The sequence below is a fragment of the Acidobacterium sp. FHG110202_01 genome (assembly GCF_059115305.1).
Genome location: NZ_JBZYWJ010000010.1, coordinates 56,142 through 112,223 on the forward strand (window position 1 = coordinate 56,142; position 56,082 = coordinate 112,223).

The 56,082-nt window shown below is 57.0% G+C and carries 55 protein-coding genes, 1 tRNA gene and 2 pseudogenes (1 of these 58 cut by a window edge); 41 read left to right on the forward strand and 17 right to left on the reverse strand.

Annotated elements, in window-relative coordinates; translation table 11 throughout:
- Positions 1-162: 162 nt before the first annotated feature.
- From AC5S16_RS19805 to AC5S16_RS19830, 6 genes are all read left to right on the forward strand, one after another.
- Positions 163-1,548: an APC family permease gene (locus tag AC5S16_RS19805; RefSeq protein WP_493931845.1), complete on the forward strand. Its 1,386-nt coding sequence runs from the start codon at positions 163-165 to the stop codon at positions 1,546-1,548.
- Between the two features lie 128 nt (positions 1,549-1,676).
- Complete coding sequence (locus AC5S16_RS19810; RefSeq protein ID WP_493931846.1) at positions 1,677-2,033, forward strand: hypothetical protein; 357 nt, start codon at positions 1,677-1,679, stop codon at positions 2,031-2,033.
- A gap of 58 nt (positions 2,034-2,091) precedes the next feature.
- Positions 2,092-2,679, forward strand: a complete 588-nt coding sequence (locus AC5S16_RS19815; RefSeq protein WP_493931847.1) for a peptidoglycan recognition protein family protein — start codon at positions 2,092-2,094, stop codon at positions 2,677-2,679.
- Complete coding sequence (locus AC5S16_RS19820; protein WP_493931848.1) at positions 2,666-3,049, forward strand: hypothetical protein; 384 nt, start codon at positions 2,666-2,668, stop codon at positions 3,047-3,049. Before AC5S16_RS19815 ends, AC5S16_RS19820 begins: the two co-directional genes overlap by 14 nt.
- A gap of 140 nt (positions 3,050-3,189) precedes the next feature.
- Positions 3,190-3,462: a hypothetical protein gene (locus tag AC5S16_RS19825; protein ID WP_493931849.1), complete on the forward strand. Its 273-nt coding sequence runs from the start codon at positions 3,190-3,192 to the stop codon at positions 3,460-3,462.
- A 254-nt stretch (positions 3,463-3,716) separates the two neighbouring features.
- The gene (locus AC5S16_RS19830; RefSeq protein ID WP_493931850.1) at positions 3,717-4,169 is read left to right on the forward strand and encodes a hypothetical protein; all 453 of its coding nucleotides are present in this window, start codon (positions 3,717-3,719) and stop codon (positions 4,167-4,169) included.
- Positions 4,170-4,364: 195 nt separating this feature from the next.
- On the opposite strand, the gene AC5S16_RS19835 is transcribed toward AC5S16_RS19830, so the two are convergent.
- From AC5S16_RS19835 to ahcY, 4 genes are all read right to left on the reverse strand, one after another.
- Positions 4,365-6,569 (reverse strand): alpha-galactosidase, encoded by a 2,205-nt coding sequence (locus tag AC5S16_RS19835; protein ID WP_493931851.1) that lies wholly within the window; start codon positions 6,567-6,569, stop codon positions 4,365-4,367.
- Positions 6,570-6,915: 346 nt separating this feature from the next.
- Positions 6,916-8,778: an APC family permease gene (locus AC5S16_RS19840; protein ID WP_493931852.1), complete on the reverse strand. Its 1,863-nt coding sequence runs from the start codon at positions 8,776-8,778 to the stop codon at positions 6,916-6,918.
- Positions 8,779-8,832: 54 nt separating this feature from the next.
- Positions 8,833-10,071, reverse strand: coding sequence for an LssY C-terminal domain-containing protein (locus AC5S16_RS19845; RefSeq protein ID WP_493931853.1), 1,239 nt, complete (start codon positions 10,069-10,071; stop codon positions 8,833-8,835).
- A gap of 230 nt (positions 10,072-10,301) precedes the next feature.
- Positions 10,302-11,576: an adenosylhomocysteinase gene (gene ahcY / locus AC5S16_RS19850; RefSeq protein WP_493931854.1), complete on the reverse strand. Its 1,275-nt coding sequence runs from the start codon at positions 11,574-11,576 to the stop codon at positions 10,302-10,304.
- Positions 11,577-11,703: 127 nt separating this feature from the next.
- Here ahcY and AC5S16_RS19855 point away from each other — a divergent pair, with 127 nt between their 5' ends.
- Positions 11,704-11,958: an ArsR/SmtB family transcription factor gene (locus AC5S16_RS19855; RefSeq protein ID WP_493931855.1), complete on the forward strand. Its 255-nt coding sequence runs from the start codon at positions 11,704-11,706 to the stop codon at positions 11,956-11,958.
- A gap of 93 nt (positions 11,959-12,051) precedes the next feature.
- Entirely contained in the window at positions 12,052-12,801 is a 750-nt protein-coding gene (locus AC5S16_RS19860) for an SDR family NAD(P)-dependent oxidoreductase (protein WP_493931856.1), read from the forward strand.
- A 166-nt stretch (positions 12,802-12,967) separates the two neighbouring features.
- On the opposite strand, the gene ada is transcribed toward AC5S16_RS19860, so the two are convergent.
- From ada to metK, 4 genes are all read right to left on the reverse strand, one after another.
- A complete protein-coding gene (gene ada, locus AC5S16_RS19865; RefSeq protein WP_493931857.1) occupies positions 12,968-14,020 on the reverse strand; it encodes a bifunctional DNA-binding transcriptional regulator/O6-methylguanine-DNA methyltransferase Ada in 1,053 nt (350 codons plus the stop codon).
- A gap of 218 nt (positions 14,021-14,238) precedes the next feature.
- The gene (locus AC5S16_RS19870) at positions 14,239-14,595 is read right to left on the reverse strand and encodes a type II toxin-antitoxin system PemK/MazF family toxin (RefSeq protein WP_493931858.1); all 357 of its coding nucleotides are present in this window, start codon (positions 14,593-14,595) and stop codon (positions 14,239-14,241) included.
- On the reverse strand, positions 14,585-14,893 hold the full coding sequence (locus AC5S16_RS19875) for a ribbon-helix-helix domain-containing protein (protein ID WP_493931859.1): 309 nt from the start codon (positions 14,891-14,893) through the stop codon (positions 14,585-14,587). Before AC5S16_RS19875 ends, AC5S16_RS19870 begins: the two co-directional genes overlap by 11 nt.
- A 252-nt stretch (positions 14,894-15,145) precedes the next feature.
- A complete protein-coding gene (gene metK / locus AC5S16_RS19880; protein WP_493931860.1) occupies positions 15,146-16,321 on the reverse strand; it encodes a methionine adenosyltransferase in 1,176 nt (391 codons plus the stop codon).
- Between the two features lie 193 nt (positions 16,322-16,514).
- Here metK and AC5S16_RS19885 point away from each other — a divergent pair, with 193 nt between their 5' ends.
- The 3 genes and pseudogenes from AC5S16_RS19885 to AC5S16_RS19895 all read left to right on the forward strand — a co-directional run.
- Positions 16,515-16,781 carry a prevent-host-death protein gene (locus AC5S16_RS19885; protein ID WP_493931861.1) on the forward strand — a complete coding sequence of 89 codons (267 nt, stop codon included), beginning with the start codon at positions 16,515-16,517 and terminating at the stop codon, positions 16,779-16,781.
- Positions 16,781-17,020: pseudogene (locus AC5S16_RS19890) on the forward strand (PIN domain-containing protein); the annotation flags it as partial. The gene AC5S16_RS19885 and the pseudogene AC5S16_RS19890, both read left to right, overlap by 1 nt.
- A 32-nt stretch (positions 17,021-17,052) precedes the next feature.
- Positions 17,053-17,217: pseudogene (locus AC5S16_RS19895) on the forward strand (PIN domain-containing protein); the annotation flags it as partial.
- Between the two features lie 3 nt (positions 17,218-17,220).
- Here the strand turns inward: AC5S16_RS19895 and AC5S16_RS19900 are convergent.
- Positions 17,221-17,751: a helix-turn-helix domain-containing protein gene (locus AC5S16_RS19900; RefSeq protein ID WP_493931862.1), complete on the reverse strand. Its 531-nt coding sequence runs from the start codon at positions 17,749-17,751 to the stop codon at positions 17,221-17,223.
- Positions 17,752-18,098: 347 nt separating this feature from the next.
- On the opposite strand from AC5S16_RS19900, the gene AC5S16_RS19905 reads away from it, so the two are divergent.
- A complete protein-coding gene (locus tag AC5S16_RS19905) occupies positions 18,099-19,202 on the forward strand; it encodes an ABC transporter permease (protein WP_493931863.1) in 1,104 nt (367 codons plus the stop codon).
- Between the two features lie 79 nt (positions 19,203-19,281).
- Here AC5S16_RS19905 and AC5S16_RS19910 read toward each other — a convergent pair whose 3' ends face one another.
- The 5 genes from AC5S16_RS19910 to AC5S16_RS19930 all read right to left on the reverse strand — a co-directional run bounded on the left by AC5S16_RS19910 (position 19,282) and on the right by AC5S16_RS19930 (position 27,265).
- Positions 19,282-22,014: an ABC transporter permease gene (locus tag AC5S16_RS19910; protein WP_493931864.1), complete on the reverse strand. Its 2,733-nt coding sequence runs from the start codon at positions 22,012-22,014 to the stop codon at positions 19,282-19,284.
- A 4-nt stretch (positions 22,015-22,018) separates the two neighbouring features.
- On the reverse strand, positions 22,019-24,664 hold the full coding sequence (locus AC5S16_RS19915; RefSeq protein WP_493931865.1) for an ABC transporter permease: 2,646 nt from the start codon (positions 24,662-24,664) through the stop codon (positions 22,019-22,021).
- Positions 24,665-24,672: 8 nt separating this feature from the next.
- Positions 24,673-24,999, reverse strand: a complete 327-nt coding sequence (locus AC5S16_RS19920) for a PadR family transcriptional regulator (protein ID WP_493931866.1) — start codon at positions 24,997-24,999, stop codon at positions 24,673-24,675.
- Between the two features lie 597 nt (positions 25,000-25,596).
- The gene (gene glgC, locus AC5S16_RS19925) at positions 25,597-26,850 is read right to left on the reverse strand and encodes a glucose-1-phosphate adenylyltransferase (RefSeq protein WP_493931867.1); all 1,254 of its coding nucleotides are present in this window, start codon (positions 26,848-26,850) and stop codon (positions 25,597-25,599) included.
- A gap of 115 nt (positions 26,851-26,965) precedes the next feature.
- Positions 26,966-27,265, reverse strand: a complete 300-nt coding sequence (locus AC5S16_RS19930) for a hypothetical protein (RefSeq protein ID WP_493931868.1) — start codon at positions 27,263-27,265, stop codon at positions 26,966-26,968.
- A gap of 124 nt (positions 27,266-27,389) precedes the next feature.
- Here AC5S16_RS19930 and AC5S16_RS19935 point away from each other — a divergent pair, with 124 nt between their 5' ends.
- The 5 genes from AC5S16_RS19935 (at position 27,390) to AC5S16_RS19955 (ending at position 31,266) form a co-directional block, all read left to right on the forward strand.
- A complete protein-coding gene (locus AC5S16_RS19935) occupies positions 27,390-27,836 on the forward strand; it encodes a hypothetical protein (RefSeq protein ID WP_493931869.1) in 447 nt (148 codons plus the stop codon).
- 113 nt (positions 27,837-27,949) lie between these two features.
- Complete coding sequence (locus AC5S16_RS19940) at positions 27,950-29,509, forward strand: acyl-CoA mutase large subunit family protein (protein ID WP_493931870.1); 1,560 nt, start codon at positions 27,950-27,952, stop codon at positions 29,507-29,509.
- Positions 29,510-29,584: 75 nt separating this feature from the next.
- Positions 29,585-29,851, forward strand: a complete 267-nt coding sequence (locus AC5S16_RS19945) for a type II toxin-antitoxin system VapB family antitoxin (protein ID WP_493931871.1) — start codon at positions 29,585-29,587, stop codon at positions 29,849-29,851.
- Complete coding sequence (locus AC5S16_RS19950; protein ID WP_493931872.1) at positions 29,851-30,240, forward strand: type II toxin-antitoxin system VapC family toxin; 390 nt, start codon at positions 29,851-29,853, stop codon at positions 30,238-30,240. The genes AC5S16_RS19945 and AC5S16_RS19950 overlap by 1 nt, the downstream gene beginning before the upstream one ends.
- Before the next feature lie 225 nt (positions 30,241-30,465).
- A complete protein-coding gene (locus tag AC5S16_RS19955; RefSeq protein WP_493931873.1) occupies positions 30,466-31,266 on the forward strand; it encodes an NIPSNAP family protein in 801 nt (266 codons plus the stop codon).
- Between the two features lie 150 nt (positions 31,267-31,416).
- Here the strand turns inward: AC5S16_RS19955 and AC5S16_RS19960 are convergent, their stop codons facing one another.
- On the reverse strand, positions 31,417-32,370 hold the full coding sequence (locus AC5S16_RS19960; protein ID WP_493931874.1) for an aldo/keto reductase: 954 nt from the start codon (positions 32,368-32,370) through the stop codon (positions 31,417-31,419).
- 190 nt (positions 32,371-32,560) lie between these two features.
- On the opposite strand from AC5S16_RS19960, the gene AC5S16_RS19965 reads away from it, so the two are divergent.
- From AC5S16_RS19965 to AC5S16_RS19995, 7 genes are all read left to right on the forward strand, one after another.
- Positions 32,561-33,676 carry a VWA domain-containing protein gene (locus AC5S16_RS19965; protein ID WP_493931875.1) on the forward strand — a complete coding sequence of 372 codons (1,116 nt, stop codon included), beginning with the start codon at positions 32,561-32,563 and terminating at the stop codon, positions 33,674-33,676.
- Positions 33,677-33,912: 236 nt separating this feature from the next.
- Positions 33,913-35,052, forward strand: a complete 1,140-nt coding sequence (gene gcvT, locus AC5S16_RS19970; protein ID WP_493931876.1) for a glycine cleavage system aminomethyltransferase GcvT — start codon at positions 33,913-33,915, stop codon at positions 35,050-35,052.
- A 31-nt stretch (positions 35,053-35,083) separates the two neighbouring features.
- Positions 35,084-35,473, forward strand: a complete 390-nt coding sequence (gene gcvH, locus AC5S16_RS19975; RefSeq protein ID WP_493931877.1) for a glycine cleavage system protein GcvH — start codon at positions 35,084-35,086, stop codon at positions 35,471-35,473.
- A gap of 117 nt (positions 35,474-35,590) precedes the next feature.
- Positions 35,591-36,937, forward strand: a complete 1,347-nt coding sequence (gene gcvPA, locus AC5S16_RS19980; protein ID WP_493931878.1) for an aminomethyl-transferring glycine dehydrogenase subunit GcvPA — start codon at positions 35,591-35,593, stop codon at positions 36,935-36,937.
- Positions 36,938-37,037: 100 nt separating this feature from the next.
- Positions 37,038-38,552, forward strand: coding sequence for an aminomethyl-transferring glycine dehydrogenase subunit GcvPB (gene gcvPB / locus AC5S16_RS19985; RefSeq protein ID WP_493931879.1), 1,515 nt, complete (start codon positions 37,038-37,040; stop codon positions 38,550-38,552).
- 5 nt (positions 38,553-38,557) lie between these two features.
- Positions 38,558-38,944 (forward strand): GxxExxY protein, encoded by a 387-nt coding sequence (locus AC5S16_RS19990; RefSeq protein WP_493931880.1) that lies wholly within the window; start codon positions 38,558-38,560, stop codon positions 38,942-38,944.
- A gap of 123 nt (positions 38,945-39,067) precedes the next feature.
- Positions 39,068-39,334 carry a hypothetical protein gene (locus tag AC5S16_RS19995; RefSeq protein ID WP_493931881.1) on the forward strand — a complete coding sequence of 89 codons (267 nt, stop codon included), beginning with the start codon at positions 39,068-39,070 and terminating at the stop codon, positions 39,332-39,334.
- Here AC5S16_RS19995 and AC5S16_RS20000 read toward each other — a convergent pair.
- On the reverse strand, positions 39,331-39,879 hold the full coding sequence (locus AC5S16_RS20000) for a DUF2911 domain-containing protein (RefSeq protein ID WP_493931882.1): 549 nt from the start codon (positions 39,877-39,879) through the stop codon (positions 39,331-39,333). The genes AC5S16_RS19995 and AC5S16_RS20000 overlap by 4 nt on opposite strands.
- Positions 39,880-39,992: 113 nt before the next feature.
- On the opposite strand from AC5S16_RS20000, the gene AC5S16_RS20005 reads away from it, so the two are divergent.
- The 4 genes from AC5S16_RS20005 to AC5S16_RS20020 all read left to right on the forward strand — a co-directional run bounded on the left by AC5S16_RS20005 (position 39,993) and on the right by AC5S16_RS20020 (position 42,108).
- Positions 39,993-40,069: transfer RNA gene (locus AC5S16_RS20005), tRNA-Arg, on the forward strand.
- 322 nt (positions 40,070-40,391) lie between these two features.
- Positions 40,392-41,144 (forward strand): TIGR04255 family protein, encoded by a 753-nt coding sequence (locus tag AC5S16_RS20010; RefSeq protein WP_493931883.1) that lies wholly within the window; start codon positions 40,392-40,394, stop codon positions 41,142-41,144.
- A complete protein-coding gene (locus AC5S16_RS20015) occupies positions 41,141-41,659 on the forward strand; it encodes a hypothetical protein (protein ID WP_493931884.1) in 519 nt (172 codons plus the stop codon). Before AC5S16_RS20010 ends, AC5S16_RS20015 begins: the two co-directional genes overlap by 4 nt.
- On the forward strand, positions 41,638-42,108 hold the full coding sequence (locus tag AC5S16_RS20020) for a hypothetical protein (RefSeq protein ID WP_493931885.1): 471 nt from the start codon (positions 41,638-41,640) through the stop codon (positions 42,106-42,108). Before AC5S16_RS20015 ends, AC5S16_RS20020 begins: the two co-directional genes overlap by 22 nt.
- Positions 42,109-42,208: 100 nt before the next feature.
- Here AC5S16_RS20020 and msrA read toward each other — a convergent pair whose 3' ends face one another.
- Positions 42,209-42,679, reverse strand: a complete 471-nt coding sequence (gene msrA / locus AC5S16_RS20025; protein WP_493931886.1) for a peptide-methionine (S)-S-oxide reductase MsrA — start codon at positions 42,677-42,679, stop codon at positions 42,209-42,211.
- Positions 42,680-42,914: 235 nt separating this feature from the next.
- On the opposite strand from msrA, the gene trpD reads away from it, so the two are divergent.
- The 13 genes from trpD to sucC form a co-directional block, all read left to right on the forward strand.
- Entirely contained in the window at positions 42,915-43,949 is a 1,035-nt protein-coding gene (trpD, locus tag AC5S16_RS20030) for an anthranilate phosphoribosyltransferase (RefSeq protein ID WP_493931887.1), read from the forward strand.
- A 145-nt stretch (positions 43,950-44,094) separates the two neighbouring features.
- Positions 44,095-44,817: an SIMPL domain-containing protein gene (locus AC5S16_RS20035; RefSeq protein WP_493931888.1), complete on the forward strand. Its 723-nt coding sequence runs from the start codon at positions 44,095-44,097 to the stop codon at positions 44,815-44,817.
- 165 nt (positions 44,818-44,982) lie between these two features.
- Entirely contained in the window at positions 44,983-45,837 is an 855-nt protein-coding gene (locus AC5S16_RS20040) for an acyltransferase (protein ID WP_493931889.1), read from the forward strand.
- 274 nt (positions 45,838-46,111) lie between these two features.
- On the forward strand, positions 46,112-46,816 hold the full coding sequence (locus AC5S16_RS20045) for a site-2 protease family protein (protein ID WP_493931890.1): 705 nt from the start codon (positions 46,112-46,114) through the stop codon (positions 46,814-46,816).
- Positions 46,817-47,004: 188 nt separating this feature from the next.
- Positions 47,005-47,928 (forward strand): alpha/beta hydrolase, encoded by a 924-nt coding sequence (locus AC5S16_RS20050; protein ID WP_493931891.1) that lies wholly within the window; start codon positions 47,005-47,007, stop codon positions 47,926-47,928.
- Between the two features lie 343 nt (positions 47,929-48,271).
- Positions 48,272-49,285 carry a tryptophan--tRNA ligase gene (gene trpS / locus AC5S16_RS20055; RefSeq protein WP_493932046.1) on the forward strand — a complete coding sequence of 338 codons (1,014 nt, stop codon included), beginning with the start codon at positions 48,272-48,274 and terminating at the stop codon, positions 49,283-49,285.
- Between the two features lie 119 nt (positions 49,286-49,404).
- Positions 49,405-50,283 carry a segregation and condensation protein A gene (locus AC5S16_RS20060; RefSeq protein WP_493931892.1) on the forward strand — a complete coding sequence of 293 codons (879 nt, stop codon included), beginning with the start codon at positions 49,405-49,407 and terminating at the stop codon, positions 50,281-50,283.
- 86 nt (positions 50,284-50,369) lie between these two features.
- Complete coding sequence (locus tag AC5S16_RS20065) at positions 50,370-50,555, forward strand: hypothetical protein (RefSeq protein WP_493931893.1); 186 nt, start codon at positions 50,370-50,372, stop codon at positions 50,553-50,555.
- A 147-nt stretch (positions 50,556-50,702) separates the two neighbouring features.
- A complete protein-coding gene (locus AC5S16_RS20070; protein WP_493931894.1) occupies positions 50,703-52,331 on the forward strand; it encodes an inorganic phosphate transporter in 1,629 nt (542 codons plus the stop codon).
- A gap of 192 nt (positions 52,332-52,523) precedes the next feature.
- The gene (gene scpB, locus AC5S16_RS20075) at positions 52,524-53,513 is read left to right on the forward strand and encodes an SMC-Scp complex subunit ScpB (protein WP_493931895.1); all 990 of its coding nucleotides are present in this window, start codon (positions 52,524-52,526) and stop codon (positions 53,511-53,513) included.
- Positions 53,510-54,346 (forward strand): pseudouridine synthase, encoded by an 837-nt coding sequence (locus tag AC5S16_RS20080; protein ID WP_493931896.1) that lies wholly within the window; start codon positions 53,510-53,512, stop codon positions 54,344-54,346. The genes scpB and AC5S16_RS20080 overlap by 4 nt, the downstream gene beginning before the upstream one ends.
- A gap of 44 nt (positions 54,347-54,390) precedes the next feature.
- Positions 54,391-55,029 carry a CPBP family intramembrane glutamic endopeptidase gene (locus AC5S16_RS20085; protein ID WP_493931897.1) on the forward strand — a complete coding sequence of 213 codons (639 nt, stop codon included), beginning with the start codon at positions 54,391-54,393 and terminating at the stop codon, positions 55,027-55,029.
- Between the two features lie 153 nt (positions 55,030-55,182).
- On the forward strand, positions 55,183-56,082 hold the 5' portion of the coding sequence (gene sucC / locus AC5S16_RS20090) for an ADP-forming succinate--CoA ligase subunit beta (protein ID WP_493931898.1). Its footprint extends 276 nt past the window's final position; only the first 900 of its 1,176 coding nucleotides appear in the window; the start codon lies at positions 55,183-55,185; its stop codon lies beyond the right edge, outside the window.

Sequence of the window (56,082 nt, forward strand, 5' to 3'; positions counted from 1 at the left end):
CAAGTTCCTGCGGGTCCTTCGACTCGCGCTGCGCGCTTCGCTCAGGATGACATGCTGGAAATTTTGTTGCTCGGGGATGGCAACGTAGTTTTCATTGCTTCCGGCTAAATAGTTGTGGTTTTCGTGTTGGGCAGACGGTATGCTGGCGCGAATATCTTCTTCATGCTGGAAAAACCCGCTACTCAAAAACTTGCGCGCGAACTGGGGCTGTTTGATCTGACGCTCTACTATCTGGCGAGCGGGCTGAGCCTGCGCTGGGTTGCAACGGCGGCGGCTGCGGGGCCGAGCACGATTCCGATCTGGGTGTTTGCCTGCCTGTTCTTTTATGTGCCGCTTGCGGGCTGCGTGCTGGAGCTTTCTTCGCGCTATCCGGACGAAGGCGGACTGTATGTTTGGACGCAGCGGGCCTTTGGGGACTTTACAGGGTTCATTGCTGCGTGGACTTACTGGATGAGCAATCTGCCTTTTTTCCCGGCGGTGCTTTATTTCGGCGCGGGCAGCGCGCTTTTTGCGGCGGGGAAATCGGGCCAGTATCTGGCGAACAGGGCTTCGTACTATCTGGTGTTTGCGCTGGGGTGGCTTGCTCTCATCACCATTCTGAACATCATCGGGCTGAAGCATGGGAAGTGGTTGAACAGTGTCTGCGCGCTGGGGACGTGGATTCCGGTGACGGTGCTGATTGGGTTGTCGGTGGTGTTTGCGAAGCATTATGGCTCGGCTACGGATTTTTCGTGGCGCAATCTGGTGCCTCATGCGGATTTGAAGAATGCGGTCTTCTGGTCGACGATCTTTTTTGCCTTTGGCGGGTGCGAGACGGGATCGTTTATGGGTGAAGAGATCAAAGACGCGCGGCGCACGATCCCGCGGGCGCTGATTCTGGCTGCTGTCCTGATCACGCTCGGCTACATTGCCGGGACGGTGGCCATGCTGGTGGCTCTGCCGAGCTCCGTTGTCAGCGGATTGAGCGGATTTGCCAACGCTATTCAGCTGATGTGCTCGAAAATGGGGCTGGGATGGCTGATTGCTCCGGTGGTGCTGCTGGTGGTGCTGAACAGCGTGGGCGGAGCGGCCACGTTTCTCTCTTCTACTTCGCGGCTGCCGTTTGTGGCGGGGATCGATCGCTATCTGCCTCCGGTGTTCGGGCATGTGCATCCGCGGTGGCGCACTCCGTGGGTTGCGATTGGGGTTTATGGGCTGGCGGGGATGCTTTGCGCGCTGCTGAGCCAGGCGGGGAGCACGGTGCGCAGCGCTTATGACGTGCTGGTGAGCATGTCGATCATTACTTATTTCATTCCGTTTGCTCTGCTGTTTCTTTCGATGATCCGGCTGCGGATGCCGGGCCGTGAGCTTCGTGCTGTTTTGCTGGCTTTGACTGGTTTGCTGACTACGCTGCTGACGATTGTGCTTTCGGTGATTCCTCCGGAGGAGGAGCCGAATAAGCCTCTGGCGGTGGTTAAGGTGATTGGGTCTACGGTGTTTCTGGTGGGGGCGGGGGTGGTTGTGTATTACTTGTCGGAGCGGAAGAAACGCGTAAAGATTGCGTCCTGATCAATAGCGAATCATTTCCCAGATCGTCGCTGAATCGCGATCATCGTGCTGCGCGACAAAATGTAAAAGGGCGAGTTGCAGAGAAGACGGCGATTCGTGTTAAATCTCGAATTGCGGGAGGTACCTCTATGGCACAGCCTTCAAATGCAACGGTCACCATCGATGGAACCAAGTTCAATGCCATGTCCGCCCACGTGGGCGTAGACACCGATCACGACCACACCGGGATGCCGCAAATGGGCACCCTGCGGTGCGCCATCAGCTGCGATGTAGATATCCACGACACCAAGAACATGCCGTTTGGGACGCTGCAGAACCTCTTCAACCTGGCGAACATCGCTACCCGGGACAGATCAAGGCCATCAAGGTCGAGTTCTGGCAGGATGATGCCCAGCAGGACGCCATCTGTACGTATAGCTTTCAGGGATGGATTTCGGGCTTCCACACCCAGGGCGGCGGAGGCGTCAACCATGTGCTCAGCCTAACCCTGCAGCCCGCACTCGACTCGAAGAACTTCATTGATATGAAGATGGGGAACTGACCATGTTGACCATGGATCAGGACGGAGTCATTCGGGATTCGAAGGTCAAGGTCGAACTCATCCCACAGATCGCGCATGGACCACTGGTGCATATCAATGCGATTGTGGTCCACCAAACTAATTCTTCCACGGCCAAAGGGACCTTGGCCGGATACCGGACTGGTCCAAAGGGCACAGGGGCTCACTTCCTGATTGACAAGGACGGGACTGTGTACCAGGTCGTGCCTCTCAAGAAGAAATGCTGGCATGTCGGCCCGCTCCTTCCAAGGTGCTACGAGATGCACACCTGTATTCCCGAGGAAGAGAAGCTTTATAGCCGCTGGCAGCCTCCGAGTATTGTCAATCCTCGGGAGCAGAAGAAACCATACCCCAAACGCTGGCCGGGGAATTCGGATTCCATCGGTATCGAAATTGTGGGCCTCTACCTGGGCAAAGACACATATGAGAAGCCTACCGATGACCAGCAGCACAAGCTGCAATGGCTTGTCCGTGAATTGCTTGCATCCCTTAACCTGAAGCGGACGGATGTCTACCGTCATCCCCAGGTATCTTCTAAAAACCCCGGGGAGGCCGCAGATGCTGTCTGGTAAGGTCCTTGTAGCGCTGGCTCTCTTTTCCGGTGCCATCCATTATCCGTTGCCGAAGTCCTCGGTTATCAGGATTGGGGAGAAATATGTGAGCCATAAGTACCCCCATTCCATGGCGCTTTTGGCCTGCAAGGACTACAACCTTACTGAGGTGCAGGTCCGGGAACAGTTCCGTACCTATCACAAGCTCCGTGACAGCGAATACCACGACTCCTATATGAATTACCCATGCTGGATTGATGGCACGATAGAGGTCAATGGAAAGACCTACACTTTCTCCAGCGAACTGGGCAACACGATGGAGACCACTTGGCCCGATGGTGTCAACAAGATGCTGGGGGGCAAGCACACGGACGATCTGAGCGGGAAATAGTACCGGGAAATGATAAGGAGAGGCCAAAGATGCTGTCTGGTAAATGGCTGCTCCTTCTGGCGCTGTTTGCCTCTAGCCCGGGGAGACATTATCCGCTTCCTTCCACAGCAGCAATAGTTATAGGCCCGCTTCAGCGCAATATGAAGGATTCGCTTGCGGACTCAGCTTACTGCAAGAACTATCACCTGACAGAACGCCAAGTCCGGATGAAATTCCGAACCTACCATGAATTGACTGGTGAGGAATTTCACTACAAATACGACTATCTTCCGTGCTGGATTGAGGGCACGATCCAGTTTCAGGGCAAGACCTATACCTGGAGCAGTCAGCCGGAAAACACGATGGAGACGACATGGCCGGACGGGGTCAAGAAAACTCTGGGTGGCAGGTATACGGATGACGGCGGGAAGTAGCGCCGCGCGAATATAGACTATGATTGTCCGCTTAGATCATTGAAGATTGCTTGCGGGGAAATGGTGAAGAGAGCGTGATGCTGACGCGGGCCTTCCTGATTGCAATTCTGGCCGCCCTACCGGCTGCAGCGAATAAAGCTGCGAGTTACCGGCTTCCTGCTCAAGCAAAGATCACGATCGGACATTCTCAGTCTGATCCCAACGATGTGTCCAGTTCCCTGGATTGTCTTTCTTTTAAACTCACGGAACCTCACGTGAGACGCATGTTTGCCACCTACCATCTCCTGAAAGACGACGATCTCCATGATCTCTACGACTTCCCCGGCTGCTGGATCGATGGCACTGTAGTACTCCATGAAAAAACCTTTACCTGGCAGGCACGCTCTGGGAATACACTCTCGACGGACTGGCCGGATGGAGTAGTCAAGATGCTTGGAGGCAAACACTCCGAGACACCGGGCGAAGACGGCTGGGGGCAGCGCTATCCACTGCCTTCTACGGCAATCGTGTCGATAGGGTCTACGCAGCATGACCCGAAGGATTCGCTCTCGGATGGTGATTTCTGCAAGCAATACCATCTCACCGAAAGGAAGGTCCGGAAGCAATTCCGTACCTATCATCAGCTGGGGCCGGACGGTGTCAGCAAGGAGCTGGGCGGCAAGTATACGGATGACATGAGCGAAGGCGAGAGCCGCCACGCGAAATAGGCCATCCTGCGAAACCACCCAGGTTAGCTTCGCGAACCCATTCGGCTAGGCTCAGGGCAGGCTCTGGGGCACCCTTTGTGGTGGTTACCGATGCATTAAAAACAGGTCCTTCGACTCCGCTTTGCTCCGCTCAGGATGACAAACTAAATTTTTCATCGTTCAGGATGACAATTCATTAAGTTGTGATGGCTGCGTTTATTGCACTTTGTCGAGGCGGAAGGCTGTGGCCTGGAAGTCGCCTTGCAGGTTGAGGTTTACGCCGTGTTCCATCCAGTAGGCTCCGCTGGCGGTTTCAGGGAGGTGGGCACCGGGTTTTTCTGTGATCCAGTGGAGGCGGTATTGTGCGCTGCTATCGAGGCCGCGCAGGAAGAGGCGCGGATAAGGGTAGCCGAACTGGCTGGAGTGCAGGAAGGCGAAGACTGCGGCCTGGCTGCCGTCGGCGGCTACGGATTCTGTCGCTGAGTACTCGCTGCCGTTGGTGGGCGCGATGAGGCGGTAGAGCGCTCCGTGCTGGACGGTTTCGCGAACCTGCTTGTATTCGGCGATGAGGTGGCTGGAGGTTGCGAAGTCGGCGTCCTGCCAGTGGTTGAGGTTTGCGCCTACTCCCAGGGAACCCTGCATGGAGGAGAGGAAGCGGTACTCGGTGGATGTGGTGGTGCGGCGCGCATCGGTGACCCAGGCCATCATGACGCCGGGGGTGTAGGCGTAGGTGAATCCGTCCTGGATGGTGAGGCGGTCGAAGGGGTCGGTGTTGTCGGAGGGCCAGACTTCGTCGGTGTAGCGGAGGATGCCGAGGTCGACACGGCCGCCGCCGCCGGAGCAGGATTCGAATTCCACCTTGGGGTGCTTGGCGCGGAGGTCCTTGAGGATGGAGTAGAGGTTTTCAACGTACTTGACGTAGACCTTCTTCTGCTCGTCGGGTGCGACGGCAGGCCAGCCAGGCTCGGCCCAGTTGCGGTTGTAGTCCCACTTGATGAATGCGATGTCGTTTTCGCTGAGAAGCTGGTCGAGGAAGTGGAAGACGTAGTCGCGCACATCCGGGCGGGCGAGATTGAGCACAAGCTGGTTGCGGCCTTCGGTGCGCTGGCGTCCGGTGAAGTTCAGGACCCAGTCGGGATGCTTGCGGTAGAGGTCGCTGTCGGGGTTGACCATCTCGGGCTCGACCCAGAGGCCGAAGTCCATGCCGAGGGAGTGCACTTTGTCGATGAGGGGCTTGAGGCCATTGGGGAATTTTTCCTTGTTCACGTACCAGTCGCCGAGTCCGGCGTGGTCATCTTTGCGCTGGCCGAACCAGCCGTCGTCGACGACGAAGCGCTCGACGCCGATCTTTGCTGCCTTTTCGGCAAGGGCTTCCTGGCCCTGTTCAGTGACGTTGAATTCAGTCGCCTCCCATGAGTTGTAGAGGACGGGGCGAGGCTTGGGTTTTGGGGCTTGAGGCAGGATGTTTGCCAGTTCGAATTGATGAAAGAGGCGCGATGCTCCGCCGATGCCGTGGGCGGTGAATCCGCCATAGAAGACGGGGGTTTCGAGCTTTTCGCCGGGGGCGAGCCTGTAGCCGAAGTCGAATGGGTTGTAGCCGCCGGTGATGCGCACCTGGGCGAGCGTGTCCTGCTCAATGGTGATACGCCAGGAGCCGCTCCAGCCTAAGGCGCCGAACCATACGTTGCCGTTGTCCTGATCGGTTGAGTTGCCGCGCTCGATGGCAAACCAGGGGTTGTTCTGGTGGCCGGTGGAGCCGCGGCGGCTTTCGATGACACGCGCGCCGGGGCGGATGGCTTCGTGCTGTACATTCCATTCGCCGGCCCAGCGGCCGGTGAGGTAGTAGAGCCAGTAGTCGGAGCTGTCGGGCAGCGACCAGGTTGCGGCGGCGGATTGCTCGATGAGGAAAGGCTCTCTGGTCTTGTTGGTGATGATGGCGGAGCGTCCGATGACTCCGGTCTTGTCGTCGACCTGATATTTGAGATCGACGAGGATGCTGCGCTCGCTGTCTTTCATGTGAACAGTGAGCGTATTGCCGTCGATGGTGTGGTCGACGTAATGGAGGACGAGATCGCGGTTTCCATCAGGGAAAGTGACTTTGAGTGCGGGCTCATAGAAAAGGCCCTCGCCCCAGCCGGGGAACTCCTGTGGCGTGCTGCTGGCGGACAGATCGAAGGAGGCGTGACCGCTGTTTGCATGGGCGGGGCCTAGCGTGTCGGCTGCTCCAAGGCGCGCTCCCCAGTAAAGGGGCTGGAGCTGGTTGAGATCATTGACGCCGAAGGCATAGGAGACATTCCCTCCGTCGATGCGGAAGACGCGGGTTTGCGTATCGAATTTGATGGATGCGGGCTGCGCGAATGTATACGTGTACATCGGCAGAAACAGAGACAAAGTCAGCAGCAATGATAGGCGAAATTTCATTTTGATGAGGAGGCTCCTTGGAAAGGGTACAGAAAAGTTTGAGGGAAGGGAATATTGAGGATTGGTTGAGATTTGTAGATCCCACCCTATCGCGCAAAACCGGCGCGACAGGATGAGGCACCCCTTGTGATGGCTATCGATGCGAACAAGCGGTTGTTGCTTCGCAACAATTCGCACGAACCTTTAGAGTTTGCTCAGGGCAGGTTTCTTATTGTTCGTGCGGGTCCTTCGACTCCGCGCTACTTCACCCCAGCAAGCAAAGACCGCTTGCCGGGGACCCCGATTACGCGCTTCGCTCAGGATGACAGCCTATTTTTCATCGCTCAGGATGACACTTGTGCGCAGTTTACCGGTTCAGGTACCAGGGGATGTTGATGACTACGATTCTTGAGCTTCCGCGGAGGAGCAGGATCAGCTTGATCAGGTTGGCTCGCTGGTTGTGCAGCAGGTTTTCATACCAGTGCTTTACGACGAGTTCAGGAACGAGGACGGCGATCTGGCGGTCGCTGTATTTTTTTTCTTCGGCGAGGACGTGCTCGACCAGCGGCTGGATGAAGAAGCGGTAGGGGGATTTGATGGTGACCAGTTGAGGCTCGGGTAGTTTTGCTTCCCGCACGGGCTTGAGGACTTTTTCATCCCAGGTGTGGCAGATGCTGTCTTCTTCATCGCCGCAGTCGACGTGGACGGCCTCGACGTCGGGAGACATCATGAGAGCGAAGCGCAGGCCTTTTTCGCTGATGCGGTTCCATTTGTCGATGGGGATGATGACGCGCGGCGGGCGCAGGCCATCGACGCGCAAGGGATCGGGGCAGGCGGTCTCTCTGGCGGTGCGCACGTAGTGGCGGCGGACGATGGTCATGATGGTGATGAGCATGGGGATAAGAAGAGCGGTAACCCATGCTCCTTCAGCGAACTTTGCTACCAGGACAACGAGGGTGGTGATGCCAGTGGCCAGAGCGCCGATGCCGTTGATGAGCATGCGCGCGGTGGCATTGCGCTGGCGGTACCAGTGCACGACCATTCCGGCCTGGGAGAGCGTGAAGGCAAGGAATGCTCCGATGGCGTAGAGCGGGATGAGGCGGTCGGTGACGCCGTCGAAGAGAATGAGCAGCGCAGCGGTGAAGGTGACCAGCGCGTAGATACCGTGCGAGTAGAGCAGCCTGCGTCCACGGAGGATGAAGACGTGCGGCAGATAGTTGCGCAGGGCGATGGAGCGCGCGAGGCGCGGGAAGTCAGCGAAGGCGGTATTGGCGGAGAGCGCCAGCACGAGCAGGATGGAGGCGATGGTGACATAGTAGAAGATGCCCTTGCCGGCCACGGCGGCAGTGAGTTGCGAGAGGACACTTTCATATCCGGGCTTGCCCGGGTCGGTTGCACCAATGCCATAAGCGCGGCAGAGGAAAGCGATTCCAGCGAGCAGTACGATGAGCAGGGCGATGATGATGGTCAGCGTGGCCTTAGCGTTTTTTGTTCTTGGGTCGCGGAAGGCCATGACGCCGTTGCTGACTGCTTCGACACCGGTCATGGCGGTGCAGCCACTCGAGAAGACCTTGAGCAGCAGCCACAGGGTAAGGGCGGTAGTTGCCGGGGGCAAGTGCGGCGGAGCGGTGACGGGTGTGGGATGGCCTCCGGTGGCGAGCACGTGGAAGATGCCCAGGCCGATGACAACGAGCAGAGAGCCGAGGAACAGATACGTGGGAATCATGAAGGCGACGCCGGTGTCGCGCACGCCGCGCATGTTGATCAGCGTGAGGATGAGGAGGATTCCGAGACACAGCAGGAGAGTGTGCCGCTGCAGAGAGGGGACGGCGGAGACGAGCGCGCCCACTCCGGCAGAAATGCCGACGGCCGCGGTGAGAATGTAGTCGATCATGAGGGCAGCGGCGGCGAGCAGGCCGGGGCCGTTGCCGAGGTTCTCGGTCGCTACGGTATAGGAGCCTCCGCCGCTGGGATAGGCTTCGATGGTCTGGCGGTAGGAGAAATAAACAATGACGAGCAGGATGATGATGGCCGTGCTGATGGGCACGATGTGCGCCACGCCGGCTGCGCCCAGCGGGATGAGCAGGGTCAGTGCAGCTTCAGGGCCGTATGCGGCGGAGCTGAGGGCATCGAGGCCGAAGATGGGGATGCCCGCGCCGGGACCGATCTGTTCGGCGCGTTCTTCTGAGGTGGCGAGAGGACGGCCAAACAGCAGGTCGAGTGTTCGCATGCTCCCGAATATGGTACCTGCTTTGGAATAAAAACCGCGTAAGGGGGTGCATTTTTACCGCAGCATCATGACCACGATGCGTCCATCAGAGTGGAAGTTTCCGCCAGTTGCGGTGCGGGCCGTGGTCAACGGATTACCGGGGCTGACATAGGCGGCGCCGGTCAGCACACCGGCGGCAGCGAAGCTTTGCTGGATGAAGTCGCGCTCCACGTCGATGTTGGGGTCGATGTGATGGGTGACGCTGCCGTTGCGCTGGTCCTTTTCAAAGCCGTTGTCATGCGTGGCTGAGCCTACCCATAACGGCTTGCCGTCGATGGCCTGGGTTGTCTGCCAGACGCGGAGATGGTGGCGGACGGCGGCGACGGCGATGGGATCGGCGCGGGCAAAAGATAAATCCTGTGGACGGCCGAAGAGGTAGAGGGTACTCATCGGCATTTCGGTGTAGGTCTGGTGCTGGAGCGTTGCCAGCAGGCCATGAACGATAGCGTCCTGCGTAGTTTTGTCGACAGAGGTCCAGCCGGCGGCGGTGAAGGCGCTCTGCACCTGACTTTTGGTTCCGATGATGGCGAAGTTCACCATGTCACCGGGATCGCCCTGCTGGTCCTGCACGCGACGGGGAATATTGGCGAACAATGCAGGCGAGAGCAGGTTGCCGAGGTTCACGGATGCGGCAGGCGAGACTGCGGTCTGCGACTTCGAGAGCTTCATTCTGACGGAATAGCTGCCGTCACCGGAGAGGTCGCTGCTCAGGTTGACGTTGAGGAAGAGCTTGCCGGCCATGGTCACGTCCATCTGCTTGTTAGCACCGATGGTAAAGGGGACGGATGCCTGGCTGCTGCTGATGCGGCCGATCAGTGTTCCTACATTTCCGTTCGGGAAAGGGAACTGGCGGATCAGATCTTTCCAGCCGCGCTGTGAGCCGTCGGGTGTGGTGGAGCGGCTGTCGGAAATTGTAACTGTTCCGGTTGCTGTAAAGCTGAGGCGGTCGCCGGGTCCGACGGTCACACCGGTATCGACCCAGTCGCCGGGTGTGACTTTGAAGGAATAGGAGTCCTTGCGCAAGGAGAGGACTTTTGCGTCCAGAGTCTTTGCCTGAATGAGCTGGACGCCGGGGCGCACTTCAACGGTTGCGGGAGCGGATGAGGACTGGCTCTTTGTATTGGCTGCGGCGGCCTGGTCCTGGCCTGGGGGGGACTCGAAGTCGCGCACTGGGGGATTCTGCTGCTGGGCACCGGTGCTGAGGGCGAGTGTTAAGAAGAGGACATAGCTGAACGAGGTTGAGGGAATGCGCATGGTCCTGTTCCTTATGGACGCGGACGGGGAAAGAAAAGTCGTGGAGTCGAATTTAGTTAAGCTGACATCCTTCACTTCCAGTAAAACTCGCTGGAGCTAAGAAGTAAAATCCGACTCTGAGTCAAAATGCGAAAACCCTTTTCACCACAGAGGACACAGAGAGCACAGAGCAGCAGCAAAAAGCCCCAGCCGCAAGGCCGGGGCTTTTCGAGGTTGAAACTGCCTTGTTTCTATGTGCCTTCCGACCAGCTGGCCAGGTATTCTTCCTGTTCCGGCGTGAGGCGGTCGATGCCGACGCTCATGGCATCGAGTTTCAGCTTGGCGACGCGCTTGTCGAGCTCCTGCGGAACCGAGTAGACCTTCTTTTCGAGGCTGGCGTGGTTCTTGATCAGGTACTCGGCGGCGAGGGCCTGGTTGGCGAAGCTCATATCCATGACCGAAGCCGGGTGGCCTTCAGCGGATGCAAGATTGATCAGGCGGCCTTCGCCGAGCAGATAAATCTTGCGGCCGTCGCGCATGGCGTACTCATCGACGAATTCGCGGGTTGCGCGCTTGGAGGAAGCGATGCGCTCAAGCGCCGGGATGTCGATTTCGACGTTGAAGTGGCCGGAGTTGGCGACGATCGCGCCGTTCTTCATGGTTTCGAAGTGCTCCTGGCGGATGACGCTCTTGTTGCCGGTGACGGTGACGAAGATATCGCCCTGCTTGGCGGCCTCGTTCATGCTCATGACGCGGAAGCCGTCCATGACTGCTTCGAGGGCCTTGGTGGGATCGACTTCGGTCACGATGACTTCTGCGCCCATACCGCGCGCGCGCAGAGCCAGACCGCGTCCGCACCAGCCGTATCCGGCGACGACGAACTTGGAGCCGGCGAGCAGCACATTGGTGCAGCGGATCACGCCGTCCAGCGTTGACTGGCCGGTGCCGTAGCGGTTGTCGAACATGTGCTTGGTGAGCGCATCGTTGACGGCGACGACGGGATAGCGGAGAACGCCATCCTTGGACATAGCGCGAAGGCGAATGACGCCGGTCGTGGTTTCTTCAGTACCGGCGATGACGCCGTCGAGAGCATCCTGGCGCTTGGTGTGCAGCAGGTGGACGAGGTCGCAGCCGTCATCCATGGTGATGTGCGGCTTGTGGTCAATGGCCGCGATGATGTGGGAATAATAGCTGTCGTTGTCTTCGCCCTTGATGGCGTAGGTCTGAATGTTGAAGTCGCGCGCCAGCGATGCGGCCACGTCGTCCTGAGTGGAGAGCGGGTTCGATGCGCAGAGGGCCACGTCAGCGCCACCGTCGCGCAGAGTGATCATAAGGTTGGCGGTTTCAGTGGTGACGTGCAGGCAGGCGGCGACGCGAATGCCTTTGAGAGGCTGGTTCTTGATGAATTCTTTGCGGATGGTCTGCAAAACGGGCATCGACTGGTTTGCCCACTCAATGCGCTTGCGTCCCTGGTCAGCCAGGTCAAGATTTTTTACATGATGCAGGGTAGCTGTCGTTGTTGCCATAGATTCTCCAAAGCCAGTAGATGCGATATTAGGTCTTCCCAATTACCTTAAGAGGATACCATCTGTTCCAAAAGGGTACGATGAGAGGGTGGCTCCGGGGAAGACAGTCCAGCTTACAGCTAAACAGATGACGCGTATCTCCCACGCGCTGGCCGATCCTCGCCGTTACGAAATCCTGAAACAGATCGGGGACCAGGAACGCTGCCTGGCCTGCCAGTGCCTGCGGGAGAAGCTGCCCATCAGCGCGGCCACACTCTCCCACCATGTTAAGGAGCTGGAGACGGCGGGACTGATTGAGATTGAGCGCGAAGGGAAATTCGCCAACCTTTCGCTGCGGCGCGATGTGTTGCAGGCCTACCTCGACCAATTAGCCAGGATTTAACTTCCGAGTTTGCGACTTTTTTCTGGTCCCATCATCAATTTGACAGTTATCGAAATATCGAAGTTTTTGACTTCGAGACAGGGGTAAGAACTTATGGGTAAGCTTCAGGGAAAAGTCGCTGTGGTTACGGGCGCTTCGAAGGGAATTGGCGCGGCTATTGCAAAGCAATACGCGGCTGAGGGCGCATCGGTGGTGGTGAACTACGCGTCGAGCAAAGAAGGCGCGGACCGTGTGGTGGCTGAGATCAAGAGCAAGGGCGGGAAGGCGGTTGCCGTCCAGTCTGATCTGTCGAAGCCGGCGGAGATTGGTCGCCTTTTCGATGAAACGAAGAAGGCGTTCGGCAAGCTGGATATTCTGGTGAACAATGCCGGGGTGTACGAGTTCCAGCCGCTCGAAAATATCACGGAAGAGCACTACCGGAGACATTTCGACCTGAATGTGCTGGGGCTGGTACTGGCTTCGCAGGAAGCGGCCAAGCATTTCAATTCCGAGGGCGGAAGCATTATCAATATCAGCTCGACGGTCACGAGTGTCACGCCACCAGCTACGACGATCTATACGGGCACGAAGGGCGCGGTGGATGCGGTTACCAGGACGCTCGCAAAGGAACTGGGCCCGCGCAAGATTCGCGTGAATGCCATCAATCCGGGAATGGTGGTGACGGAGGGCGTACAGGCGGCCGGATTTGACAAGAGCGACTTCCGCACGCAGCTTGAAGCGCAGACTCCGCTTGGGCGCATTGGCCAGCCTGAGGATATTGCTCCTGCTGCGGTTTTCTTTGCTTCTTCTGATTCTTCGTGGATTACGGGAGAAGTGCTGCGGATTGCCGGTGGATTGCGGTGATTGTGATGCCACCCTATCGTCGTGTGTTTAACGGTAGGGTGACATCCGGTATTCTGCGAAGAACCCAGGTTAGCTACGCGAACCTGGGGCACCCTCTTATGTGGCTACCGACGCGAAAAGCAGGTCCTTCCCCTTCACTTACGTTCAGGGTCAGGATGACAACTCGTTAGTCAATTGAAGCATGCTCCAGTTTGAGCAGCTTCTTTTTTCTTTCCAGACCCCAGCGATATCCAGTCAGCGTGCCGTCGCTGCCGATGACGCGATGGCAGGGCACGACCACGGCTACGGGGTTGGTTGCGCAGGCCCTGGCTACTGCCCGGACTGCGGTTGGCTGGCCGATTTCCTGCGCGATCTGGGAGTAGGTGCGGGTTTCACCGCGCGGGATATGCCGCAGGGCTTCCCATACGCGGCGCTGGAAGGCTGTGGCTCTTACATCGAGCGGCAGCTCCAGTGCGACAGGGTGCTCGGTCATCTGCGCCAGGATTTGCTTGACTGTTTCGCCGAGGCCTTTTTCGTCGTGCTGCCTGCTTGATTCAGGGAAGCGCGATGCGAGGTCGTCCTCAAGCTCACTGGCCAGCGAGCCGAAGGCAGTCGCGCAGACTCCCAGGTCCGTTGCGGCCACCAGCATTTTTCCCAGGGGCGAATCAGTGATCGAGTAACGGATGGTTACATCTTTTCCGCCACGGCGATATTCAGTTGGCGTCATGCCCAGGTGCTCGCTCGAGGATTCATAGAGCCGGCTGCTCGACGCGAATCCGGCTTCGTAGATGGCTGTGGTGACGCTGTCGTGCGCGAGAAGATTTTCCCGGAAGCGCTCCATGCGGCGCGCCTGCTGATACTCGCGCGGCGAGATTCCGAGATAGCGGCGGAAGAGACGCTGGGTGTGGAAGGCGCTGAGGCCGACTGACTTGCCCAGTTTTTCAAGCTTCACAGTGTTGTCGAGATTGCGCTCGATGTAATCGCACGCCTGCGTCAGGATGTGCGCCTGCGGGTGCACCTGCTCGGGCAGGCAGCGCTTGCAGGCGCGATATCCGGCGCGCTGCGCCATTTCGCTGGTGGGGAAGAATTCGACTGAGGCCCGCAACGGACGGCGACTGGGGCAGGATGGCCGGCAGTAGATTCCTGTGGTGCGTACGGCGTAAACGAAGAGCATGTCGGCGGACGCCTGACGGGATTCCACCATCTGCCATGCCTGATCCCAAACCTGAACTGTGCTCATATCAACCTCGCTTTCTTTCTTCTGGGGTGATCTTCGCGCAGGCGGGATGGGTAGATCACTCCGCTTCTTGCTTTCGAATTTTTTGTTTCCGGGCACTGGTTATGTTGATTAGCGGCGGGTGTTTGGGGATTCTTGCCAACCTCGAAAAATCAAAAGCTTAACCGCAGAGGACGCTGAGGTGGCGCAGAGATGTGTCTTTCCCGGTGGACATGCAGTTCTCAACTTTTCAGGCCCAGACTTATCCGAAGCGCACCATCTATAAGGGCCATGGTTTCCAGGCCCAATGTGCCGTAAATACCGCGAAATCTACGCTGGTCTACGGTGCGGATTTGATCGCACAGGGCGTAGCTGTCTTTTGTTGTTCCACCATCGCCTTTCCTGACCAACACATAGATGGGTGACGGCTTTTTAATATGCGCTGTGCCTGTCAATGGAACGATGATGGTGGTCGATGAAAACCGGTTGCCGATGTCATTCTGGACGACAACGCAGGGGCGTGATCGTCCCTGCTCATGCCCCACAACGGGATCCAGGGTGACCTCGACGACCATTCCCCTGAAGGGCTTACCGATCATCGAAGCTCTCTTTGTCAATATGGGCGAATTCTTTCGCGAGGCCGAGGTTCATTGGAGCGTTGGCGGCATAGGCGGCGGCCAGCTCGAGTTCGAATTTTTCTTTTTCCATGTCATCGAGAAGCTGTTCTACGGCTGTACGGATGAACTCACTTCTGTTTTTTTCGAGTTTGGCCGCTGCGTCGTCAGCCCGCTGAAGCAGGTTCCGGGGGAATTCGATAAGGACGCGCTCTTTGGTGATGCGGACGGCCTTGTGCTTCGCCGGGGTGGGTCGCTTTGTTTTTCCAGCTGTAGTTCCCATAGATCGGATCCTATTAATAATTATATATAGGCGTATATAAAAATATCTATCAGGATTAAGGAGGGAAATCTACCGCCAAGACACCAAGGGCGCCAAGGTTCCGCAAAGAAAACTTTTTACCACAGAGAACACGGAGAGCACAGAGAATTTCAGCGAAATCCGGGGTTTAAGGGATAATCTCTTCGCAAAGTAAAAAGGCAGGCCCGGAGGCCTGCCTTGAAGGTTTTGCGCGAAGCGCTTGTGCCTGAACGGCTAGTTCTTCGTGGCTTCGACTTTCAGGCCGGCCTGTTCACGCAGGGCTGCGGCCTTGTCGGTTGCTTCCCAGGTGAAGTCCTTGTCGCTGCGGCCGAAGTGGCCGTAGGCTGCGGTTTTCTTGTAGACCGGGCGGCGCAGGTTCAGGCTTTCGATGATGTCCTTGGGCGTCAGCTTGAAGTTGGCGCGGACCAGCTCTTCGAGCTTCTTGGCTTCGACTTTGCCGGTGCCGAAGGTGTCCACGAGAACGCTGACCGGCTCGGCCACGCCGATGGCGTAGGCAAGCTGCACTTCGCAGCGGTCTGCGAGTCCGGAGGCCACGATGTTCTTGGCGATGTAGCGCGCCATGTAGGCAGCGGAGCGGTCGACCTTCGTCGGGTCCTTGCCCGAGAAGGCGCCGCCGCCGTGACGGCCCATGCCGCCGTAGGTGTCGACGATGATCTTGCGGCCGGTGAGACCGGAGTCGCCCATCGGTCCGCCGATAACGAAGCGGCCGGTCGGGTTGATGTGGTACTTGGTGTTCTCGTCGAGGAGGTTGGCGGGAAGGACGGCCTGTATGACGTTCTTGAGAATGTCGGAGCGGAGCTCTTCGTTCGAGACGGTCTCGGCGTGCTGGGTCGAGATGACGACGGCGTCGATGCGAACCGGCTTGCCTTCGGCGTTGTACTCGACTGTGACCTGGCTCTTGCCGTCGGGACGCAGGTAGGACATTTTGCCGCTCTTGCGGACTTCGCTGAGACGCCTGGTCAGCTTGTGCGCCAGAGAGATGGGGGCCGGCATCAGCTCCTCGGTCTCGTTGGTGGCATAGCCGAACATCATGCCCTGGTCACCGGCGCCACCGGTATCGACGCCCATGGCGATGTCGCCCGACTGCTTGTTGATGGACGAGATGACGGCGCAGGTGTTGGAGTCGAAGCCGTAAAGGGCGTTGTCGTAGCCGATGGCTGCGACTACGCCGCGTACCAGCGTCTGGAAATCGACGTAGGCCTGGGTGGTGATTTCGCCGGCGATGACGACGAGGCCGGTCGCGGTCAGGGTCTCGCAGGCGACGCGGCTGTAGGGGTCCTGCTCGAGGCAGGCGTCGAGGATGGCGTCGGAAATCTGGTCTGCGATTTTATCGGGATGGCCTTCGGTGACAGATTCAGAGGTGAATAAAAACTTGTCGCGTGCGGACAAAGAGTATCTCCCTTGGTTGCGGATAGCCTGCCTTCAGGCGTCGTTACGATGGTACTAGACGGCAGGGGCGGGAGCAAAGGTTGTCCCTCAGGAGGGAAGAGCAGCTGTCCAGCGGGGATTCTGGGGCAGTAAATGGTTTTTCTGCTTCATTTTGTGAAGTTGTGTACACTTATATGTACACATGGAGAATGCTATGCCTGCAATGAAGGTTGGCATCCGGGAATTTCGAGAGCAGATTGCCCGTTTTCTGGAATCGGATAAACCCGTTGCGATCACCAGACGCGGCGTGACTGTGGGCGTCTACGTTCCTACACCCCGGAAACATGTCAGATCAGCCGATCTTGGCGAACTCAAGGCGGCGGCCGATGAACTAGCCGCTGCCCTGGCTGACCTGAGCGAAGAGGAAATTGTTACTGACTTCAAACAATGGCGCAACCGTAAGAAGGACACGACGCGCTGATGATTGTTCTGGATGCGAATATCCTCATCCGTGCAATCCTGGGGAAACGCGTTGGACATCTTCTTGAAGAGTATTCAGTGCATGGGGTTCGGTTTTATGAGCCTGATACTGCATACTCCGAGGCCGAGGAGTATCTGCCAGTCCTTTTGAAGAAAAAGGGCTGGTCTGGGCCCAATGTTTCAGTTGCACTCCGGTACTTACAGCGCTTCATTGAGCCGCTAGACAGGGAATCTTATGTGCTCCTTGAGGAGGAAGCCAGACAGCGTTTACAAGGACGGGACGGGATGAAGAGGATTGGCCTGTACTTGCTGCTGCGCTCATGCTGTCATGCGCGATATGGACGGAAGACAGAGATTTCTTTGGGACAGGCGTCGCTATCTGGACTACGAGCAACATTGAAATTTTCTTAAAAGCGCAAACGGAGCCCAGAGAATAGCCGCTACAGAGCCAATGATTTCTGAAGCTGTAACCGCTCATCCATATTCGGGAGAACGGGCAGTTGAGCCGTGTCTGTTGCGGGTGCGGAGAGGGATTGGCGGTGTTGCTCGGCGGTGGCAATGCGGTGACTTACGTAATGCCAGACGAACCATCCCAGGACCGAGAGAAGGATGAGGAGCACGGCAACACCTGTCCAGCGGAGGCGCATTTCCGGGCGAAGGTCGGTGTGGTTGCGGGTCTTGCCTACGTTTTCTGCGAATTCGATCCAGTTGGCGTCGTCGTCCTTGAGCTGTCCGCTCTGCTGGTAGGCAGACATGAAACGGTCGACCCACACGTTTTCATCGAGGCCGACAATGCGGGCGTAGCCGCGCACGATGCCCTTGTTGAAGACGCCGCCGGGCAGAATATCGAAGTGCTCCTGTTCAAGAGCCAGCAGATGGCGGCCGCTGATCTTGGTTGCGTCGGTGATGGCCTCGAGGGCAACACCGCGAGACTCCCGTTCTTTTCGCAAATCTTCGCCGAACTGACCCATGTTTCCTGTTCCTGCGCAAATCTCCCTGGGGTTGAAAGCGGAAAATTTCCGGTCAAAATCTAGCGTTATCGAGCGTAAAGCGAAGGGTTCTATGCCCTGTCTCTAGTGCACAACATAAAACTCTGAAGCTGACAAGTCAAAGCAAAATCCTTTATTTTCGTGGTTCTTGCCGCTCCAAATGAAGAAAACGTAACCTCAGAAATTCGAGTCCGGAAGAATTTTTAAATCGATTTTTCTTCTTGTTGCTGCCCTGCTGGCTCACATTATCGGCAGTTGCACCAGCTTTGTTACACTCAAAATTCGAGATATCCGTGTTTTGTACCGGAATGGGACGGTAATCTGCCTGCATGAATAAGCTTGTCGTCGGCAATCTGTTGCATCGCCCAATACGCACCCTGATCGGCGTTTTTGCCGTTGCAGTCGAGGTGGTCATGATCCTGTCCATTGTCGGGATCTTTATCGGGCAGATTGATTATTCGCGCCAGCAGACCAATGGCATTGGGGCGAACCTGATTGTCCGTCCGCCGAATGCGAGCTTCATTACTGGCGTCAGCGGCGCGCCTGTTCCGGCGAAAGTTGCCGATGTTCTTGGGAAGCTGCAGCATGTCGCGGTGGCGACGCCGGTGATTCAGGATTTCAGCCTGGGCAGCTCGATCGAGGTCAACTGGGGCATCGATTTTGACGGATTCAACGCCCTGAAGCCGTTCAACTTTATTGCGGGAACAAGATTTCAGGGACCGGATGACATCCTGGTGGATGATGTTTTTGCTCGCGCGAATGGCGGCCACCATATCGGTGAGACGATCCAGATCAAGAATCATCCCTTCCGCATCTGCGGCATTGTGGAGCATGGACGGGGGGGACGGAAGTTTATTCCCATTCGCACGCTGGGCGAGATGATCGGGAACCCCGACAACGCATCTGCGTTTTATCTGCGCACGGACGACCCCGCGAATCAGGAACTGGTTCGTCAGGAAATCAAGAACACGCCGGGCCTCAGCCAGTACCAGGTGACAACGATTGAAGAGGCGATGTCACAGATGACGGCTGGGCACCTGCCGGGCTTCAATGCTGCACTGAACAGCGTAATCGGCATTGCAGTGGTGATTGGCTTCATCGTTGTTTTTCAAACGATGTACACGGCGGTCATGGAGCGCACGCGCGAGATCGGCATCCTGAAGTCGCTTGGGGCTTCGCGCGGATACATCACCAATGTAGTGCTGCGGGAAGCGGCGATGATCTCGATTGCCGGCATTGTTCTTGGCGTCGGCGTCACCTACCTGCTCAAGTTCGGATTGAACTACCGCTATCCTGCGCTGCCGTTTCCGGTGAGTCTTGACTGGCGCATTCGGGCGGCGCTGATTGCCTTCTTCGGGTCGATCCTGGGGGCGCTTTATCCGGCGCTCAAGGCTGCGCGCAAGGATCCTATCGACGCGCTGGCTTACGAATAAATCAAAAGCTTTTTACCACAGAGAGCGCAGAGGACACAGAGAACTCGCAGAGAGGTCTGTGCTCTTGTGGTGAAAGTTTTTATTCGGCGCGCAACGCCTCTACCGGATTGACAGAGGCTGCGCGGCGCGCGGGCAGGGCTGCGGCCAGGATCAGCATCACTGCAGTGAGCGCGAGTGCTGCTGCCAGGGTGATCGGGTCGGAGGCGGTTACTCCGTAAAGCTGGCTGCTGAAGAGCCGGGCCAGAGCGATGGTTGAAGGCACGGCGATGAGGATGGCTATGGCGGTGATCCATGCCATCTCGCGCAGGACAAGCAGGATGACTGAGTATTGCCGCGCTCCGAGGGCCAGGCGCACGCCAATTTCGCGGGTGCGGCCCTGGGTGGAGTAGGCGAGCACTCCGTAAAGGCCGATCGCGGCCAGCAGCGCGGCCAGAGCGGCAAAGCTCATGGCCAGAATGGCCAGAGCGCGCTCGTTGGCGGCGCTGATGTCGACCTGGGTTTCCATAGTGCGCAGGTCATCGACTATGAGTTTGGGATCAAGGTCGTGTATCGCGCGCCGGATGGCGGATTCGATGGTTTCCGGTTGCTGCCTGGCGCGGACGTAAATCTGTACGCCGGAGGGATGGTCCCGCTGCAGATAGGGATGATAGACAGCCGGGCCGATATCGGTGCGGAGGTCTTCGTGCTTGATATTGCCCACGATGCCGACGATAGTGGTGTCGAACTGTGGAGGATCGCCGCCGAAGCCCAAGAGATGGCCCAAGGCTTTTTGCGCCGATCCGTAAAAGCGATCCGCGAATGCTTGATTGACGATGGCTATCTTAGGCGCGCCCTTTGCGTCCGCCACGGTGAAATCCCTGCCAGCCAGAAGAGGCTGATGCAAGGTTGTGAAATAACCAGGCGTGACATCGGGGGATTCGAAACTCATGCGCTCGTCTTCGGCAGGCTTGTAGCCCTGCACGGCGTATCCATTGAATTCCTCATTTCCTGAAAGCTCGGCATCGGTAGTACCTGCTGCTGTTTCCACTCCGGGAATACGGTGAAGGGCGTCGAGGGCGTTGGTGATGATGGAAGAGGTGCTGACTCCGTTATAGCCCGACTCGGTTGGATCGAGGCCGAAGGTTACCAGATGGTTTGTGTCGAAGCCGAGGTGCTGCTGGCGAAGATTGTCGAGGGTGCGGACGAAGAGACCTGCTCCGCCAAGAAGCAGCACGCTGAGCGCGATTTGTACACCGACGGCGATTTTGCGGAAGAGATGCGAGCCTTTCGAGGTGGTGCCTGTGTTCTGGCGCAATGCATTGGCGAGATCAGGGCGCAGGAAATGCAGCACGGGCGCGATGCTGAAGAGCAATCCTATGGCGATAGACAGCGCCAGGGTGAACAGCAGCACGCGCGTATCGACTGAAGAAGAATAGGGTTCATTGCCTGGGTTGGCATGGGTCATCAAGCGGACCAGGATTCGAGCGATGAGGGGAGACAGCACGAGGCCCAGGGCTGCGCCTGCGATACTGAGCAGTCCTCCTTCGATAAGTAATTGTGAAGCAATGCGCCCGAACCTTGCGCCCAGCGCGTAACGCATGGACATTTCCCGTGCTCGCGCCGACGCGCGCAGCAGGAGAAGAGTGGCCACATTGAGAGTACACATGGCTGTCAGCAGTCCGGCCATGCTCAGCAGGATGATGAGAGGCGTTTTCAGTTCCATGCGCCCGGGAGAGAAGCCCATGGAATCGTCCTTGACCTGAAGATGTGACTTATCGACAAAGCCTTCGCGGAAGTGCGGCGAGACGCTTTTGTAGAGCGTCAGCTCCTGGGCGCGTAACCCGTGCCAGAGCGGTCCGAGACTGGCTTCAGCCTGGGCAGCGGTAACCCCGGGCTTGAGACGCGCGACCAGAGTCAGCCAGAGCGATTGGTGGTTGTCGAGGTTGTGACTGGGCGCCACCCAGGGTATGGCGATGTCGACCATAGTGAGAGGGACAAAAACGGCGGGACGGTAGCCGCCGATGGCGGTGTAAAAATTCTCCGGCGCGACGCCAATGATGGTGAAGGGATGGCTGTTGATGAGCAGGTTCTGGCCGATGACATCGTGCGATGCGGTAAAGCGCGTTCTCCAGTAGTCGTAGCTCAGAACAACGACGGCGTTGGCATCCTTTTGTGTTTCGTCAGCTGCGGTGAAGAGCCTTCCTGCTGCGGGCTTCAATCCCAGAAGCTCGAAATAATTGCCGCTCACCATCTCAGCCGAATCATTTTCTGCCTGATCATGCCAGGAGATGCCAAAGCCGGTGCGCAAGGTGGCAAGTACGCCACTGAAGACCTGGTTACGGTCGCGCAGGTCTTTGTACATGGGATACGAAAAATAATTGCGCGTGCCGCCGCCGAAGCCGCTGCTGGAGCCGGAGAACGATCCGGTCCATTCGAAGCGCACCAGTTCTTTCGGGCGCTCGACAGGGAGCATGCGCAGCAGCACCTGGTCAAAAAGCGTGAAGATGGCCGAGGTGGCTCCGATGCCGAAGGCCAGCGTGAGGACTACGGTCACCGTGAAGCCGGGCATTTTGAGGAGCTGACGGAGTCCATACCGCAGATCGCGCCAGATGCTGTCGATTGTGAGTGAGAGATCCATGGCGGCAACACGCTCCTTTGCGACGGTTGGATTTCCGAAATGAAGCAGGGCATCGCGGCGTGCGGCTTCCGGGGACATGCCTGCGGCGATGCTGTCTTCGATCCGCATTTCGATGTGCGAACGAAGCTCGGCTTCGGTTTCCTGGTCGATCCGGGACCGATGGAAGAGGTTGGCGATGCGGCGAAAGATCGACATTGGTTCACTCTTCTCTAAGTAATCGCGCGGGATCGATTGCCAGAGCGCGCCGGGCTGGAATCCAGGCTGCCAGAAGGCCTAGCAAAGCCATGGTTAGAACCACGCCGCCGAGCACCAGCGGGTCGCGCGGTGTCGCTTCATAGACAATCTGCGCCAGGAGGCGGCTGGCCAGAATGCCTGACATCAGTCCTGCCGCTGAACCGAAGAGCAGCAAGACTAAAGGTCTGCCGAGCGCGGCGCGTATGAGTTGTACGCGTGCCGCTCCTAATGCTACGCGGATACCTAGCTCCTTCATGCGCCTTGAAACGCTGTACGCTGCCATGCCGAAAATGCCGGTGATGGCCAGCATGGCTGCCAGTAATCCCATGATGCCGAGCGCGGCGGTTGCGGCTCGCGCCGGGAAGAGGGTGAGCTCGAGCGAGTCCGGCCAGCTGCGCACAATGAAAGGAAGGTTGGGATCGATGCTCGTAAGCATGCGATCGAGCGCAGTTGTCATTTCTGTTGGAGACAATGCTGATCGGACAACGAGCACGGTGTCAAAGTTGCCCTGTTCCTGCGTCAGAGGAAAGAACATGGCCGGCTGAGGGGCTTCGGTCAGGGACATGTATTTCCCGTCTTCGACGACGCCAACGATTTCCTTCGGGCGAGTGTGTCCCCATAATAGAAAATGTTGGCCTACTACCTGAGTGGTTCCGAATATCATGTGCGCAAATGTCACGTTTACCAGCGCAACTTCAGGGGAACTGGCATCATCATGCCAGGTAAAATCGCGGCCTGAAAGCAATCGCGTGCCGGCGGTTTTCAGATATCCCGGAGAGATCGCAAAGTTGTGAGCGTCGAGGACTTCCTTCCGGAAATCGGTTGTGCCGATCCGGAAGACACCTTCGCTTCCGCAGCAGCCGTTGCCAAGCAGGATACGATCAATCACCCCTACAGAAGATACGCCGGGGAGGCGCGCCGCCTCATCGAGCATGCGCTTTTGTGTTGGGAGCCTCTGGCCATCTTTGTATCCGGCCATATTGAATTGGGTTGCTGCAAGCATCACATCTTCTGGTTGAAAGCCAAGAGGCGCGTGCAGAGAGCGTTGCATTCCGCGAAGAGCTACGAGTGAAGCTGTCACCAGGAGAGTGCAGAGGGCAATCTGCACGCATAGCAGGACATCGCGCAAGGCGAAGCGCCGGAAGGTTGTTGTTGTGCCTGCTCCGCTCTTGATGACTTGCGCCGCATCTGATCTCTGGACCTGCCGCACAGGCAGCAAGCCAAACAAGATGCCGCTGCATAGAGACAGGACGAATGCAAGTGCATAGACCTTTACATCAGGAAGGACAATTGCGTGGATGGGGAAATCAGCGAAAGGCTGCCAGTGACTCATCGCCTGCAGCAATGCTGAGGCAAAGAATGTTCCGACTGCTCCGCCAGCCAGAGAGATGAGGACCGCCTCCGTCAGCAGGCCACGGATGATGGTCCATCGGCTGGAGCCAATCGCTAAGCGAAGGGCCAGTTCGCGGCTTCTATCCGCGGCGCGCGCGGCGAAGATACTGCCTAAATTAGCGCATGCTGCAAGCAGAACCAGCGCAGCCATCGCCATGATTCCAGTCATAAAGCCGCGGATGGAATCGCCCCACATATCTCCCATCAATCCGGGCTTAATAAGGCGAGCATCAAGGCCGAAGTCCTCAGCCGGGTACTGCCGGGCTAATTGATTTGCGATGGCGTTCAGATTGTCTGTAGCCTGCTGAGGGGTCACCCCAGGTTTCAAACGCCCTAATATCCAGGGATTGTGCATCGCTCGATAGGTGAGATAGTTCGGGCTGTATCCAATTAACGGCGCGTCGATGATCGGAATCCAGAAGTCGGGCCACCAAAAGATTTCTGTTCCATGAAACTGCCGGGGAGCAACTCCGATCACGGTAAATGGGTGGCTATTCAGATCAACAGTTGTGCCGATGACATTCGGATTGCTGTTCAAGCGTCCATGCCAGAAGTCATAACTGAGGACAACATACGGGGCGGAGTTCATCCCATGCTCATCGTTTGCATGAAAAAAGCGGCCTATCGCAGGTTGAATGCTCAGCACATCGAAGTAATTGGAAGAAACCAGATAGCCGGAGCTTCTGATTGTGGTTTTGCCAGTGGTGATCGCTATTCTGGCCGTATCGTAGGTCAGCATTCCGCTGAAGGTGTTGTTGCGGTTGCGATAGTCGAGATAGTCCGGGTAGGACTGGAAGAGGCTATCGCGCGCTTTCATTCCTACGTTATAGAGATTTTGCGGCTGAGGGACGTTCATGGGACGCAGGATCAGCGCATTCAGCACGCTGAAGACAACAACGTTGGCTCCGATACCTAGCGCGAGAGTCGCTATTGCGGTAAGCGAGAAGCCTGGATGCTTGATCAATTGCCGCAAGGCATAGTGCAGGTCGCGCCAGATGCCGTCCAGTGTGAGTGAGATATCCATGGCGGCAACGCGCTCCTTCGTAACAGTGGGATTGCCGAAATGCAGGAGGGCATCGCGGCGTGCGGCTTCCGGGGACATGCCTGCGGCGATGTTGTCTTCGATCCGCATTTCGATGTGCGAACGAAGCTCGGCTTCGGTTTCCTGGTCGATTCGGGACCGGCGGAAGAGGTTGGCGATGCGGCGTGGCAGCGACATGGATCACCTCATGCGTAGCGGAGGATGGCGCGGATGCCTTTGACGAGCTGCTCGAAGCTCTTTTCCGCTTCTTCGAGTTGCTTTCGGCCGGCAGGCGTCAGCCTGTAGTACTTGGCTTTGCGGCCGGTCTCGGTGAGCGACCACTCGGAGCGGAGCCAGTTGCTCTGTTCCATGCGGTGCAGGGCGGGGTAGAGCGAGCCTTCTTCCACATTTAATAGGGCGTCGGAGGCTTTCTGGATGTGCAGCACGATTCCGTAGCCGTGCAGCGGGCCTACCTGTGACAGAGTTTTGAGGACGAGGAGGTCGAGGCTTCCCTGGAGGTCGTTTTTTGCCATCTGCTATACCTATATGTCTTGGTATTGGAGGGTAGACCTAGATGTATGGGTATGTCAATTTGCTTTTTAAAAAAGCTACTGCCAATCACCCCATCACACGAAAATCGCGCGTGATGGGGACCCCGATAGACGCAAAGGGCGCCAAGAAAACCCGCTATGGTTTCTGCATAAGTTCAGGCATATATGATCTTGCCAAGTCGAAGAAAAGCAGATCCTTCGCTTCGCTCAGAATGACGGTTGGTGCTGCTTGCGGGGAAAAGACCCAGGTTAGCTACGCTGCGCTCCGCGAACCTGGGGCACCCGTGTTGTGGCTATCGACGCGAAAAGCAGATCCTTCCCCTTCGCTGCGTTCAGGGTCAGGATGACAGCGTAAGGGAAAGAAATTGCCTGTCCCTTCGGCTTCGCTCAGGGACAGGCTCCTCCGCTGAATGAACGCAGAGGATTCATCGCAGAGCCTTCTGCCGTGCATTCAGAAAACTGCAGGTCCCTCTGCTACGTTCTCTCCGGTCACTTCGGTCGGGATGACAACTCTATATAGCTATCAAATCAAATCCAGCCATCAGGCCAACTATAGCTATCAGACCAGCTCATATCCTCTTAAATGGGCTGGAGGAAGTCTGTCGTTACGGGGTTCTCATAGAGGGAGTAATCGCGTGTGACGACTGTCAGTCCTGACGGTGTGACGAAGTAGTTGCGACGGTCTTCGTTCTGGTCGTAGCCGATGACTGTGCCTTCGGGCAGGTGTACATCGCGGTCGATGATGGCGCGGCGGATGCGGCAGTGGCGTCCGATGTTGACGTGCGAGAAGACGATGCTCGAATCGACTTCAGAGTAGGAGTTCACGCGTACGTCCTGCGAGAGGACGCTGTTGCGCACGAGCGCGCCGGAGATGATGCATCCGGCGGAGACGATGGAGTTGATAGCCATGCCGGTGCGTCCCGGCTCGCCGAAGACGAACTTTGCCGGCGCATACTGGCGGACGCGCGTGCGCATGGGCCAGTTGTTGTCATACAGGTTGAAGATGGGCGAGACGGAGGCCACGTCCATATTGGCTTCGTAGTAGGCGTCGAGGGTGCCGACATCGCGCCAGTAAAGCGCGTCCTGCTGGTTTTCGTCGACGAAGTTGTAGGCGTACATCTTGTACTTGCCCAGCAGGCTGGGAAGGATGTTGTGACCAAAGTCGTGCTTGGAGGTGGGGTCTTCGGCGTCTTTGATGAGCGCGGGCAGGAGCACATCGGTATTGAAGATGTAGATGCCCATCGAGGCGTCCACCATGGCGGGATTGAAGGGCGAGCGCAGATTGGTGGTTTTCGGTTTTTCCTGGAAGCCGATGACCTCGCCGGAACGCGCGACTTCGACCACGCCGAAGCGCGATACTTCTGCCGGATTGATGGGCAGAGTGGCCAGGGTCACATCGGCTGCGGCGTGTATGTGCTGCTCGAGCATCTTGCCGTAGTCCATTTTGTAGATGTGGTCGCCGGAAAGGATGATTACGTACTTGGCCTGTTCTGCGCCGATGGAGTAGATGTTCTGGTAGACGGCGTCTGCTGTGCCCATGTACCAGTTGGCGCTGACGCGCTGCATGGGCGACAGTATCTCAATGAATTCGCCCAGCTCGTGCGCGACGACGCTGGTCCAGCCTTCACGGATATGGCGGTTCAGCGAGAGCGCCTTGTACTGCGTGAGAATGTAGACGCGGCGCAGCTCAGAATTGATGCAGTTGGACAGCGTGATGTCGATGATGCGATAGTGGCCGCCGAAGGGGACTGCGGGCTTTGCGCGATCGCGAGTGAGGGGAAAAAGGCGCTCGCCTGCGCCGCCTGCTAAAAGTACGCCAAGAGTGTCCTTCATGGGTTACGACGCCCTCTTTGCTTTTATTTGCTTCGTTCGCAACGTTCACGGCGGAATATCGTACGCCGGGAATGGCGATACTAGCATATAGAACAGCAACAAGGAGTCAAAACCGCTATTCTTCTTTTCCGTCCTCGTGAATGGCGATGCGGAGTGAACGCAAAAAGTGAACGTCCTGCGATGAAAACGTCCCGCTACTCTCTTCCTGCTGGTCCCCTGCGTTCGATGGTCCGAGGGCGGCCTCAGGTTGCTGTTCGAGCTCGTTCAGGCCGATGGTCGCCTCGAGCATGAGCAGCACATCGAACCCCTGCTTGCGAATGTCCTGGACGACTCCGGCGATGTGCTCCGATTCAGAGACGGTCTCGTGGATGGCTTCTCCCAGTTGTTGAACGAGTTTTCGCAGCTTGGCGTTCAAGATGGATGTTCTCCGTTTCTCCCTCACCCGGGGGCGGCGGCGAGGAGCGGGGGAATAGTCCTTACATTACTTCTGATGACGGAGGAGGGCAACTCGAATCTCCCCGGCTGGTAAACTTTTTTCTATGGAGCCGAATACGCTCGGCCGCAAATTCGGAGTTGGTTTTCGCGTCGCATCCAGGATGCTCAAGGACCGCGCCACGCAAGGAAACCCTCCGCATGTTCAAACTGCGCCTGCAAAACCGCTAAAGCCAGTGTACGCCGCAAAAGGCAAGGCTGTCGCGCAAGGCGCGCGCAAATTCGGGGAGTCCATGTGGAAGCCCTTTGCGCATGCCAGCGGCGTGCTGTGGCTTGAGATTACAGGACTGTTTTTTACGCTGTTCACTATTGTTTTTGCTTCAAATACTTACAAGCTGCGGCAGTACTGGTCGGCGGGAGTTGGGCACTCGCGGTTTTTGACCTATGCCGTGGTTACTCTGGTGTTTGCCTATTTCTCGATCAGCGCGTTTTACCGGGCGGGACGGAAGCAGCGTACAGGGCGCAGGGCACAAGGCGCAGGGCGCAGTTCTTAGTTGCTGGCTGTTAGCCCCCGGTTTAGCAACTCCTCGCTGTTTTGACCAAGCACTGATGACTTACAACTGACAACTGTACCCTGAGCGCTGCGCGCTGTACCCTGTTCCCTGTAATGCCTAAGCCTGTCTATACGCGCGAAGATCTCCAGGCTATTGGCTTTGATCCGCTGAAAGACCTGGGTTTTCCCGGAGAGTTTCCCTATACGCGCGGCATTCAGCCCACCATGTACCGCGGGCGGCTCTGGACGATGCGCCAGTATGCGGGGATGGGCGATGCTGAGGAGAGCAATCGCCGCTACAAGTTTCTGCTGGAGCATGGGACGGCCGGGTTGTCGGTCGCGTTTGATCTGCCCACGCAGATTGGATATGACTCCGATGACCCGATGTCTCTGGGCGAGGTCGGCAAGGTGGGCGTCGCCATTGATTCGATCGAAGACATGGAGCGGCTGTTTGATGGAATTCCGCTCGACAGGATTTCGACTTCGATGACGATCAATGCGACGGCGAGTATTCTGCTGGCGCTCTACGTCGCCGTGGCCCACCGGACGGGGGCTGATGTCAGGAAGCTTTCCGGTACGGTGCAGAACGACATTCTGAAGGAGTACATTGCGCGCGGGACCTATATCTATCCCATTCGACATGCCATGCGAATTATTACCGATATGTTCGCGTGGGCGAATGAAGAGGTTCCGGAGTGGAATACGATTTCTATCTCCGGCTACCACATGCGCGAGGCGGGATCGACTGCTGCGCAGGAGGTGGCCTTCACGCTGGCCAACGGCATGACTTATGTGCAGGCGGCGATCGATGCCGGGCTCGATGTGGACAGGTTTGCGCCGCGGCTCTCATTTTTCTTCAATGCACACAATAATTTTTTAGAAGAGGTGGCGAAGTTTCGGTGTGCGCGCCGCGTGTGGGCGCACCTGATGCGCGATCATTTTGGCGCTAAGAATCCGCGGTCCTGGATGCTGCGCTTTCATACGCAGACGGCGGGCTCGACGCTGACGGCGCAGCAGCCGGAGAACAACATTGTCCGCACGGCGATTCAGGCGCTGTCGGCGGTGCTGGGCGGCACGCAGTCACTCCATACCAATGGATATGACGAGGCCCTGGCTCTGCCGACGGAAGAGGCTGCGCGGATCGCTCTGCGCACGCAGCAGATTATTGGGATGGAGTCGGGTGTGGCGCAGACGATCGATCCGTTTGCCGGGTCGTACTACATTGAGTCGCTGACGCACGATCTTGAGGAGCAGGTGAAGGCGTATCTCGGCCGTATCGATGCGCTGGGCGGAATGATGCGCGCCATTGAGCAGGGGTGGGTGCAGCAGGAGATCCAGAACGCAGCTTATGAGTATCAGCGGGCTGTCGATTTGGGCGAGGCTACGGTGGTTGGCGTGAACCGCTTCACGCGTGAGGAAGAGCCGCCTATCCCTATCCAGCGCATTGATGAGGAATTGGAGCGCAGGCAGGTGGAGCGCGTCCGCGCTTTGCGTGAGCGCCGGGATAAGGCCCGCTGGCAGGCGGCTCTGGATCGAGTGAAGGAGCATGCGCGGTCGGGGGAGAATCTTATGCCTGCGATTCTTCAGGCCGTTGAGAGCTATGCGACGGTGGGGGAGATTGCTGCGGCTTTGCGCGAGGTATTTGGGGAGTATCGGGAGAGTGTGGTGGTGTAGGCATTAAGACAGCAATATGCCTATCTAATTCGCCGATTTGAAGATGGGATATACTTAAATACATAGGATATCCCTATGGCACTCTACATTAAAAATCCGAATGTAGAAAAATCTGCGCGTAGGCTTGCCCGTCTTACTGGTGAAACTCTGACCGAGGCAACAGAGCGAGCCATTGAGGAGAGGCTGGCACGCGTTCGTCCGGCACATCATGCAGGCTGTGGTGCAACGCAGCTTGAAAAAGATCTGCTGCGTATTGCCCGCCAGTGTGCGGCACTCCCTGATCTCGATACGCGCCCCGCGGATGAAATTCTTGGATATGATGCAGAAGGACTTTTTGGCTGATGGTCCTCGACACCTCGGCAATTCTGGCTATTCTCCTGGAAGAACCGGAAGCTGAGCAGTACATTCACCTCATTGGTGAAGATCATGTACGGTTTTGTTCCGCTGTCAGCTTCGTTGAGGCATCAGTTGTTCTACGCAACCGCAAAGGAGAGCGCGGCGGGCAGAAGCTGGACCAGTTTTTACGGCGTGCAAAGGTGCAAATTGTTTCTGTAGATATTGAACAGGCGGAAGAGGCTCGCGATGCGTATCAGAAATTCGGGAAAGGTAGACACCCGGCGGGGCTGAATCTGGGAGATTGTTTTTCCTATGCGCTGGCAACGGTAAAGAACGAGCCCTTGCTTTTTAAGGGGAATGATTTTTCTCAAACAGACGTGGCCTCTGTTATTTGAAGTTTAAAGCTCGCGAGTTTAGCGAGGGCCTGCTTTTTCTTGGTGCTACGTTAGTCTGCAGAAAAGCAGGTCCTTCGACTGCGTGCTTCGGCACTCCGCTCAGGATGACAACTTATTTGTATCGCTCAGGTGTGCTCGCTAGGATGACAGCTTATTTTTTGGGGCTTTCGGGTAATTCCTTTTTTGCAATTCCTTTATAGTCGTAGTGAATCAGGAGGAGGCTCTTTGGAAAGACGCCGGTTTCTTACTTCATCTCTGGCTGCATCGGCGGTTGCGCTTGCAGGTAAATCTCAATCTGAAGCGCAGGCATCTGCGGGGAAGGCGCGCGAGTATTACGAGCTGCGCAAGTACTATATGCAGTCCGGGCCGCAGACGAAGCTTACGGATAGCTATGTGTCGGGTGCGCTGATTCCGGCGCTTAATCGGCTGGGCATCACTCCTGTAGGGGCGTTCAACCTTACTTTCGGGTCGGAGACGCCGGTGCTTTACGTGCTGATTCCCAGCACTTCATTGGAAACGCTGGTGACCACCGATCTGCGGCTGGCGCAGGACAAGGAGTTCATGCAGGCGGCTGAGCCTTTCTGGAATGTGTCGGCGAAGGAACCTGCTTATGTTCGCATCGAAAGCTCGCTGCTGATTGCTTTTGAAGGATGGCCGAAGCTGACGCCTCCACCGGCACCTGCACAGAAGACAGAGCGTATTTTCCAGCTGCGTACCTATGAAAGTCCCACAAACCAGGACCATGTGCGCAAAGTGGAGATGTTCCACAGTGGTGAGTTCGGGATATTTGCCCGGGCTGGCTTCCATCAGGTTTTTTATGGAGACACGCTGATTGGCCCGCGCCTGCCCAACCTGACCTACATGCTGGCTTTTAACGACATGACAGAGCTGAACGCGAAGTGGAATGTCTTCAGCAATGATCCTGAATGGAAGAAGCTGTCCGCGTCGCCGAAGTTTGCATTTGAGCAGATTGTGAGCAATATTTCGAATCTGGTTCTAAAGCCGACGGCGTATTCGCAGATTTAGCGTTGATCTAAATGTTCTAATCCCGGGTACCCCATTCAAGCCAAACTCAGACTTGAATGGTACCCGGCCGGGGCTAAAGCCCCTGTGTTTTCGGTTCTCATTCACCGGCCTAAAGGCCGGTGCTTCTACCATCCAAACCGAAAATTCTGCTTACACATCGTTTCCTAAGTGGAAGATAGGTTCTACGCCGGTGGCTCGCGCGATGAGAGCTTTTTCTTCGTGCGGCTCGAGCGGTTTGTAGTTCTGCGCTACGTCCATGGCCAGGCGGAAGTATTTTTCATCGCCCGGCGGCAGAGCGGCGGCGATGGGGTGCCCTAAGGTCCAGCGCAGGCCGAGTGTGGCTTCGTCGGGGAAGCCGGCGGGCTGGTACCAGCATTTCGGTTCAGGGTGGTTCTGCTTCTGGTCGGCTGACCATACGGTCTTCGCCATTGCCTTGAGCGCGAGAATGCCCATGCCTTTTTCCTGCGCGCGATTCAGAATCTGCGGGCCGAAGTTTGCCTGCGAGAAGAGCACGAAGTTCACAGGGAAGAGCACAGTATCGAAGTGGTAGCGGTCCATGGCAGCGAGCGCCGTCTCGGCTGAGTGCACGGAAAAGCCGATGTAGCGGATCTTGCCTTCTTTCTTCGCGGCTTCCATGGTTTCCATGGCGCCGCCGGGGCCGAGCACCTTGTCGAGGTCGGTCATCTTGGTCAAAGCGTGGAACTGGTAGAGGTCGACGTGGTCGGTCTTGAGCAGGCGCAGCGACTCTTCGAGCTGCTTGCGCGAATCGTCTTTCATGCGGCCTTCGGTCTTGCAGGCGAGGAAGCAGTTCTTGCGGTAGGGAGCGAGCGCGGGGCCGAGCCGCTCCTGCGCATTGCCATAGCTGGGGGCTACGTCAAAGTAGTTGATGCCGCGATCGACGGCTTCGGCGACGATGTTGCCGGCGGCTCCGGTCTCTTCGTTCATCACAACGATTCCGCCAAAGCCGATCATGGAAAGGTGCTCGCCGGTCTTGCCCAGAGGGCGGCGCGCGATGGGATTTGTGGGAGTCGCGGCAGAAAGTCTGGTCGTGGCGGCGGCAGCGGCGGCAAATGCGCTCTGCTTGAGGAAGTCGCGGCGTTCCATAAGTGGACCTCGGGTTGGAGTTTTCAGGGTCTAGCCGGGCTTGCTGCAAACATTTTCTCAGAATCCCGGCGATACCGGGTTGCGCTCAGTTAGAAATTCCGTGAACGTACATTTTCAGTCCGTAAAATGCATTGCCGGGCTCTTCAACCGGAATGCCGGTTTTTCCGTCTAACAGGCAACGATACCTGTTATGTTTCCCGCGAAGCCTATTCGTTGCTGTTCCGCCCTCGTCCTTGGACTGCTCTCGACTGCTGTTGCTGCGTACTGTCAAAGCTCGACGCCTTCTGCCGCGCCTGCTGCCCCGGCTCCAGCCACTTCGACCACGACGCTTTCGGTCAATGTGAAGGTGGTGACGCTTCCGGTCACGGTCCGCGACAAGAAGGGGCAGATCGTCACCAATCTGACCAAAGACGATTTCACCCTAACGGAAGACACTCGTCCGCAGACCATCAAGTATTTCAACCTGGACACGAACCTGCCGCTTACGCTTGGCCTGCTTACGGATACCAGCATGAGCATGCGCAATGCTCTTGACCAGGAGAAGGCTTCGAGCAAGAGCTTTCTGAACCAGATGCTGGTGAAGCAGGAAGACAAGGCTTTCCTCATCCACTTTGACCGCGAGGTAGAGCTGCTGGAAGACCTGACGAACTCGAAGGACAAGCTGGCTTCGGCGCTGGAGGGGCTTGGGCCGACGCAGCAGTCTTCTTCGGATGATTCCTCCCGCATGCATCGCGGTGGAGGCACGCAGCTTTATGACGCCATCTTTCTTGCATCGGATGAGCTGATGAAAAAGCAGCAGGGGCGCAAGGCGCTGGTGGTGTTGAGCGACGGGCAGGACCGCGGCAGCAAGGAGACGCTGAACTCGGCGATTGAAGCGGCACAGCGCTCGAATACCGTGGTCTACACCATTTATTTTCAGGGCGAGCAGCAGCACGACTACGACAATCGCGGCGGAGGCTATGGGCGGCCGCGCATCGGCATGGGCGGGGGTGGCTGGCCCGGCGGTGGCGGCGGATATCCGGGGGGTCGCGGCGGGCAGCGTCCGTCGTCAGAGCCGCATGTGGATGGGAAGAAGATCATGATCCAGATCGCGCAGGAGACGGGCGGGCGGATGTTTGAGGCCAAGAAGAAGGAAAACTTCGACCAGATTTATTCGAGCATTGCCGAAGAGCTGCGTTCGCAGTACATGCTTGGCTACACGCCGGATAAGTCGAGTACAGATGAGAGCTATCACAAGATCGCTCTGACGGCGAAGAAGAAAGACCTCTTTGTGCAGACGCGGGATGGGTATTACGCGGAGAAGTGAAGAAACTACCCAGGTTAGCTGCGCGAACCCGGGGCACCCTTGTCGTGGCAACCGAAGCGCAACTGCAGGTCCTTCGACTGCGCTCCCTCTGGTCGCTTCGCTCAGGATGACAATTCGTTTTGTTTCGTAGATAGTTTGCATGGCAGTCGACTGCTCCTGGCGCCTCTGGTTTACACCTGCCTGCGAAATGCTTTAGCGTAAAAAGTTCCGCACTTTTTGCCTGAAGGATTTCTCCCGTGTCTACATCAGCTACTGCACCTGTGCTTCGCAAGACCCCGCTTAATGCTGTTCACCGCCAGATGGGTGCCAAGATGGTCGATTTTGGCGGGTGGGACATGCCTGTCGAATACTCAGGGCTGATCGCCGAGCATATGGCGGTACGTACCGGCGTGGGGCTCTTCGATGTGAGCCATATGGGCGACATCCAGCTGCGCGGGCCGGAGACGCTCGATGCCATCCAGCACATCTGCATGAACGATGCCTCGAAACTGCAGGTGGGGCAGGCGCAGTATTCGGCGATGCTCTATCCGCAAGGCACGTTTGTGGATGATGTGATCGTCCACAAGTTTTCTGATAATGACTACCTGATCGTCATCAACGCAGGCACGCGCGAGAAGGACTACAACTGGGTCAGGACGAATGCGCAGAAATTCCACTGCCACGTGAACGATTACAGCGACTACTACACGCAGCTCGCGATTCAGGGGCCGAAGGCGGCGGAGACGCTGCAGAAGCTGACCAGCGTGGATCTTTCGACGATCAAGCCCTACTGGTTCAAGTGGGGGACGGTCTGCGGATTGCACAATACGCTCGTCGCGCGCACCGGGTATACGGGTGAGGACGGTTTTGAGATTTATGTGCCGTCGGATGAGGCGACGAGCAAGCGCGTGTGGGAGGAAGTGCTCGATGCGGGCAAGGAGTTCGGGATTATTCCCTGCGGGCTGGGCGCCCGCAATACACTGCGTCTCGAATCGGCGATGTCGCTTTACGGGCATGAGATTTCTGAGACGATCAATGTTTTTGAGGCGGGGCTTGACCGCTTCTGCAAGCTCGATAAGGGACCGTTCATCGGGTCGGATGCTTTGAAGCAGGTGCAGGCTTCGGGCGGCCCGGAGCGCAAGCTTGTTGGACTTGAAGTGATCGAGCGCGGCATCGCACGCGATGGCTACGGCATCTTTAATGAAGCCGGCACGCAGATTGGCGCGGTCGCCAGCGGCTCGCCTGCGCCATTCCTGAAGAAGAATATTGCGCTGGGCTTTGTTCCGCTCGAATACGCGGCTCTCGACAAGGAAGTCTTTGTGCAGGTGCGCAACACCATGGTCCGGGCAAAGGTCGTGCCCACGCCGTTCTACCGTCGACCCAAAAAGCAGCAGTAGCAACAGACCGTACAATAGGAAGAGAAATTACATGGCATATCCTGCGAAGTACCGCTATACCCGCGAACACGAGTGGATTGAGGTTGACGGCAAAACCGGCAAGGTCGGCATTACGGACTACGCCCAGAACTCGCTTGGCGATATTGTTTTTGTCGAGTCGCCCAGCGTGGGCACAGCCGTGAAGAAGGGCGAAGTCTTCGGCAGCGTCGAGTCGGTGAAGGCTGTTTCTGACCTGTATTCGCCGGTTACAGGCACTGTGACCGAGGTGAATGAAGAGCTGGCTTCTGCTCCGGAAAAGATCAACACCGATGCGCACGGCGCATGGATCATGAAGGTTGAGCTGAGCGATCCGGCGGAAGCGGAGATGCTTTTGAGCGCCGAAGATTACGAGAAGTTCATCGCGGAAGAAACGGGGCACTAGAACTTCGCAAGTTTTTAGTTATCAGTTGTTAGTTCTTAGTACCAAGAACTGGAGACTAACAACGCGCAGCTGGCCGCCTTAGCACCTTCGCGGTTGATTTTTCAGCAAGGACCGAACATGCGCTATCTACCTAAATCACCTGCCGAGCGTGCTGAGATGCTGCGCGAAATCGGCGCCTCTTCGATTGAGGATCTCTTCAGTCACATTCCGGAGGAGTACCGCCTCACGCACGACCTGAACATTCCGCGGCAGATGGGCGAGTCGGAGATTGTCGACCACTTCAAGGCTGCGGCGGCGCACAATGCTGCCGGTTATGCCAGCTTTCTGGGCGCGGGCGTCTATCGGCACTACCGGCCGGTCATTATTGATTCGCTGGTGCAGCGTGGCGAGTTTCTGACCTCGTATACACCGTATCAGGCGGAGATTACGCAGGGCACGCTGCAGGCGATCTTTGAGTTCCAGACCATGATCTGCGAGCTTACCGGCATGGACCTTGCCAACGCTTCGATGTATGACGGATCGACGGGCGCAGCAGAGGCGGTGATGATGGCGGTCCGCATTACCGGGCGCGATGGCGTGGTGGTCGCGCGCACGGTGCATCCGGAATACCGCGAGGTGATGGAGACCTACTCGCAGCACCAGGCGCATTCGGCCAAGGAAATTGGATATGGCGCGGATGGCCGCATCGATCTTGCTGCGCTTGACCAGGCGGTGAGCGACCAGACTGCGTGCGTGCTGGTGCAGTCGCCGAACTTCTTCGGAGTGGTCGAAGATATTCCTGCGATTGCCGAGATTGCGCATAAGAAAGGCGCGCTGCTGATTGTCTCGATTGCCGAAGCTGTTTCTCTGGGCATCGTGAAGCCTCCTGCCGAAGCCGATATCGTTTCGCTGGAAGCGCAGTCGTTCGGTGTGGCTTCGAGCTATGGCGGTCCGTTCTGCGGCGTGCTGGCGGCGAAGGAAAAGTATGTGCGCCAGATGCCTGGGCGGCTGGTGGGAGAGACCAAGGACAGGGATGGGCGCCGCGGTTTTGTGCTGACGCTCTCGACGCGCGAGCAGCATATCCGGCGTGAGAAGGCTACTTCGAATATCTGCACCAACCAGGCGCTGGTGGCGTTGATGGCGACGATCTTCATGACTGTCTATGGCAAAGAGGGAATTAAAGAGCTGGCGGTGCAGAACCTGGCGAAGGCGCAGTATGCGGCGAAGAAGCTTGGTGAAAGCGGGAAGCTGCTCTTTGCTGGAACTCCGCGCTTCAATGAGTTTGTGATCGAGACGAATGAGGCTCCGGAGCAGCTGAATGCTCGGCTGCTGGAAAGCAAGATCATCGGCGGAGTGCCGCTGAGGAAGTGGTATCCGGAGCTGGGCAATGCCACGCTTTGGTGTGCTACTGAGCTGACAACCAGAGAGCAGATCGATCAGGCTGCCGGCGTGCTGGCTGAAGCTCCTGTGGCTACGACTGCATAAAAAGATGAACCGCAGAGGACGCAGAGTCAGCGCAGAGGCGCGAAGTATTAACTTCCTAATGCGATAGAGATATGGGCATCGTCCCTGAGGAAAGATTGCAATGGCAACAGCAGAACAACCCTTTGTAGGAACGCCGCGCAAGGTTACTGCGCATCTGACGCAGAATGAGAAGTTATCTTTTGAGATTTCTGCGCCGGGTAAGAAGGCTTATAGGCTGCCTCCGCTGGATGTGCCGGAAGTGGATCCGGCGCAGCTTCTTGGCGATGCCGCGCGCGAAAGCACCGGCACGCTGCCTGAGCTGAGCGAGATCGAGATCATCCGCCACTTCACGCGCCTTTCTACGTGGAACTATGCCATCGATCTCGGAATGTATCCGCTGGGCAGCTGCACCATGAAGTACAACCCGCGCGTGAACGAGTTTGTTTCGCGGCTTGAGGGGATCGCCGAGGCGCATCCGTATCAGCCGGAGGCCTTGTCGCAGGGCTCGCTCGAGATCATCAAGCTACTGCAGGATTGCCTGATTGAAATCACCGGCATGGATGCGATTACGCTGCAGCCTGCTGCGGGAGCGCATGGCGAGTTTACGGGCATCCTGCTGGTGCGGGCTTATCACAAGTCGAAGGGGAATCCGCGCAAGACGATTCTCATTCCCGATTCGGCGCACGGGACCAATCCGGCGACGGCTGCGGTCTGCGGCTATCAGGTGGTGAACATCAAGTCGAATGCTCAGGGCGGCATCGATGTTGCCGCGCTGGAGCAGATCGTCAACGAAGACACGGCTGCGCTGATGCTTACCAATCCGTCAACTATCGGTGTTTTTGAAGAGCAGATTCACAAGATTGCGGACATTCTTCATGCCAAGGGCGCGCTCCTTTATATGGATGGCGCGAACATGAATGCTCTCTGCGGTAAGACGCGGCCGGGCGATTTTGGCGTGGATGTGATGCACCTGAATCTGCACAAGACTTTTTCTACTCCGCACGGGGGCGGCGGGCCGGGGTCGGGTCCGGTGGCGTGCAAGAAGATTCTTGAGCCGTTCCTGCCGGTTCCGGTGGTGGAAGAGGGAAGCGATGGGAAGCTGCACTGGAACTATGATCGTCCTGAGTCGGTGGGGCGCGTGCGCGCTTTCTACGGCAACTTCGGGATGTTTGTGCGCGCGCTGGCGTACACGCTGGCGAATGGGCCTGACGGTCTGAGGCAGACGACGGAAGATGCGGTGCTGAATGCGAACTATATCCGCAGGAAGCTCGAAGATGTCTATGATCTGCCGTACAACACTCCGTCGATGCATGAAGTTGTCTTCAGCGACCGTCGGCAGGTGAAGAACGGGATCAAGACCGGGGACATTGCGAAGCGGCTTATCGATTACGGATTTCATCCGTATACGGTGTCTTTTCCGTTGATTGTGCCGGGGGCGCTGATGATCGAGCCTACGGAGAGCGAGTCGCGGGAAGAGCTGGATCTGTTTGTGGATGCGATGCGGCAGATTGCGCGCGAGGCGGAGGAGAATCCGCAGGTGATTCTGAATGCTCCACATTCGACGCGTGTTTCGCGGCTGGATGAGACGACGGCGGCCCGTAAGCCGATTCTTCGCTGGAAGCCACAGGCTGAGTAGCTTCTGTGAGACCAGCAGAACTGAATGCATTGTCAGGCCAGATTATCGATGCTGCTATGGCTGTGCATTCGGCTCTGGGACCGGGACTTCTTGAAAGCACGTATGAAGCTTGTCTCTCCTTTGAGTTGCAGAACAGAGGAATTGCAATTCGAAGTCAAGTTCCGTTGCCCATTGTTTATCAGGGACGTCGCTTAGAGATCGGCTACAGAATCGATCTGTTGGTAGCAGAGCAAATCGTCGTAGAGGTAAAAGCAGTGGAGGCAATTGCGCCAGTTCATAAAGCGCAATTGCTCTCCTATCTCAAACTCAGTGAAAGACGGTTGGGTTTGTTGCTGAACTTCAATGTGGCTCACATGCGGGAGGGAATTACCCGCATGGTCAATAAATTTTGAAAAGCTAAACCGCAGAGGGCGCTAAGGAGTCGCAGGGGTTCGCAGAGAAAACACCAATCCGCGTGCCTTTGCGTCACCTCCGCGTTCTCTGCGGTAAAGTTTTTGCTTTTAACGGAGCAAGGAATGTCCATCTTTCATGACCGGCGGGATGAGCTGGAGAAATATGAATTCATGCTGGGGACGGCGCGCGGGCGGCTGGCAGTGACGCTGGATACGCTGACCGATGCGCTCATCCTCATCGGCCAACATGGGGTGTATTGTGTTTCGAACCGCAATCCTTCGAAGCCTGCGCTTGATCTGGAGACGGTGATGAACGAGATCAACGGGGCCAAGGAGCTGATCCAGTCCGTCATGCAGGAGCTGGAGCGGGCGAAGCAGGCTGCGGGTTAGGGAACTGCGGTCAGGGTGACGAAGACGTTGGTCGTTTCCCACTCGAGATGCAGGTCGCTTGAGTTGCCGTGGGTGTTCTCAAACTTGATCTGGAAGGTCTCGGCCGGTTTGCTGGGCATCACGCCTTCGGACATTTCCACGCGGCCCAGGTCCTGGTCCTGGTTATAGACGGTTCCCCACTGGCCGGTCTGCTTGTTGATGATCAATGTCCATCCATGCTGCTTTGGGATGGTGTAGAGCGTGTAGGTTCCGGCAGGTACGCCCAGGTCGCCAATGCGAAGATTCACGTCGGTCCTGAGCGTAGTTGCTTCGTTCGCGCCGGTGCGCCACCACTGGCCATAGGGCACGAGGCCGCCGAAGATTTTGCGCCCGCGCATGGAGGGTGCGCCGTAGTCGATGGTGATGGGATGGCCGGACAGGACGAGGCTGGCCTTTGCTGGCGGGCTGGGCCGGGAATTTTTATCCTGTTGCGCAAAGGCTGAGGTGACGAGCGAGGTTGCGAGCAGGGCGCAACAAAGCGCCTTCCAGAATTTCGTACACTGCATTGCGGGGGAACTCTCCTTTAACTGACTGCCGGAAACCGGCCTCTCCATCAAAGCGTGAAGAGGCGCTTCTGTCAAAGCAAAAGGAGAAAGCGGTTATAGTATCCTAGAAACATGCGCCCGTAGCTCAGCTGGATAGAGCGAATGCCTCCGGAGCATTAGGTCGGGAGTTCGAATCTCTCCGGGCGCACCATGAATCCCATATATTCCTCAATCACTTGCTCCGATTTCCCTAATTTATTCCAATGCTTCTTTCTTCACTGAGCCCCAGAATTGTGCCCATCCAAGTGCGAAATGGCGTTCAGCACTGCGCCTTCAGACGGCTGAATGTAGCGGATGAGATTACGACAGAACTGTGTCCAGCTACTGGTTCAGATCTTGTGTTGTATTATGAGTTAGCCTTGGGAAAACAATCCTTTCCTGCGGAAAATCATCTAGAGCTGAGGATGCCGATAAACAAATAAAGCTCCATATTCGACTAGCGTTTCAAGCAAGAACTCAGATTGAGGGAACCGTTGGCAGCACAAGAAACATACCCACATGCGCCTATCGTTGAAGCGGTACTCGATATCAGAACGAGGCTGTCATCTGGTCTCTCGATTGAGACTTTGAAGGAGATTCACGATGGCGAAAAGGATGCTTACCCTATAACCAGACAGCCTTTTCTAGTTCAATTCAAGTTCGAGAAAAAAGATGCCGAAACAGACCCAATTACTGACACATCATATGCCTCAAACGGTCAGATGTTTGTCAGCAAAGATGGATTGCAGCTGTTTCAGGCTAGACCGGATGGTTTTAGCCATAACCGACTAAAACCGTATACAAACTGGATATCGTTCAGGGGAGAAGCACGCCGTCTTTGGGATAAATATCGAAACATTGCAAAGCCCGAAGTCGTCGAAATGCTGGGGCTCAACTTTATCAATAAAATTACTATTCCCAGCGGAAAGGAAATTAGCGAATATCTTAGGGCGTATGTGGAAGTGCCGAAAGAACTGCCTCAAACACTGGAGGTTCACAATTTCCTGATCCAGATGACTGATCCAGAGTCAAATGCGAAAATCGCGATTTCAGTGAGTTTTGGTTCGGCTGATGAGGAGAATAAAGTTCCGGTGACATTAAATATCCAATCATTTGCTTTCATCAATAAGCCGATGAATCAGATTAACGAGGACGAAATTTGGGGTACTTTTGATACGTTAAGAGGATTAAAAAATCTAGCGTTCGAGTCCTCCATCACAGAAAAAGTGAAAGCAGAATTCAGATGAGTACAATAGCGGAACCAACCACGCGTTACTATACTCCTAGCCTGATATCGTCCACGATGGAACAGAGTAATCTTCCGTTGGAGTTGTCTAGGCGAACATCCAGCTCAGAGACGGATAAGTCAACACAGTACAACGATTGGCAGGCACCTTTATTTCGTGAAGGCAATAAAGAATCATACGTTGCATTCTGTAGCGATATTTTGAATTTTAATCGGGAAGAAGACGAGGAAGATCATATTTCGGAAAACGCACTCAGGGCAGCTTTATGGACTGCTGAGCGTGCGTTTACTCAGCTGCCAAATAAGTGGAGAAAGCCAAGAATTGCTACAGATGGCGGGGGCGGTGTTCGCTTGACATGGCGCTCAGGTGAAAAGGAGATTCGTGCTGTTTTTCCCGCAAGTATGAGGCGTCCGCAGTATCTGTATGTTGAACAAGGTGAGATGCATCAGACAATAAAGAATTTCACTTCAACGACCCTCAGCCATCAATTTGAGTGGCTTCTCTCGAACAAATGACCCAGTTAGGTGATGGGACCGAAGATGTCGAATGTGATGAAATTGTCTACCGGGCTTTGAAACGAAGCTGGACTAGCGAAGATAAGGTAACTGCTGAAGCTTTTATCCGAAGAGTGCAGGGTGAAAGCTCTGAGGGCTATGTCTCAATATCTCGCAGGAAGTATACGACCGCACGGGAATGCAGACTGAAACTAAGTAGAATGCCCACAACAGCATCTATTCACGTTGGTCGAATTAGAAGTCTTCCATACAATCTCGATGTACATCCTGATCCAATCAAAGATGAGTTCGGCACTATTATCGATCCTGGTCACTGTTCATTATTGAATCTGCCTGATCCTATTAATGACTCCGATAATGCTGAATACATTGCCTCTCAATTGGCTAAAATTGCCCGTGTGGTAACAGTCCTCCAAGAAGAACAAGAACACCATGAGAGACGCTCTTAAATGGTAGTTGGAGAAGAATTAAGTCGGGAGCTCGAATCACCCTGGGGCGCGCCAATTGCTTTCGCACTCACAACTCTAGGACTTTGTAGCCGATCATGAATTAGATATGGCAGCTGGCCATCCCGCGCTTTTCTAAATACTTCTGGTGGTATTCTTCGGCACGCCAGAAGGTCTGTGCCGGCACTACCTGGGTGACAATCGGCTTGGGGAAGCGCTTTTCTGCGGTCAGCTTTTCGATCACGTTTTTAGCGGCGGCTTCCTGTTCGGGTGAATGGAAGAAGACGGCGGAGCGGTATTGTGTGCCCCAGTCCGGGCCCTGGCGGTTGAGCTGCGTCGGGTCGTGCAGCGAGAAGAAGGCTTCGAGGAGCTGCTCGTAGCTGACCTTTGCCGGATCGAAGCTCAGCTCGACTACTTCGGCGTGGCCGGTCGCGTCGGTGCAGACATCTTTATAGGTTGGCTGGTCGAGTTTTCCGCCTTCGTAGCCTACGGCGGTTTCTGTTACTCCGGGAATCTGCGCGAACTGCGCCTCCACGCCCCAGAAGCATCCTGCACCAAATGTCGCCTTTTCCATCGCACACCTCTGTTATAGAGATTACGGCAGGCGGGGTCGCGATTCATAGCGCGCCTGTGATTTGAAAGCAATTCCCTCGGCGGCTAAAGCCGCGCTGATTCTGGTTCTTATGGCACGGCTGAAGCCGTGCCCCTTCAAAGCCTGGAATTTTCGTTGCTGCTGAAGCCATGCCTTACAAAGCTGAGCAAGTGCCTGCGACTGCAAAGCCTACGCAACTCCGGTACGATGGGCATAGATGCCCAGCCTGAAAGAACTGAATGAGAGCCAGGGCGCGCTTTCACGCGAGGATGCCCGCGCCGCTCTCCGGGAAATGCTGACCGGGGATACCAGCGATGCTGAGATCGCGGGGCTGCTGACCGCCATGGCGCGCCGCGGCGAGACGGCCGATGAGCTGACCGGCTTTGCCGAGACCATGCGCGAGCTTGCGGTTCCTGTTCCGTTGACAGAAGAAGAGCGGGCGCTGCTGATTGATACTTGCGGCACGGGCGGCGATAGTCGCGGCACCTTCAACATCTCGACTGGAGCGGCACTGGTGGCTGCGGCGGCGGGCGCGAAGGTCGCCAAGCATGGCAATCGCGCTGTGACCTCGAAGTGCGGCTCGGCGGACGTGCTGGAAGCGCTGGGAGTGGCGGTGGCGCTGCCGCCGGAGCTGGCGGTCGAGTCGCTGCGGACGGCGGGCTTTATGTTTCTGTATGCTCCGGCGCTGCATCCGGCGATGAAGCGCGTGCTGCCGGTGCGGCGGGCGCTGGGGTTCCGGACGATTTTCAATCTTGCCGGGCCGCTGACGAATCCGGCGGGCGCTCCGGCGCAGGTGATGGGGGTTTTTGCTCCTGACCGCGTGAACCTGATGGCGGAGACGATGGCTCGGCTGGGAGTTCGGCATGCCTTTGTGGTGCATGGCAGCGATGGGCTGGATGAGCTGACCATTACGGGGGCGAGCCATGTGGCTGAGGTCAGGGCTCAGGGCGTAGATGGCGTGCGATTGCTGGAGGTTACTCCGGAAGATGCTGGACTCGAGCGGGCTGAATTGTCGGAGCTGGCCGCGGCGGAGAGTGCGGCGAATAATGCGGCGATTCTTGAACGCATTTTCGCCGGGGAGCGCGGGCCGAGGCGGGACATTGTGTTGCTGAATGCTGCTGCTGCCCTGGTGACGGGCAGGATTGCTGCTGATCTGCGTGAGGGCGTGGAGCGCGCGGCTGAGGCGATTGATTCCGGCGCGGTGATCGGGACGCTCAGGAAACTGCGGGAGTTTGCGGAGGAGGTTGGGTAAAAATCTACCGCCAAGGCGCTAAGGTCGCCAAGAAATGCCGCAAAGATTTCTTAGCGTCTTAACAGTAGATCTTTTTATCTCGGAGAAGGCACAACCTCAGCGGCGAGTTATACTTGCCGGTGCTCATTGTGGAGGGAAGATATCCATGAAGCTTGTACGATTTGGTGCTTTGGTTCTGGCTTTGACTGTGTGGGCGCAGGCGCAGACGATCAAGGTGGACAAGGACAATCGCACGATCGCTGTTACTGCCAGCGATAAGGCCATTGCTGATGCCGATCTTGCTGTGGTGCACGTCGGATTTCAGGTCTTCGGGCCGGATGAGAAGACGACCTATGCGAATGGATCCAAAGTGTCGAATGCGGTCACGGATGCGCTGAAGAAGTCAGGGGTTCCTGAGAAGTCGATTGAGAGCGAGAACCAGAACCTTTCGCCGAACAATTTTTTCGACCAGAGAGAATCGGAGATGGACCGGGCGCAGAAGAAGTTCGTTCTGAACCAGTCGTGGACGGTGAAGACGAAGCCGGATGATGCGGCGAAGGTGCTTCATACTGCAGTTGAAGCGGGTGCGAATCAGAGCGGGCAGATCGACTGGCAGTATGAGGACATGAATGGCTTGCAGGCGAAGGCTGCGGCCAACGCTCTTAAGAAAGCGCAGGCGGTGGCGCAGCAGATGGCCGATGGGCTCAATGTGAAGCTGGCTGGATTAGTCTATGCCAGCAATCAGGCTCCGGAGAGCCCTGTGCGGCCTCTTCCGATGGCTATGAGAATGAACGGCGCGATGGAGGCTCAGAAAGTTATGCCGCTCGCGATCAATCCGCGCAGGATTGAGGAGTCGTCCACAGTTTATGCGGTCTTTGCGATTCAGTGATTGCGACTGTTATGTTGTGTTGCTCATCTGAATATAGTTAGTGGTCGAACGAGGAAAACTGCAGGTCCCTCGGCTACGCACTTCGTGCTTCGCTCGGGATGACAAACTGATTCTATGCTCAGGATGACAATCTATATACAATCGTGCTCCTCATGGTGACAAATTATGCCTCGTTATGAATATCGCGACATTCGGCCTTCCCGTGAGGCTGAGGAAGTTTTTCTTCGCTGGCTCACTTATCTTGACGAAGAGTTCACCAAGCACAAGAAGCCCGATCTGCGCGCCGAGCTTGTTCACGACAACCTGCATCAGTTGCTGCTGGGACGGCCCAAGGGCGGGCGACTGAATTTCACTCTTACGAGCGAGCTGCCGTTCAATGTACTGCAGCTTTCGCTCGATTCGGCCAATGTCACGCTGGAACCGGAGTATTACGGCGAGGTCGACGAGAAGAAGTATGCCTGCATCAAGCCGCTGATCTATTTCTGGCAGATGTTTGACCGCTCACCGGTCGCGCTGAACCACTGGCTGGGGTTTCGCTTTCGCGCCATGCTGGGCAAGCATATCTTCAAGCACATCGGGAAGAACGTGAAGATCTTTCACGGGGTTGAGTTCAGCTTCGGCTATAACCTCACCATCGAAGATGATTGCGTCATTCACAAGTACGTCATGCTGGATGATCGTGGCGAGCTGATCATCCGCAAGGGCACGTCGATCTCTGATTATGCTGCGGTCTACTCGCATGCGCACGATCCTAAAGACCCGATGGTGGTCGAGAACCGAAGGACTGAGATCGGGCCGGGGGCCAGGATTACCTACCATTCCGCGGTGATGGCTGGAGTTACTGTCGGCGAAGATGCGATGCTCGGCACAATGGGCGTGGCGACGCACGATATCGATCCGCACAGCATTGTCGGGGGCGTTCCGGCAAAGCCGATCCGGACCAAGGATGAGGCGACGCTGTTTGCTGACCGGGAGACGTATGTTGCTCCGCCGTCTACCGGCGAGCACTGCGGGGACTAGCCGTCCCGGGCGGACGCGCGCCTTTTGGCGCGCCATTCTTGCCTTGGCGCTGGTTCTCGACTTCCTTTCGCTCCCTTTGGTCGCTTTCTTTTGCGGCTGGTTCTACAGAGATATTTAACCGCAGAGGACGCTGAGGTTTGGCGCGGAGGTACGCAGAGGAACTGCAGGTCCCTCCGCTCCGCTGCGCTTCGGTCGGGATGACAATCAAGGCTGTGTGGCGCCGGAGGCGCGTTTCGCCGTGCGCGCAGCACCCTGATAAGATCAGAAGCGTTGCATGAGCCAGCAAGAGATCGTTCTCAAGATTTTTCAGTTTGTCATTCTTGTGTTTGCGTTGAGCCTGCATGAGGCGGCACATGCCTGGATGGCGTCGCGGCTGGGCGACCAGACGGCGCGGATGCTGGGGCGCGTGACGCTCAATCCCATGAAGCATATCGATCCGCTGGGGACAGTGCTGATTCCGCTGGCGATGCTGTTCCTTCCCGGGTCGGGGAGATTCCTTTTTGGATGGGCGCGACCTACCCCGGTGACTACGCGCAACTTCAAGCGTATTGTGCGGGACGATATTCTGACGACGCTGGCCGGACCGGTAAGCAATATTCTGGCGGCGGTGGCGGCGCTCTTCGGGCTGATCCTAGTGGCCAAGCTCAGTCCTGCGGGGGCGGTCGCGGTCAAAGGGCTGGCGATGGGCATGATTGATCCGTCGCTGATGCAGGCGAGCCCGGTAATTTTCCCCATGGTGATTCTGTTCTACATGGGGATTGTGCTCAATCTCTTTCTGGCGGCCTTCAATTTGATTCCTCTGCCTCCTCTGGACGGGTCGCACATCATCCGGCACATGCTGCCTTACAGCGCGCTGCGCGTGTATGACTCGCTGGGGATGATCAGCCTGGTGCTGATCCTCTTTTTTGGTGGGCCGATTGTGAACCTGCTGGTGAGCCCGGCGCTCTATGCGTTTAACCGGGTGCTGCTGAGTCTTTAGAAGCACTATGCCTCCGGCGGCCGCTTCGCGCGGGGCGGTCCTCGCCGGACGGGCGTACCAGATGGGGGAGCGGGAAAGAACCCGCTCCCCCATCTGACTTTGCCTGCCTGCGAGCCTCTTGGTGAATGAGCCGTGACGCCAAAAGTACATATGCCTGGACGGCTAGTCCCTGTTAAGCTTGCGGCACTGTGATTAAGCCATTCGTTTTTGCTCTTTGTGTTGCTGGTGCTTTTGGGGTGGTGCGGGCGCAGGCGCCTGCCTGGCAGCCGGCGGCGGGGCTTACGGAAACGCCGCTCTGGCCGGGAGCTGTTCCGGATGCGCAGCCTGTTGCGGGTCCGGAGGCCGATAAGACCTCGAGCACGGATGGATTGATTGCCGGCAGGCATGTGATTCGGCTTGGGAATGTTGCGCTGCCTACGATGACTGTCTATCCGCCGAAGGGGAAGAGCACGGGGGCGGCGGTTCTGGTTTTTCCCGGTGGGGGATACCGGATTCTGGCGATTGATCTTGAGGGCTCAGAAGTCTGCGACTGGCTCACTTCGAGCGGGATTACCTGTGTTCTGGTGAAGTACCGGGTGCCTGATTCGGGGCCTTATCCGAAGTCGCCTATGGCTCTGGAAGACGCGCAGAGGGCAATGGGACTGGCGCGGCTCCATGCGGCGGAGTGGCATGTCGATCCGCACCGGATCGGGGTACTGGGGTTTTCTGCGGGTGCGCACCTGGCGGTGGCGTTGAGCACGCATTTCGATAAGCGGCTGTATCCGGAGGTGGATGCGGCTGACCGGGAGAGCTGCCGTCCGGATTTTGAGGTGGTCATCTATCCGGGATATCTGGCGATTGCCGATCAGAACTTCGCGATGAATCCGGACATTCCGGTCACGAGCGAGACTCCGCCGACATTTCTTCTGCAGACTGAGGACGATCACGTAGCTCATGTGGAGAGCTCGCTGGCGTATTATGCGGCGCTCAAGAAGGCCAATGTCCCGGTGGAGATGCATCTGTATACCGATGGCGTGCATGGGTATGGCTTGCGGCGCACGGCGCTTCCGGTGACGGGGTGGCCTCAGCTGGTGGAGACCTGGTTGCGGACGATCAAGATAATCGCGGAATGAACGGTCACTCTATCGCATTACATTGGTGCGATAGAGTGGGACTCGGAAGAAGCAAAAAACCAGGTTAGCTGCGCGAACCTGGGGCACCCATGTTAGAGGCTGCCGATGCGAAAGGGCGGTTGTTGCTTCGCAACAATTCGCAGGAACGCTTCGACTTCGCTCAGGGCAAGTTCTTCTTGTTCCTGCGGGTCCTTCGACTCCGCGCTTTGTGCTTCGCTCAGGATGACGACAGAGGTGGGCGTTCTTTTCTGAAAAGTTCCGTACAATAAGGCAAGCAATTTCTCACGTGAAGGATACGGTGTCGACTTCCTCTTCTGTTCCTTTGAAGCGCGTGCTGAGCGGCATGCGTCCGACTGGCAAACTTCATCTCGGCAATTACATGGGCGCGCTCAAGAACTGGGTGCGCATTCAGGATGAGTATGAGTGCTACTACTTCATCGCCGATCTGCATGCGCTTACGACTGACTATGCCGATCCTTCGATGGTGAAGCAGAATACGCTGGATGTCGCGCTTGATTTTCTGGCTGGCGGGCTCGATCCGGAGAAGTCGGTGATTTTTGTGCAGAGCCGGGTGCCGCACCATGCAGAGCTGCATCTGCTGCTGTCGATGATTACGACGCTTGGATGGCTCGAGCGCGTGCCTACTTATAAGGAGCAGCAGGAGAACATTACCGGCAAAGACCTGACTACGTATGGGTTTCTCGGATATCCGCTGCTGCAGAGCGCCGATATTCTGGTCTACCAGGCTGCTTTTGTCCCTGTAGGGCAGGACCAGGTGGCGCACATCGAACTGACCCGCGAAGTGGCACGCCGGTTCAACCAGTTCTATCCAAGACAGGGGACAGGGGACAGGGCACAGGGTTCAGAAATACTTCCCGAGCCGCAGGCTTTGCTGACTCCTTCGCCCAAGCTGCCGGGAACCGATGGCCGCAAGATGTCGAAGAGCTATGGGAATACGATTCTGATGTCCGATCCTGAGCTGGTGATACGGCAGAAGCTGAAGCCGATGGTGACGGATCCGGCGCGGGTGCGAAGAACCGATCCCGGTAATCCGGATGTATGTCCAGTGGGCGACCTGCACAAGGTTTTCTCGTCGCAGGAGACGCTGGCGAAGGTCTATGAGGGCTGCACGACGGCTTCAATCGGCTGTATCGAGTGCAAGGGCTGGGCGGCGGATGGAGTGGTGAAGGAGCTGGCTCCAGTGCAGGAGCGGCGGCGGAAGTATGAAGAGAATCCGCGGCTGGTGGAGGAGATTCTGGAGGCTGGATCGGCACGCGCACGGAACCGTGCCGAGCAGACGATGAAAGATGTTCGGACGGCGATGGGTCTGGTGGAGAATCTGGTGGGGGAAGCGTGATGGATGAGCTGAAACCTGGTTCCTTGCCTGAGACGGAGGCCGGGTCGTCCGGGGAAAGTCCACAAACCGAATCATCCGGGGAGAATCCTGCGAATCTCCCACATTTTCCTTCGGAAAATATGGGGCACCCTGGTGTTCAGGATTCCACCACTACTGAAATCTCGACTCCATCTAAGAAAGAAGCTGACAAAGACAAGAAGGATGAGAAGAAGGAAGAGAGCGCGTTTCCTTTTTCGGTTACTGTCGGCAAGGTCTATGACGGTCCGCTTGATCTGCTGCTGGATCTGATCCGGAAGCAGGACATCGATATCTACGACATCCCCATTGCCAAGATTACGGCGCAGTTTCTGGCTTATGTGGAGCAGCTGAAGGCTACGGACGTAGATACGGCGGGCGAGTTCATCTATACCGCGTCGCTGCTGATTCACATCAAGAGCAAGATGCTGCTGCCGCGCTCGCCTGTGGAAGTGGCGGAAGGGGAAGCTGAAGATCCGCGGCGCGAGCTGGTGGAGCGGCTGCTCGAACATGAGCGCTTCAAGAATGCGGCGCAGATGCTCAAGCAGAAGCAGGTGATTGAGGAGTCGGTGTGGTCGAATCCGAACTTCAAAGACTTCCGCAACGATGAGGGCACGGAGGCGGAGATTGCCGCCGATACGCTGGATCTGGCGCGGGTGCTCCGGGACATTCTGTCGCGCATGAAGCAGCGGCCGGTGCTCGATGTGGAAGAGGATTCGGTGACGGTCGGCCAGATGATCGATTATGTGCGGCGGCGGCTGATTACGGAAGACAAGCCGGTTTCGCTGCGCAAAATTCTGGCGAATGCAAAGTCGGAGCGGACGCTGATTGCGATGTTTCTGGCACTGCTCGAGCTGGTGCGGCTGCAGGCCATTCTGCTACGGCAGGACCAGATTTTCAGCGATATCTTCATCAAGAAGCATGCCGACTTTGAGACGGTGATGACGGAGCGCATGAACCAGATGCAGGACGACTGGACGTAAGGCCCGCTGCGCTTCCACAGGCCTTTTCTCTATTGTTGTGCTACTCTTTGGGACATTTCATCCCTAACGGGAACAGGAGATTGGCTATGGGATTGTTAGAAGATGCGGAGAAGATCGCCGGAGCAGTGGTTGCAGTGGAAGGAGCAAAGAAGCTCGACCCGAATGCCGGCTTTTTGACCGAAGCCGCGGCTGCGGTCGCAGGCTTTGAAGGCGCTGGGGCTATTGCTGAACATCTTGAAAAGAAAGAAGATGGCGGCGACCAGCAGAGCTAGAATTTTCGCCTGGAGGCGGTGGAGAGATAGGTCCTGCCGCCTCCATTCACCAAAAATTCATAAAACTTTCGGGTCAATTTTTACACATATCGTTCATTGGCTTTGATAGGGTGCAACAACGCTTGCTCTCTTTCGGAGTCAATGACCATGAATGAAGCTACCTCTGCCGTAATTTCCCCTGGATCGACACCTGCTGCAGGAAACCTCCTCGACCAGAAGATGAAGAAATCACCCGGATTGATCGGGTCGCTGCTCTTCGGTGTCGTTCTGCTGGCCGGTCTGGGATATGCCGGCTTCCATCTAGCTCAAGACATTTCTGGAGCGCCGATTCTCAGCGTATGGCCTTATGTGCTGCTGGGTGTCGCATTGCTCATCGCGTTGGGCTTTGAGTTCGTTAACGGATTTCATGACACGGCCAATGCCGTGGCCACGGTGATCTACACGCATTCGCTCGAACCGCATATCGCTGTAGTCTGGTCGGGGATGTGGAACCTGATCGGCGTGCTGACGTCGTCGGGCGGCGTGGCCTTTTCGATTCTTTCGCTGCTGCCTGTGGAGCTGATTCTGCAGGTGGGCAAGGGCGCGGGATTCGCGATGGTCTTCGCGCTGCTGATTGCGGCGATTCTGTGGAACCTGGGCACCTGGGCGCTGGGCCTGCCGGCTTCGAGCTCGCATACGCTGATCGGGTCGATCATCGGCGTGGGCATTGCCAACCAGCTGATGATGGGCCGCACGGGAACGAGCGGCGTGGACTGGGCGCAGGCGGGCAGCGTTTTCAAGACCCTGCTGATTTCGCCTTTGGTCGGCTTTATCTGCGCGGCCCTGCTGCTGCTTGTTCTGAAGGTCCTCATCAAAGACCCGGCGCTGTATCAGTCACCGAAGGGCGATGCTCCGCCGCCATTCTGGATTCGCGCGCTGCTGATTCTGACCTGCACGGGTGTGAGCTTTGGGCATGGTTCGAATGACGGGCAGAAGGGCATGGGCCTGATCATGCTGATCCTGATCGGCGTGGTGCCGACGGCGTATGCGTTGAACCATGCGGTGGGCTACGGCCAGGTGCCGGATTTTGCCGCGGTCTCCGAGCAGGCGTCTGGCATCCTGAGCCATTATGTCTCGCCGGATGCAGTCATGAGCGATCCGCGGAACGACCTGACGGAGTACATCCGCACGAAAGAATACACGCCGACGGTTCCGCTGGCGGCGCGTGAGCTGGCTCTGGATATTTCGCATGAAGTGCAGCTCTATAAGTCGCTTGCCGGAGTCCCTGCCAACCAGCAGCAGAACGTGCGCAATGACATGTACGTGGAAAGTGAAGCACTGAGGCTGATGGCCAAGGCCGGCACGCCGAACTTCACCGCGGAGGAGACGTCGTCGATCAACAATTACAAGAAGCATCTCGATACGGCCACCAAGTTCATTCCGAGCTGGGTAAAGGTGGCTGTGGCGCTGGCTCTGGGGCTGGGCACGATGGTCGGCTGGAAGCGGATTGTGGTGACGGTTGGCGAGAAGATCGGCAAAGAGCACCTGACGTATGCTCAGGGCGCTTCGGCAGAGATCGTCGCTGCATGCACCATCATTGCTGCTGACCAGTTCAAGATGCCGGTTTCGACTACCCACGTTCTGTCGTCCGGCGTGGCCGGAACGATGATGGCCAACGGCAGCGGCCTGCAGCTTTCGACAATCCGGAACATTGCTCTGGCCTGGGTCTTCACGCTGCCTGCAGCAGCGCTGCTTGCCGGCGGCATCTTCTGGGTGCTGCGGCAGTTCGTTCACTGATCCGAGAACAGAACCTCTTCACCACCCTTCGACTACGCTCAGGGCAGGCTCCGAGCGCAGAAGACGCAGAGTCTTCGTACTTTCTGTGTCCTTCTGGGAGGAGGAGGTTTTTTGCACATCTGACGAAAAAGGCGCTGCTTCGGTAGTATTCAGAAAGAGCCGGCGCTGTTCTCCGGCTCCCCTGACCAAAGCATGAGTCTGAAGGCAAAGATTGAAGCAGTAATTTATGCGGCTGAAGAGCCGGTGACCTTGGCGCAGCTTGTTGGTCTTTTCGGCGAAGAGGCGCTGGAAGAGAAGCGGCTGAGAGATGCTGCGTCTGCGAATGAAGCCGTCGATGTCGAGAACAGCGGTGCACCAGATACTGTTCTTCCGGTAGAAGAGACGGATTTTCTTACCGTGGAAGAAGCGGCTGTCGCAGCAAAGCATGAAGCTGAGGAAGAGGCGCCATCGCCGGAAGACGAGAAGCGCGCCACACGGCAGCGCGACCGGGAAGTCCGCGAAGAGCTGCGTCGCTCGCTTAATGAGCTGATCGCTGACTATGCCAACGGCGACCGCGGCATGGAGATTCGCGAGATTGCCGGCGGCTACCGGGTGGCCACCAAGCCCGAGTACCACGATGCGGTGCGCGGCTTTGTGAAGAGCCTCAAGCCGCCGATGAAGCTGTCTCTGCAGGCGTTGGAGACGCTGGCAGTCATCGCCTACAAGCAGCCCATTACTGCGCCCGAAGTGGGCGAGATTCGCGGTGTCGATTCGGCGGGCGTGATCGGGTCGCTCATCAGCCGCAAGCTGGTGACGACGGCGGGACGCAAGCAGGTGATCGGCCGGCCGATTCTCTATAAGACCACGAAGGAATTCCTGCTGCGCTTCGGCCTCAGGGACCTGAACGAGCTTCCGTCCATGGAAGAGTTCGAGAAGATGGCTGCGGGAGAGCTGGCTGAGCCGGGCGATTTGCCCTTTGAGGAGAAGCCGGCGGCCCAGGTTCCGAACTCCGAAGGCATTCTTGAAACGGACGAGAAGAGCGAGACCCTGGAAGAGGCCGAGGCCAAGGCCCATGCCGCGGTTGCGGTGACCGATGAGTCGGAGGATGAGGAAGAGGACGTTCCCGGCGTTGCGGTTGAGGTCGAGGTTGACGACGAGGACGCTTTGGAGGCGGCTGCCACCTCAGATGAGACTCAGTCATGAGCGATCCCGTCCGGCTGCAGAAGATCATTGCGCAGGCGGGCATTGTTTCGCGGCGCAAGGCTGAGGAGCTGATTCTTGAAGGGCGCGTGCAGGTCAACGGGCAGACGGTCACGGAGCTGGGCACGAAGGCCGATCCGGAGCGCGACCATATCCGCGTGGATGGCAAGCTGCTGCATGGCGCGCAGAAGCACCGCTATTTTCTCCTGAACAAGCCCAAAGGTTATGTCACGACGGTCAGCGACCCAGAAGGGCGTCCGACGGTGATGCAGCTGGTCGAGCGCGCTGGAGTGCGCGTCTTCCCTGTAGGCCGGCTTGATTACCAGAGCGAGGGCCTGCTACTGATGACCAATGACGGCGAGCTAGCCAATGCGCTTACGCGCACGGCAGCGAAGGTCGAGAAAGTTTACCTGGTCAAGATCAGCGGAAAGCCCAGCGAGGCTGCGTTGGACCAACTGCGCTCGGGCATCATGATCGAGCGCGGAAGGCCTGGATTCAAATCGGGTTCGCATCAGGGATCGCGGGGACCGCGGCTGGGCCGTGTGATGACTGCTCCTGCTGCGATCAAGCTGATTCGCGATGCTGAGAACCCCTGGTATGAGATGACACTGATCGAAGGCCGCAACCGGGAAATCCGCAAGATGTTTGAAGAGGTCGGGCATCATGTGGAGAAGATTCGGCGTGTTGGGTACGGGCCGCTGGTGCTCGATGTGCCTCCGGGTGAGGTGCGGGAACTTTCGGAAAAGGAAGTCGAGGCGCTGCGGAAAGCTGCTGCAGGCCGTGTTGGGAAAAAGAAGACACATGCTGCAGCGAAACCGAAGAGGCGTTCGAGTTAAGTGCTGACCGGCACGCAGGCTGTGTCGCGTATAAATAACTCATCATGCCCCGCGTCATGCTTTGTGTTGAGTTCCTGCTTCTGTTTGTTGCTCTGCCACTCGCATATCGTTTCTCGCCGCGGCCGGTTCCTGCGCTTCCGGCTCTCTGGCTGGTAACACTTTACTGTTATTGGCAGTTGCGTCGGGACGCATCGTTTTCCGGGAGCCTTTTCTGGAATCCCCGTCCTGTTATGGCGCAGCTTCCATCCATTGTTATTTGTTTTCTGCTGAGCGCCCTGGTGATAGGACTTGCCGTCAGGCTGGTTGCTCCGAACCTTTTGTTCGGTTTTGCAAGGACGAATCCTCGGCTGTGGGCATTAGTCATGGTCCTCTATCCGGTGCTGTCCGTCTATCCGCAAGGCATCATCTACCGCTGTTTCCTGATGCATCGCTACGCTTCTTTGCTGCCTTCCAACCTGTTGCTTATGGTAGTAAGCGCCGGAGCCTTTGCATTTATGCATATTATTTTTCGGAATCCTCTGGCAGTGCTGCTCACGTTTGCCGGTGGACTGCTGTTTGCGTGGAGGTATTATGCGACAGGCAGCCTGTTTACATCTGCTCTAGAGCATTCTCTTTATGGCTGCTGGCTCTTTACCATCGGCCTGGGGGAGTTCTTTTATCACGGGCGTATTTCTATCAGGTAGCTGTGCCTTCATTTCCATCCAATAACTGACAACTGACAACTGACAACTGACAACTGACAACTGCGGCCTGTAGTATGGAAGGTTAGCCGTCATTTTGCCTGCCACTGCACGGTCGATCCGCGCTAAAGGGAAAATCTGCGGCGCATACAAGCTATGAAAATCCACGAGTATCAGGCGAAGGACATCCTGGCAAAGTACGGCGTTGCCGTGCCCCGGGGTGAGGTGGCCAACACGCTCGACGAAGCGCTGGATGTGGCCAAGAAGCTTTTTGCCGGCGGAGCGAACGGCGTCGTAGTGAAGGCGCAGATTCACGCCGGAGGCCGCGGCAAGGGCGGCGGCGTGAAGGTCGCCAAGAACATTGACGAAGCCGAGCAGTATGCCAAGCAGATTCTGGGCATGCAGCTGGTGACGCACCAGACCGGTCCGCAGGGACAGAAGGTGCAGCGGCTGCTGATCGAAGAGACAGCGGCGATTGAGCGCGAGCTGTATCTCGGAATCGTGCTCGACCGTGCAGCGGCGAAGCTGGTCTTCATGGCCTCGCAGGCGGGCGGTATGGAAATCGAAGAGGTCGCGGCGAAAGACCCCACGGCAATCCACAAGGCATACATCGATCCGGCGGTCGGATTCCAGCCCTACCAGGCGCGCGAGCTGGCCTTTGCACTGGGGCTGAAGCCTACGCAGATCAGCGAAGCGGTGAAGTTCATGACCGGACTCTACCAGGCTTATGTCGACACGGATGCTTCGCTGCTCGAAATCAATCCCTTCATCACGACCAAGGATGACAAGCTCTTCGCGCTCGATTGCAAGATCAACTTCGACGATAACGCGATGTTCCGACACAAGGATTTGAAGGAACTGCGCGACATTGCGGAGGAAGATCCGCTGGAAGTGGAAGCGTCGAAGTATGCGCTGAACTACATCAAGCTCGACGGCAACATTGCCTGCATGGTGAACGGCGCGGGCCTGGCGATGGCGACGATGGACATCATCCAGTATGCCGGCGGCTCGCCTGCGAACTTCCTTGACGTGGGCGGCGGCGCGAACCAGCAGCAA

Excerpts from the sequence above, each read along its gene's own strand:
- AC5S16_RS19805 (WP_493931845.1), top strand. The coding sequence starts at position 163 with ATGCTGGAAAAACCCGCTACTCAAAAACTTGCGCGCGAACTGGGGCTG.
- AC5S16_RS19810 (WP_493931846.1), top strand. The coding sequence starts at position 1,677 with ATGGCACAGCCTTCAAATGCAACGGTCACCATCGATGGAACCAAGTTC.
- AC5S16_RS19815 (WP_493931847.1), top strand. The coding sequence starts at position 2,092 with ATGTTGACCATGGATCAGGACGGAGTCATTCGGGATTCGAAGGTCAAG.
- AC5S16_RS19820 (WP_493931848.1), top strand. The coding sequence starts at position 2,666 with ATGCTGTCTGGTAAGGTCCTTGTAGCGCTGGCTCTCTTTTCCGGTGCC.
- AC5S16_RS19825 (WP_493931849.1), top strand. The coding sequence starts at position 3,190 with ATGAAGGATTCGCTTGCGGACTCAGCTTACTGCAAGAACTATCACCTG.
- AC5S16_RS19835 (WP_493931851.1), bottom strand. The coding sequence starts at position 6,569 with ATGAAATTTCGCCTATCATTGCTGCTGACTTTGTCTCTGTTTCTGCCG.
- AC5S16_RS19840 (WP_493931852.1), bottom strand. The coding sequence starts at position 8,778 with ATGCGAACACTCGACCTGCTGTTTGGCCGTCCTCTCGCCACCTCAGAA.
- AC5S16_RS19845 (WP_493931853.1), bottom strand. The coding sequence starts at position 10,071 with ATGCGCATTCCCTCAACCTCGTTCAGCTATGTCCTCTTCTTAACACTC.
- ahcY (WP_493931854.1), bottom strand. The coding sequence starts at position 11,576 with ATGGCAACAACGACAGCTACCCTGCATCATGTAAAAAATCTTGACCTG.
- AC5S16_RS19855 (WP_493931855.1), top strand. The coding sequence starts at position 11,704 with ATGACGCGTATCTCCCACGCGCTGGCCGATCCTCGCCGTTACGAAATC.
- AC5S16_RS19860 (WP_493931856.1), top strand. The coding sequence starts at position 12,052 with ATGGGTAAGCTTCAGGGAAAAGTCGCTGTGGTTACGGGCGCTTCGAAG.
- ada (WP_493931857.1), bottom strand. The coding sequence starts at position 14,020 with ATGAGCACAGTTCAGGTTTGGGATCAGGCATGGCAGATGGTGGAATCC.
- AC5S16_RS19870 (WP_493931858.1), bottom strand. The coding sequence starts at position 14,595 with ATGATCGGTAAGCCCTTCAGGGGAATGGTCGTCGAGGTCACCCTGGAT.
- AC5S16_RS19875 (WP_493931859.1), bottom strand. The coding sequence starts at position 14,893 with ATGGGAACTACAGCTGGAAAAACAAAGCGACCCACCCCGGCGAAGCAC.
- AC5S16_RS19885 (WP_493931861.1), top strand. The coding sequence starts at position 16,515 with ATGCCTGCAATGAAGGTTGGCATCCGGGAATTTCGAGAGCAGATTGCC.
- AC5S16_RS19900 (WP_493931862.1), bottom strand. The coding sequence starts at position 17,751 with ATGGGTCAGTTCGGCGAAGATTTGCGAAAAGAACGGGAGTCTCGCGGT.
- AC5S16_RS19905 (WP_493931863.1), top strand. The coding sequence starts at position 18,099 with ATGAATAAGCTTGTCGTCGGCAATCTGTTGCATCGCCCAATACGCACC.
- AC5S16_RS19910 (WP_493931864.1), bottom strand. The coding sequence starts at position 22,014 with ATGTCGATCTTTCGCCGCATCGCCAACCTCTTCCATCGGTCCCGGATC.
- AC5S16_RS19915 (WP_493931865.1), bottom strand. The coding sequence starts at position 24,664 with ATGTCGCTGCCACGCCGCATCGCCAACCTCTTCCGCCGGTCCCGAATC.
- AC5S16_RS19920 (WP_493931866.1), bottom strand. The coding sequence starts at position 24,999 with ATGGCAAAAAACGACCTCCAGGGAAGCCTCGACCTCCTCGTCCTCAAA.
- glgC (WP_493931867.1), bottom strand. The coding sequence starts at position 26,850 with ATGAAGGACACTCTTGGCGTACTTTTAGCAGGCGGCGCAGGCGAGCGC.
- AC5S16_RS19935 (WP_493931869.1), top strand. The coding sequence starts at position 27,390 with ATGGAGCCGAATACGCTCGGCCGCAAATTCGGAGTTGGTTTTCGCGTC.
- AC5S16_RS19940 (WP_493931870.1), top strand. The coding sequence starts at position 27,950 with ATGCCTAAGCCTGTCTATACGCGCGAAGATCTCCAGGCTATTGGCTTT.
- AC5S16_RS19945 (WP_493931871.1), top strand. The coding sequence starts at position 29,585 with ATGGCACTCTACATTAAAAATCCGAATGTAGAAAAATCTGCGCGTAGG.
- AC5S16_RS19950 (WP_493931872.1), top strand. The coding sequence starts at position 29,851 with ATGGTCCTCGACACCTCGGCAATTCTGGCTATTCTCCTGGAAGAACCG.
- AC5S16_RS19960 (WP_493931874.1), bottom strand. The coding sequence starts at position 32,370 with ATGGAACGCCGCGACTTCCTCAAGCAGAGCGCATTTGCCGCCGCTGCC.
- AC5S16_RS19965 (WP_493931875.1), top strand. The coding sequence starts at position 32,561 with ATGTTTCCCGCGAAGCCTATTCGTTGCTGTTCCGCCCTCGTCCTTGGA.
- gcvH (WP_493931877.1), top strand. The coding sequence starts at position 35,084 with ATGGCATATCCTGCGAAGTACCGCTATACCCGCGAACACGAGTGGATT.
- gcvPA (WP_493931878.1), top strand. The coding sequence starts at position 35,591 with ATGCGCTATCTACCTAAATCACCTGCCGAGCGTGCTGAGATGCTGCGC.
- gcvPB (WP_493931879.1), top strand. The coding sequence starts at position 37,038 with ATGGCAACAGCAGAACAACCCTTTGTAGGAACGCCGCGCAAGGTTACT.
- AC5S16_RS19995 (WP_493931881.1), top strand. The coding sequence starts at position 39,068 with ATGTCCATCTTTCATGACCGGCGGGATGAGCTGGAGAAATATGAATTC.
- AC5S16_RS20000 (WP_493931882.1), bottom strand. The coding sequence starts at position 39,879 with ATGCAGTGTACGAAATTCTGGAAGGCGCTTTGTTGCGCCCTGCTCGCA.
- AC5S16_RS20015 (WP_493931884.1), top strand. The coding sequence starts at position 41,141 with ATGAGTACAATAGCGGAACCAACCACGCGTTACTATACTCCTAGCCTG.
- msrA (WP_493931886.1), bottom strand. The coding sequence starts at position 42,679 with ATGGAAAAGGCGACATTTGGTGCAGGATGCTTCTGGGGCGTGGAGGCG.
- trpD (WP_493931887.1), top strand. The coding sequence starts at position 42,915 with ATGCCCAGCCTGAAAGAACTGAATGAGAGCCAGGGCGCGCTTTCACGC.
- AC5S16_RS20035 (WP_493931888.1), top strand. The coding sequence starts at position 44,095 with ATGAAGCTTGTACGATTTGGTGCTTTGGTTCTGGCTTTGACTGTGTGG.
- AC5S16_RS20040 (WP_493931889.1), top strand. The coding sequence starts at position 44,983 with ATGCCTCGTTATGAATATCGCGACATTCGGCCTTCCCGTGAGGCTGAG.
- AC5S16_RS20045 (WP_493931890.1), top strand. The coding sequence starts at position 46,112 with ATGAGCCAGCAAGAGATCGTTCTCAAGATTTTTCAGTTTGTCATTCTT.
- trpS (WP_493932046.1), top strand. The coding sequence starts at position 48,272 with ATGCGTCCGACTGGCAAACTTCATCTCGGCAATTACATGGGCGCGCTC.
- AC5S16_RS20060 (WP_493931892.1), top strand. The coding sequence starts at position 49,405 with ATGGGGCACCCTGGTGTTCAGGATTCCACCACTACTGAAATCTCGACT.
- AC5S16_RS20065 (WP_493931893.1), top strand. The coding sequence starts at position 50,370 with ATGGGATTGTTAGAAGATGCGGAGAAGATCGCCGGAGCAGTGGTTGCA.
- AC5S16_RS20070 (WP_493931894.1), top strand. The coding sequence starts at position 50,703 with ATGAATGAAGCTACCTCTGCCGTAATTTCCCCTGGATCGACACCTGCT.
- scpB (WP_493931895.1), top strand. The coding sequence starts at position 52,524 with ATGAGTCTGAAGGCAAAGATTGAAGCAGTAATTTATGCGGCTGAAGAG.
- AC5S16_RS20080 (WP_493931896.1), top strand. The coding sequence starts at position 53,510 with ATGAGCGATCCCGTCCGGCTGCAGAAGATCATTGCGCAGGCGGGCATT.
- AC5S16_RS20085 (WP_493931897.1), top strand. The coding sequence starts at position 54,391 with ATGCCCCGCGTCATGCTTTGTGTTGAGTTCCTGCTTCTGTTTGTTGCT.